This is a genomic window from Anaerosphaera multitolerans (assembly GCF_004006535.1).
Lineage (GTDB): Bacteria > Bacillota > Clostridia > Tissierellales > Peptoniphilaceae > Anaerosphaera > Anaerosphaera multitolerans.
The window spans coordinates 1-57,671 of the sequence record NZ_RLIH01000002.1; the positions used below are offsets into that span (position 1 = coordinate 1).

The window sequence follows — 57,671 nt, forward strand, 5'->3', positions numbered from 1 at the left end:
CCTATAGTTCCACCGGAGCCAAAAGATCCGGAAGACCCTGTTCCTTTAATACCTAGAACGGGAGACGATGGAGGCATTTATCCGTGGGTCGGTGTGATGTTATTTTCGATAGCAGGGCTATTACTCTCTGTTCGAAAAAAATTGAAAGCAGATAGAGACTAGTGTAGAGCTTATCAGTAAGCACTAAGAGAAAGGGAGCAGGAGACTTTTCCTGCTCCCTTTTTTCGCCGATCGAGAAATTTAAGAAAATAAGGCAGGTGGTTGTAATCAATAAAACATATATTTACAAATTGCTCGTTGTGTTTTTTGCCCTACTTCTCAGTTTCTCTTCTTATATGGTGGCTCGACTATATATACAGGGGCAAGAAGAGCAAGCAGCCTTCGATCAATTGACAGATAGCGTCATCAGCCAGAATGATACTTTTACTTCTGAATATGAAAATAGTGATGGGATGCAAACTACTTCTAAATATACAGAGTATTTGTCAATTTATAAAAAGAATAATGATTTTGTTTGTTGGATAAATATCGATGGTACGCTCGTAAATTATCCCGTTATGTACACGCCGGATGATCCTCAATATTATTTACGCCGTGCCTTCGATAAGAGTGATTCACAAAGTGGAACACCTTTTGTTGGCGAAGGCGGAAATATCAATAGTGATTGCTTTATTATATACGGCCATAATATGGACAACGATAGCATGTTTGGAACCCTGGATCGTTATAAAGAAGCTGCCTTTTATAAAAAAGCATCTACATTTACAATTACAACGCTAACAGAAAGACGTACTTATGAAGTGTTTGCAGCGATTGAGACCTACGTGTCTGATGAAGAAGGACTTTATCCCTATAAGTATTCAGGAAACATAGATCTAAAAGATTATGATGATTTAACCAACTGGCTTCTGGATCATGCTTTGTATGATACAGGGGTATTTCCTTCATACGGCGAACAAATCGTATTGTTGTCTACGTGTAGCTACCATACAAAAAATGGACGCTTTGTCGTGGCTGCACGACGCATTTCTTAAAAGGTCAGTAGATAAGAAAAAACCTTATTGCCCAAAACCGCATAACTTGTCCAAGGGGATAATGAGAGGATCATTATCCCTTTTGTTTTGCTCCTCTCGAAAATTATCGAAAGGAGTTTTTTATATGAACAAACTCATTTATGTCTGCTCTCCTTATCGGGGAGATATCAGGACCAACACGGAACAGGCCAAGGGATACTGCCGAAAAATTGTTCAAGAAGGCGGTATTCCCATCGCTCCTCATCTTCTCTTTCCGCAGTTTATGGATGACAGCATTGCTAGCGAGCGAGAGCGAGCAATGGAGATGAACCTTGAAATTATGCGCCACTGCGATGAGATTCATGTCTTTGGCCATCAGATTAGCTTCGGGATGTTTGAGGAAATACAGGCGGCAAAGAAGCTAGGCATCCCTGTGGTGCAGGAGGAAGTCGAATGAAACTAACCATTTACACAGCAGATACCTGCGGACAGGAATCAAATGTCTACTATCCGAACAGGCTTGATGTAACGGACGAAGCGGCTTTCAAGGATGCGGTCTCCTTTGACCATGTGGCGGCAAGGTATCAAAACAACTATCGCAGCAATGCAAACTTCATTGAATCCGATCATATCAGCATGGACTGTGATAACGAAAAAAGCGATGCTCCTGAGACTTGGATTCTACCTGAGGATATCCTAAGTCTCTTTGACGGTGTCTCTCTCGCTATCGCTACCAGTAGAAATCACATGAAGGAAAAAGGCATAAGATCCGCAAGGCCGAGATTTCATGTCTACTTTCCCATCCCTGAAACAAGAGATAGCGAAGGCTATGCACAGCTCAAAGAAGAACTCGCAGACCTCTTTTCTTTCTTCGATGCCGGAGCTTTGGGAAGTGCTCGGTTTATGTACGGAAATCCCGATACGGAGGTCATTTGGCGTGAAGGAGATCAGCTTATCACGGACTTTATCCGAGACGATTTTGCCGAATGGGATGAAGCGCAAAGCGAAATCCCGGAAGGTTCAAGAAATAAGACGCTCTCGCACTATGCCGGACGCATCATCATAAGACTTGGCGCAACGGAGGAAGCCCATGAGATGTTTCTTAAAAAGGCTGACCTTTGTAATCCTCCGCTCCCGGATCATGAACTTCAAACCATCTGGCAGAGTGCGATGCGCTTCGGAAAGAAAGTATCGGCACAGGAAAGCTATATTCCTCCGGAAGAATACGGCAAGGACTTCTCACTTATGCCGCCCGATTTTTCGGACATCGGTCAGGCTAAGGTCTTGACCCGAGAAAAAGGCGAGATCCTCGTCTACACCGATGCGACAGACTACATGACCTATAACGGGACGCATTGGGAGGAATCAAGGCAAAAAGCGGTCGGTGTCTGTCAGGATTTTTTGGATAAGCAGCTGGAAGAAGCAAAGGCTGTGCTTGGAAAAGCGACAAAGTTTCTCACGGGATCAGGGGTAACCCAAGAGCTCATTCAGGCAGGCGGCAGGACGCTTGAAAAAGCTATCGAGCCTGAACAAAAGAAAACATTTGATTTATATCGAGTCGCCCTTGCCTATAAAAATTTTGTCATGAAAAGGCGTGACATGAAGTATGTCACTTCCGCACTTCAGGCGGCAAAGCCCATGCTCCTTAAAATGATTCAGGATTTTGACAGTCAGGATTTTATGCTGAATACGCCTACCGCTGCCTATGATCTCACAAAAGGTCTTAAAGGAGCGGTGCCGCACAAGCCGGAAGATTATATGACGAAAATCACTCTGGTCTCGCCTGATACGAAAAATGAGAAACTCTGGCTTGATGCGGTCTCGGGCTTTTTCTTAAGTGATCAGGAACTCATCGAATATGTCCAGCAGATTGTAGGGCTTTCCGCTATCGGCAAGGTCTATATGGAAGCCCTGATTATTTCCTATGGAGAAGGTTCGAACGGCAAGTCGACCTTTTGGAACTCCATTGCCAAGGTGCTGGGAAACTACAGTGGCACAATCTCGGCGGATGCTTTGACGGTCGGATGCAGAAGAAATGTAAAGCCTGAGATTGCGGAGCTGAAAGGAAAACGACTGGTCATTGCGGCAGAGCTAGAAGAAGGCATGCGGCTTAATACTTCCGTCATCAAACAGCTTTGTTCTACAGACCTTGTCTCCGGTGAAAAGAAATACAAAGATCCTTTCAAATTTACCCCGACACATACCCTTGTCCTTTATACGAACCATCTCCCCAAAGTTGGGGCGAATGATGACGGCACTTGGCGAAGACTCATTGTCATTCCCTTTCAGGCCAAGATCAAGGGCAAGGCGGATATCAAAAATTATGCGGACTATCTGGTGGAACATGCGGGCGGAGCGATTCTTTCCTGGATTATTGAGGGCGCGAGAAAAGCCATCGATAAAGACTTCAAAATCCCCATTCCGAAATGTGTGGCTGATGCCATTCATAGATACCGGGAGAATAACGACTGGCTCTCAGGCTTTCTCGAGGAATGCTGTGAGATTGATCCATCATACACGCAAAAGTCGGGTGAGTTTTACCAGGATTACCGGGCCTATTGCCAGAGAACAGGTGAATGGACGAGAAGCACGGCGGACTTTTATACAGCCCTTGAAATTGAAGGCTATGAACGGAAGAAAACGAAAGCCGGAATGGTGGTTTTAGGGCTTCGTTTAAAGTCCGAATTTATGGACTAAAAGTCAAAAGGTGCAGGTCGGTGCAGGTCTTTGTATAAAACCCCTTTAGGGCGAAAATTTTAGGTCAAAAATTCTATATAGAGAAGTTTATTAGATGACTTGCACCGACCTGCACCCTCTCGAAGAAAAGACTGAAATATCAACGTTTGACGGAGGAAATAACAATGCTTGAAAAACAGATAGAACATAAATTGTTGACGGAAACCAGGAAAAAATCCGGGCTTTGTTTAAAGTTCGTTTCTCCCGGATTAAACGGTGTTCCGGATAGACTCATCCTTCTTCCCGGAGGAAGGATGGGATTTGTGGAAGTAAAGAAACCCGGCAAAAGTCCCGGAGCCTTGCAGCTTCAAAGGCATAAACAAATCAGGAGCTTGGGCTTTCAGGTTTTTGTCTTGGACGATCCGGGAGATATCGGAGGGATACTTAATGCAATACAAGGCTCATGATTATCAGGAATATGCCAAAGAGGAAATCATCAAGAAAAAAGCCTGCGGTCTTTTCTTAGAGCCGGGACTTGGCAAGACGGTCATCACGCTTTCCGCCATTTGGGAATTGATGTTTGACTACTTTGAAATTTCTAAAGTCCTCGTCATCGCCCCGCTTCGTGTGGCGGAGAATACCTGGACGGAGGAGCTTGAAAAATGGGATCATCTGACCTTTCTTCGAATCTCGAAGGTCTTGGGCAGCGAAAAGGAAAGAATCGAGGCTCTTAAAACACCTGCCGATATCTATGTGATTAATCGGGAGAATGTCGCCTGGCTTTGTAAGCTTTGCGACTGGGATTTTGACATGCTGGTGATTGATGAGCTTTCGAGCTTTAAAAATCCGTCCAGTAAACGCTTCAAGGCACTTCGGAAAAAGCGTCCCGGCATTGACCGGGTCGTAGGCCTTACGGGAACGCCCTCGACCAATGGGCTGATGGATTTATGGTCGGAGATTTATCTTTTGGATCAGGGCAAGCGTCTCGGGAAAACAATCGGAAGCTACCGGGCGGATTTCTTTGTCCCTGACCGAATGAACGGATATATCGTCTATTCCTATAAGCCTCGTCCCGGTGCAGAGGAGTTTATCTATAGCCTTTTATCCGATCTATGCGTTTCCATGAAAAGCCGCGATTTTCTTGAAATACCTGAGCGTCTGGAGCGGGATGTGAAAGTGAAACTCCCGGAGACAGCAAAGGGCATCTACAAAGAGATGGAGCGTGAAATGGTGGCAAAGTTCACAGATAAAACCATTGATGCCGTCAACGCCGCCGTCCTTACCAATAAACTCATTCAGATGGCATCGGGAGCCGTCTATGACGATCAGGGAAATACCGCAGAGCTTCATTCATCCAAGCTTGATGCCTTGGAAGACCTAATCGAAGCGGCAAACGGCAAGCCCGTCCTTATCTACTACAACTATCGCCATGAACGAAGCCGGATAAATGAGCGTTTTAAGGATGCGGTGGAGATTAAAACACCTGAGGACTTTAAGGCTTGGAACAAAGGCGAGATCTCAATCGCTATGGCTCACCCCGCTTCAATGGGACATGGTCTCAATCTCCAACACGGCGGTTCTACCGTGATCTGGTTTTCCCTTCCCTGGTCACTGGAGCTTTACAGTCAGGCCAATGCCAGACTCTGGCGGCAAGGACAAAAGGATACGGTCGTCATCTTCCGGCTTCTTGCCGAAGGCACGATTGATCGGGATGTGGCACGAGCACTCGAGAAAAAGGACATCACACAGGAAGCTTTAATGCAGGCGGTGAAAGCGAGGGTGACGGATGGATAGCGTAAAGAAAGTCAAAGAAATGATGCGATCCTATCCCGCAAACGTCGCAAGGATGAAGGAGCTGGAACAGGAAATGGCACAGTTTATTCCGATTACGGCAAGCGAGGTCTTGGAGATGCTGACCTTTCCCGGAAAGACCGGTGATGAGGTCAGAGTACAAAAGCAGCGTTCCAATAACCGCATCTTTTACATCGCCACTTCTTATCGCAGGCTTGCCTGGCTCATCAATCACAAGACGGAAAGAGAGATGACGAAGGAATATGAAAAGGCAGCCAAGGCAGTGGAATTTATCCGCTATGCCATCCGTGCCTTGCCGTGCTTTTACCGAGACTTGATGACCTATGACATTTTGGAAGGCAGACGCTGGGCTGAGGTCTGTGAACGCTTTTCTTTAAGCGGTGCGGAGTTTTCGAGAAAGAAAGAAGAAGCCGTTAAGCGAATGGCTAAGACACTGGAAAGACAATATCAATACTTTGGTTTTCGCAAGGAGGAGTTATGTGATGATGATTGAGAAACTGCTGGAAAGTTATGAGCTTTATAAAAACGAACTGGAAGCGGATCTGTATCTCTTGCAGACGATGCTTCAGCAGGATATGCCGGAGCCGTCAGGCGACACAATAGAACTTGGACGAGTCTTAAAACACTTAAAAGGCTGTGCCGACTTTATCAACGATGCGGCCGTTGATCATAGACTTAAGCACGCTGAACTTCGTTTTCGTCAGCTTTCCTATTTGGACTGGCTTGTTCGATCAAGAGCAAGTGAGGAGCAGGAAGTCATCAAGGCTTTGTGGCTGGATAGGCTTTCTCTTTCCGAAGCGTCGGACAGGTTTTATATAAGCAAAAGTTCCATGTACAGAAAGAAGCAGGAGGTGTTGAGTGCCTTGGAAGCTGTTTTTTCATCCGACAGAACCGCTCAGACACTTTGGAACGAAATGGAACAAACAGAAACGATTTGATAATGCTTTGTAACTAAAGACCCTGATACTATTAAACTAGGAAAAAACTCAGAAGACCTGCGGCGATGCTGCAGGTTTTTTATGCGGGAGGTGTTTGATGCCAAGAAAACCTAAGCGCCCCTGCTCTTACCCCGGCTGCCCCGAGCTTGTAGAGGGAAGATTTTGTAAGAAGCATGAGCAGGAGGAAGCGAGACGATACGAAAAATACCAAAGGGATCCAGAGACAAGAAGACGCTACGGCAGAGCTTGGAAGCGAATCCGTGACCGCTACATCAAGGCTCACCCTTTGTGTGAGGAGTGCAAACGAAACGGGAAGCTCACTCCCTCTGAAGAAGTTCATCACATCATTCCTTTGTCCGAAGGCGGAACAAATAAACAAAAAAACTTGATGGCTCTTTGCAAGTCCTGTCACTCGAGGATTCATGCTGAGCGTGGCGACAGGTGGAGCTGACCCGGTAGGGGGGTCTCAATCTATACGGAAGATTTTCCGAGCAACGGGCGGTGGGCACCGTGCAAAAAAAGTTCAATTCAAACGGGGGATTAACCCCCCTTTTTTATTTTCAGGAAAGGAGGTGCCTTGTGGCAAGAGACGGAACATACCGAGGCGGCAGACGAGTCAAGGCCGGCAGTAAGCCGGAAGCCTTAGTCGATAAGATTGCCGCCGGAAAAGAAGCAAATGTATTAGAAACACATGATTTTGACCCGGAGGCCCTTTTTGCTCCGGATGAGCCGGAAGGCACCTCGGATTTATACGGTGAGGATATGCCTGAGCCGTCAGACTACCTGTCCGCTCGGCAAAAGGACGGCAAGCCTTTAGGTGCAGATGAAATTTACGAGGAGACCTGGCTCTGGCTAAAGGAAAGACGCTGTGAGAAGCTCGTCAATCCGAGACTTATTGAATCCTATGCACAGGCTTTTGCCCGCTTTATTCAGTGTGAGGAAGCGGTCAGCACCTATGGCCTGTTAGGAAAGCATCCGACAACAGGCGGAGCCATTGCCAGCCCCTTTGTTTCCATGAGCCAGAACTTCCAAAAGCAGGCCAACCTCATCTGGTACGAGATTTTTGACATCGTAAAGCAAAACACGACGACCGCTTTTATTTCCACACCCCAGGACGACATGATGGAGCGTCTCCTTCGAAAGAAAAAGGAGCGTGACTAAGATGCGGACGATGATTGATCTTTTTTCCGGAATCGGAGGTTTCCGCTTAGGGTTCGAAAGAGCGGGCTTTCGCTGTATCGGAAGCTGTGAGAACGATAAATTTGCCCTTGAATCTTACCGGGCAATGTTTGACACGAAGGGAGAGTGGTTTTGTGAAGACATACGAAGCATTAAATCAAAAGATATCCCCTTTGCAGACTGCTGGACCTTCGGCTTTCCTTGCCAGGATATCTCAGTTGCCGGCTTTCAAAGAGGAGTCTCTGCGGAAAGAAGCGGCCTATATTTTACAGTCCTTGACCTCGTCAAGGGCAAAGAAGAAAAAGATAAGCCCCGATGGCTTGTCGCTGAAAACGTTAAAAACCTGCTATCCATTCATGACGGATGGGACTTTGCCCGTGTTCTCCTTGAAATGGATGAAGCAGGGTACGACGTCTTCTGGCAGGTGCTCAATTCCAAAGACTACGGCGTGCCCCAGTCAAGAGAGCGCATCTTCCTTATTGGACATCTTAGAACAAGAGGTCGATTTGAAATACTACCTTTCGAAGGAGAAAACGATGCGCATCTTAGAAGGCTTATAGGCGGATCCCAAGGCTACCGGGTCTACGATCCCGGAGGTGTCGCATGCACAATCCAATCTTCTGTAGGAGGGCTCGGTGCGAAAACCGGGCTCTATTTAATTTCGCAGGAAGGAATGACGGTTAGCAAAGGCAAGGTAAAAACGAGGGATCAATCGACCTGCATCGTTGCGACCTACGGACACGGTCTTGACAACAAAGGCATGCGGACGGGAGTTCTTGAAGCAAGAAGTGTGTCTACACCTTTTCGCACATCGCCAAGATCCAAGACAGCAAGGCGTGTGAAGGAAGACGGCGAGCCGTCCTTTACCCTAACCGGACAAGACCGGCACGGCGTGCTTCTGAGCAACGGCAATCACTATGCCATCAGAAGGCTTACGCCGAAAGAGTGCTTTAGGCTTCAGGGCTTTCCGGATCATCTCTATGAAAAAGCAGCCGCTGTCTGCTCGGAATCTCAGCTTTAGAAGCAGGCAGGCAATGCCGTTACGGTTCCTGTTGCGGAAGCGGTGGCAAGAAAAATTATTGAAGCGGAGGAAAAACAAGATGAAACATTATAAATCAGCCGAGTCCGTGACGAAGGGTCACCCGGATAAGCTCTGTGACTATATAGCTGACAGCATTCTGGACGGCTATCTGAAAGGTGACGAAAGCTCCAGAGTTGCCGTAGAAGTAATGGCGACAAAGGGGCTTATTTTAGTTGCGGGAGAAGTGACGAGCAAAGCTGCTCTCGATGTAGAAAATATTGTGCGAGATGTACTTTTTGATGTGGGTTATGAACCTCAAAATTTCGAGATTAAAGTAAGACTTCACGCACAAAGCCCCGACATCGCACAGGGTGTTGACCGAGGGGAAAACCTGCTCGGTGCGGGCGATCAGGGAATCGTCTACGGCTATGCAACGGATGAAACCCCTGAATACCTTCCGCTTCCTCAAGTGCTGGCAAGAAGGCTCACGATGAGACTTGAAGAAGTGCGAGAGAAAAACATCATCCCTGAACTTATGCCTGACGGCAAGTGTCTTGTGACTGTTGAGTACGAAAACAGTGAAGCGACAAGGATTCACTCGGTCGTATTATCCAGCCAGCATGAGGAGAGCATCTCCAATGCGGATCTCCGGAAGGCGATTCACACTCATGTGATTCGTCCTGCCTTAGAGGGCGTGCTTCCCTTTGAGGAAGAAGATATCCATATCAATCCGACGGGCAGGTTTGTCTTTGGGGGTCCTGAAGCCGACACCGGCTTAACCGGCAGAAAGCTTGCTGTTGATACCTACGGCGGTCTTGCAAGGCACGGTGGCGGAGCTTTTTCCGGGAAAGATCCGACCAAGGTGGACAGATCGGGTGCCTACATGGCAAGGCTCATCGCACGAAGTGTCGTCTCTTCAGGCCTTGCAAAGGAATGTGAAGTATCCATTGCTTACGCTATCGGAAGGCCTGAGCCTTTGTACTTTGATATTGACTGCTTCGGCACGGAGACAAAGGACATAGAAACGATTAAGGAAGAGTGCGAGACGCTCTTTCCCTTATCGGTTTTGCCCATGATTCACTACTTAAAGCTCAGGCAGGATTCCTATGCTCCTCTTGCTATCAAGGGACACTTCGGTGACAGCGAACTTCCCTGGGAAAATGACCTGGCAGGACTTTTGTTTCATGCGGGGGTGAGCCTATGAAAATGACGGAGCACCTTGAAAAAGTTCCCATTGATAGACTCGTTCCCTATGCCAGAAATGCCAGAACGCACAGCAAAGAACAAATCCTTCAGCTTCGAGCTTCCATCCGTGAATTTGGCTTCATCAACCCCTGCCTGATCGATAAGGTCTACAACATCCTCGCCGGACACGGACGGGTACAGGCGGCCAAAGAAGAAGGGCTGACGGAAGTGCCCTGTGTCTTTGTGGAGCATTTAACCGAAGCACAAAAGAGAGCCTATATTTTGGCGGATAACCGCCTTGCTCTTAATGCCGGCTGGGATGAAGAAATGCTGTCGATAGAGCTTTCGGAACTGGAAGGAGCGGACTTTGACCTCGACCTTTTGGGCTTTACTGACGCTGAACTTCATAAACTCTTAGGCGAGATCGAAACCGAGGAAGATGACTTTGACTTGAGCGTTGCCCTGGAAGAAGCAAGCTTTGTAGAACCGGGCGATGTCTGGACACTAGGAAGGCACCGTCTTATCTGCGGAGATGCGACAAAGCTTCAAGATGTAGAAGCGCTCATGGACAAAAAGAAAGCAAACCTGATTTTAACCGACCCGCCCTATGCGGTAAGCTACGAGAGTGCATCCGGTCTTTCCATCAAAAACGATAACCTGAAAGCCGAGGAGTTTTACGATTTTCTCCTAAGTTCTTTTAAGAATATGATCGAGGTTTCCGAAGCCGGAGCTTCCGCCTATGTCTTTCATGCGGATACGGAAGGACTCACTTTCAGAAAGGCTTTTGAAGATGCGGGCTTTCACTTATCAGGTGTCTGCATATGGGCGAAAGACTCTCTGGTTCTGGGAAGATCTCCCTACCAGTGGTCGCATGAACCGATTCTTTTCGGCTGGAACAAAAGAGGCAAGCATGAATGGTATGCAGGCCGTGCGGAAAAAACAGTCTGGCAGTTTAATAAACCGAAGAAGAACGAGAACCATCCGACCTCAAAACCGATAGACCTTTTATCCTACCCGATTCAAAATTCGAGCCGGGCAAACAGCATCGTATTGGATCTTTTCGGCGGCAGCGGTTCTACTCTTATCGCCTGTGAGCAAACAGACCGCATATGCTACATGGCAGAGATTGATGAAAAGTACGCATCGGTCATTTTAAGGCGATATGTGGAATTTAAATCAGGCGACAGTTCGGATGTTTTTGCGTTACGAGACGGCAAGAAAATCCCTTATAAAAAGCTTGTCAAAACTGTCGGTTAATAACAAAAACATGAGTGTAAATTTGTCCGGTAAATAGCCTGAAAACCTTGCAAATAAAGGCTTTTATGACTTGGCTTATCCTCCTTTTAGAGCGAACATGTACATACATAAACGAAGGAGGAAAAAGCCATGAAAAAAGATTTAGAAAAGAAACTGGAAGCCATCGTCAAGGAACGCTATCCCGACATTGAGACGCTTGAGAGCAGAAACAGCGACTCGCTGGATTTTCACGAAATCAGCGTCTGGGGACTTAGAGAACTTCTGGAAAAAGCCTATGAGCTTGGACGCTCGGAAGCGGGGAGGTAGTTATGGAAACAAGATTTTTACTCGAAGGATACAAAAGAAAGGACCTCGCCAAAGCTCTGGCGGGCATTCTTGAAACGGAAGTGAACTACCTAGGCATGCCGTCCATGAGTTACCGCATTGGAAACTCTTTTTTAGAAAAAGACGGCACCTTCATCTGGGGCGTAAACTTCTTAAAAGAGGATGTGGAGAGGATTGTAAGAGAACTTGAAGCTCAGGGCTTTAAGACCTCAAAGGACAGCTTTACCATCTCACTTCCCTCGGAGTATTTTTCAACGGAAACCATGCGAAAGCTGGATCGGATTTTAGAATCCAAGGGTGCTCTTATCAAAAAGGCGTTAAACGCTGACAGAACGGTAGCACTTAGAGAAATTGAAACCGTGGATTTTCCCTGGTTAGACCGAGTTCTTGATGCCGATGAAGCAAGAATTTATACGGAATTTGTGTCAAAACTCTGCCAGATGGCCAAAGAGCAAAAAAGAGTTCTGGAAAGAGAGACCGTGACGGACAACGAAAAATACAGTTTCCGCTGCTTTCTCTTAAGGCTCGGCTACATCGGAGACGAGTACAAGGAAGCAAGAAAGATGCTCTTGAAGCACCTACGCGGTTCTTCTTCTCATCGATATTCCAAGGAGGAAGCTCATGAGAACGCTTAATAAATATACCCTTGAGGGTTTAAGACAATCCTATCCGAAGGGAGCCAGAGTAGAACTTTTAAAGATGGACGATCCGCAGGCACCTCCTGTCGGAACAAAAGGCACAGTCATTGCCGTGGATGATATCGGCAGCATTTTAGTCAACTGGGATAACGGCTCGGGGCTGAATGTCGTCTACGGTGAAGACTTGGTAAGGAGGATTGACCGATGAGCTTAAAAGAACAGATTATAGCCGTCCGTGACAGCGGAAAGACCAATATGCTGGATAGCCGCACGGTGCAGTACATCGCTAGTGAAATGAATTTTTACGAGCTTGTGATTTTCATCGAAGAACACCGAGACAGGTACTCAAAGTTTATCTTCACGGGTGATGAGAAATATTTGTCGGTCAGCGACAAGTAAAGAGGTGGACCTTTGTGCGAAACATGCCTGAAAACCTTGCAAATAAAGGGTTTTAGGACTTGGCTTATTCTTCTTTTAGAGCGAATATGTACGTACAAAAACGAAAGAGGAAAAGACCATGACAAACAAAGAACTGAAGAGACAGACCTTTTTAGAAGCAACGAGACGAAGAAATGAAAAAAAGCGTTTAGCAAGAGAAAAGGATCCTGCAAAAGCAGACCATGAAGACGGCAAAATCAGCTGGAATGAGTATCTTAAAAGGAGCCTGAAGAAATGAGAGAGTTTACAACGATTGAAAAACAGGCTATGAAGATCAGCCCCTGCTACGGCGCCATAGTGCAATGGAAAGAGCGGGTTTTTGTAACAGACATGGACCGATTCGGCAAATACTCTGCGAAGATTTACGAAACGGTGGATTTGGAAGACGCACCGAGCAGGATAGAAGCAAGGCTTTCACTGATCAAAGAAGCCGATGAGAGTTTTCCTGACAGCGGACACGCCATCAAGTGGTGCTTTAAGCAGGATTAACTAAAAGAAAAAATAGAAAGCATCAGCCCTTAGGGGGCTTTTGCTCGTGGTACGGCCTTGAAGGGTCGTTTTTTTATGCGTAAAGGAGGCTTGGATGCGAAAACTAGAACACTACAAACCGACAAAATTTAAGCTTCCCTCCTCCCATTACGACAAAGATGCGGCAGACCGTGCCGTTACCTTTATCAGTCTTTTGAAACATACCAAAGGCGAATGGTACGGCAGACCTTTTGAGCTGATTGACTGGCAGGAACAAATCGTAAGAGACCTCTTCGGCATTTTGAAGCCGAACGGCTATCGGCAATTTAATACGGCCTATATTGAGATTCCAAAGAAGCAAGGCAAGTCTGAACTTGCGGCAGCTATTGCCCTTTACCTTACCTGCGGCGACTTCGAGCACGGCGGTGAGATTTACGGCTGTGCCGCCGACCGCCAGCAGGCATCCATTGTCTTTGATGTGGCGGTGCAGATGGTGGAACAAAACCCTGCGCTGAAAGCCCGCATCAAGCCTTTGATCTCACAAAAGCGCCTTATCTATAAGCCCTTAAACAGCTTCTATCAGGTCTTGTCCTCAGAAGCCTATACCAAGCACGGGCTGAACGTTCACGGGGTGGTCTTTGATGAGCTTCACGCTCAGCCGAACCGTCAGCTCTACGATGTGATGACCAAAGGCTCTGGCGATGCCAGAAAACAGCCGCTCTATTTTTTGATTACAACAGCAGGAACGGATAGGCACTCCATCTGCTGGGAAGTCCATCAAAAGGCGGAAGATATCCTTGCAGGAAGAAAACGGGATCCGAGCTTTTATCCTGTCATCTTCGGAGCGGACGAGGAGGAAGACTGGACGGATGAAGAAGTGTGGAAAAAGGCCAACCCTTCTCTTGGCATAACCGTCGATATTGAAAAGTTAAGGATTGCCTGCAACAGTGCAAGACAGAACCCGGCGGAAGAAAATATCTTCCGTCAATTAAGGCTTAATCAATGGGTGAAGCAATCCGTCCGCTGGATGCCGATGGAAAAGTGGGATGCCTGCACCATAGCAGTTGATGAGACAAAACTCGAAGGCCGCGTCTGTTACGGCGGGCTTGACCTCTCAAGCACCACAGACCTGACGGCCTTTGTTCTGGTCTTTCCTCCGGAAACGGAAGACGAGCCCTATTTCGTTCTTCCCTTTTTCTGGATACCGGAAGACAATATCTCGCTTCGGGTCAGCCGAGACCATGTGCCCTATGACATCTGGGAAAAAGAAGGCTTTCTTCTTACTACCGAAGGAAATGTCGTGCATTACGGCTTTATCGAACAGTTTATTGAAGACCTCGGTACGAAGTACAACATCAAAGCGATCGCCTTTGACCGCTGGGGAGCGGTGCAGATGAGCCAGAACCTCATGGATATGGGCTTTACCGTCGTTCCCTTCGGCCAGGGCTATAAGGACATGAGCCCTCCGACCAAGGAGCTGATGAAGCTGGTCTTGGAAGAAAAACTTGCTCACGGAGGACATCCTGTCCTTCGCTGGTGCGTGGATAATATTTTCGTAAGAACTGACCCGGCAGGCAACATCAAGCCGGACAAGGAAAAATCGACCGAGCGGATTGACGGAGCGGTGGCACTCATTATGGCGCTTGACCGGGCAATCCGAAATCAGGGAAGCGACCTCGGCTCTGTATACGATGAGCGGGGCTTGCTGCTCTTTTAGAAACGATAAGGAGGTGATGTCCTCTGGGACTTTTAAAGAACCTATTCAAAAGCAGGGATAAACCGGAGCTGACTAAACCGTCGGTGTTCCGGTTTTTCTTTGCCCCGTCTTCTTCCGGAAAGCAGGTGACGGAGAAAAATGCCATGCAATCGGCGGCGGTTTATGCCTGTGTCAGAGTAATTGCAGAGACTGTTGCGAGTCTGCCCTTGCATCTTTACCGACACGTCGAGGAAGGAAAAAGGCGGGATACACTCCATCCTTTGTATTTTCTCCTGCACGACAGCCCAAATCCGGAAATGACATCCTTCATCTTCCGGGAAACCCTGATGACCCATCTTCTTTTATGGGGCAATGCCTATGCCCAGATTGTAAGAAACGGGCACGGCGAAATCATCGGGCTTTATCCTCTAATGCCGGACAAGATGCAGGTCAGCCGGGCGGAGACGGACGAACTCATCTACCTTTACCAAAGCGGGATGAGTAATATTGCCTTTCGAAGAGAAGAAATTCTTCATATCCCCGGACTCGGCTTTGACGGACTGGTGGGCTACTCACCGATTGCGATGGCCAGAAACGCTATCGGCATGTCGATGGCAACCGAGGAATTCGGTGCGAGCTTCTTTCAAAACGGGGCCGCTCCTGGTGGTATTTTGGAGCATCCAGGAACCCTTAAAGACCCGTCCAAGGTCAGGGAAAGCTGGAACGAGCTTTTTAAGGGCTCGGGAAACGCCAACAAAGTCGCTGTCTTGGAAGAAGGCATGACCTATAAGCAGATTGGGATTCCGCCAAATGAAGCACAGTTTCTTGAGACAAGAAAGTATCAGACGGAAGAAATTTGCCGTATCTACCGAGTGCCGCCACACCTAGTGGCAGACCTCGATAAGGCGACTTTTTCTAATATCGAACACCAGTCCATCAGCTTTGTCGTTCACACGATAAGGCCCTGGCTGGTACGGCTTGAGCAGGCCATGAACAAGGCTCTTTTATATCCCGCTGAAAGGCAGCGTTATTTCATTGAGTTCAATGTCGACGGGCTTTTAAGGGGCGACTATGAAAGCCGAATGAGGGGCTATGCAACGGCAAGGCAAAACGGCTGGATGAGTGCCAATGACATCAGGCGGCTTGAAAACATGAATCTCATACCAAAAGAAGAAGGAGGCGATCTGTACTTGATCAACGGCAACATGACGAAACTTGAAGATGCCGGCATCTTTTCCGGCAAGGAGGTGAAAAGCGATGGAGAAACGTAAATTCTGGGTCTTTCAAAGAGGAGATCCAAAGGAAGAAACCATCCTGAGACTGGACGGTCCGATTGCAAAAGAGAGCTGGTTTGGCGATGAAGTCACACCGGCTCTTTTCTTATCGGAGCTGGAAAGTCATCCGGGGGATATGACGGTGTGGATTAATTCACCCGGCGGCGATGTCTTTGCGGCATCACAGATCTACACCATGCTCATGGATCACAAAGGCAAAATCACGGTGAAAATCGAGGGCATTGCCGCTTCTGCCGCTTCCGTCATTGCGATGGCGGGCGGTGAGGTGTTGATGAGTCCTTCTTCCATGATGATGATTCACAATCCCGAAACTTCCGCCTACGGCTGGAAAGACGAGATGGAAAAGGCACTGGACATCTTGGACGAAGTCAAAGAATCCATCATTAACGCCTATGAACTAAAAACCGGGCTTTCCAGGCATAAAATCTCTCGCCTGATGGATGACGAGACTTGGATGAATGCAAAGAAGGCAAAGGAACTCGGCTTTTGTGATCGCCTTCTTTTCACCGGCGACGACGAAGAGGAGGAAGCGGATGAAGAAGCTCAGGAAGGTATGGCTTTTGCCGCAAGAAAGATGATGAGCACGGTCTTAAACAAGATCAGTGCCGATGCGGTTTTAGCAAAGAAAGAGGAAGAAGCGGGATCCGATGAAAAAGCGGACAACTTGGAAGAAACAGGTACGAAATACAAAGAGCTTACAAAACGGCTCGAACTTTTACGTCATTAAGGAGGACGAAGAAATGAACAAAATTCAGGAACTGAGAAACAAGCGCCTTGAAACCTGGGAAAAGGCCAAGACCTTTTTAGAGGACAAGCGAGACGAGAAAGGCATCGTCTCAGCAGAAGACACGGCGGCTTACGAAAAGATGGAAGAGGAAGTTGTAGACCTCGGAAAAGAAATCGACAGGCTCGAACGCCAAAGAGACATGGACATGAAGCTTAGTGAAGCGATCAGCCGTCCGGTGGTGGGAAACCCCGTGCAGGACAAGGAAGACAAGACCGGCAGAGGAAGTGACGCTTATCAAAGGGACTTCTGGAACCTTATGCGAAAGAAAAATGCCCCTGTTACCAATGCCCTGCAGGTCGGCACCGACTCCGAAGGCGGCTATCTGGCACCTGATGAATTTGAAAGAACTCTGGTAGAAGCCCTGGAAGAAGAAAACATCTTCAGACAGCTCGCTCATGTCATCCAGACTTCTTCCGGTGACCGCAAAATCCCTGTCGTTGCGACAAAAGGCACGGCCAGCTGGGTGGATGAGGAAGCGGCTATCCCGGAATCCGATCCCGCCTTCGGTCAGGTCTCCATCGGTGCCTATAAGCTGGCGACCATGCTGAAAGTCTCCGAAGAGCTCTTAAACGACTCGGTCTTTGACCTTGAAAGATATATTGCGAAAGAGTTCGGAAGACGCATGGGCTCTAAAGAAGAGGAAGCCTTCCTCATCGGTGACGGTGTGGGCAAGCCTGTAGGCGTTTTCCAAACTACGGGCGGAGGTGAAGTAGGCGTTACAGCCGCTTCAGACAAGGCAGTGACGGCTGATGAGCTGATTGACCTCTTCTATTCGCTTCGTGCGCCGTACAGGAAAAATGCCGTTTTCATCATGAACGATGCGACGGTGAAGCTCATTCGAAAGCTGAAAGACACGACCGGTCAGTATCTCTGGCAGCCGGCCTTGACAGCAGGTACGCCGGATACCATCCTCAATCGTCCGGTCTATACGTCAAGCTTTGCACCCTTGGCGGAAGCTGGAGCTCTTGCGATTGCGTTCGGCGACTTCTCCTATTACTGGATTGCCGATCGTCAAGGCAGGTCTTTCCAAAGATTAAACGAGCTTTTTGCCGCAACGGGTCAAGTCGGCTTTAAGGCGACACAGCGCGTGGACGGAAAACTCATCCTGCCTGAGAGCGTGAAGCTTTTGCAGATGAAGGCCGGCGTATAAGGAGGATAAGGATGAACGCAGAGGATCTTCTTTATCCGTTAAAAGAAAATCTGGTGGTGGAGCATGATGCGGACGATCCTCTCATGCTCCGCTGCCTTTCCTCTGCGATTTCCTATGCAGAGGGATACCAGAAAAAAGGGCCGGATTACTATCTTACACACCCGATGACGGAGAGTACCAAGCAGGCTGTGATCGTCCTTGCAAGTTTCTTCTATGAATCAAGGGACGGTTCAACGGCCGGCTTCTTTTCCGATTCTCCTGAAGCCGCAAGGCAGGTCTGGGAGACGGTGAAGCTACTTCTTCAGGGCGATAAGGATGTGATCCTATGAGCATTAAACTAAATCACTTCATTGAGCTTTTTCGTGTGGAGCAGGAAACGGATCCGGACGGCTTTCCGGTGGAGCGAGATGTCTTTCTTGCAAGTGTCAGAGCCTACCGGGAAGACCGCTACGGGAGCGAGACCTGGAAGAATCGAAGTCTTTTTTCGACAGCAACGACGCTTTTTAGAATCAGGCGGGTTCCCGGCATCACACTTGATACCCGATGCGTCGTGGTAACGGAAGACGGCAGGCACAACATCCTCTCCGTGGAAGACATCCGAAGAAAAGGGCTCTATTGGGAGATTTTGGCTGAAAGAGTCGATACGGAAGGGGTGGTAAAGGATGGCTAAGTGCGAAATGAAAATGCCGGATGAGTTCTTGGATAAGCTCTCGAAACTCGGTGACCGTTTTGATAAAGCCGCTCCTAAGATTTTACAAAGCGGCGGCAAGGTCGTGCTCTCGGCGATGAAAACAAACCTTGAAGGCCGGATCGGAAAAGATACCAAGTACCCTTCCCGCTCCAAGGGCGACCTTTTAAGAAGCCTTGGCATCACCCCGGCTTTGCAGGATCGAAACGGCGAGTGGAATATCCGGGTAGGTGTCGGAGACTCTATCGACCGGGAAGGCGTGCCGAATGCACTGAAAGCTCAGGTCTTGGAGTACGGGAAATCCGGTCAGAAAGCAAAGCCCTGGATGAAGCCGGCACGAAGGAAAGCGAGAAAGCCTGCCGTTCAAGCGATGGAGGAAACACTGAAAAAGGAGTTTGACCTATGAGTGCACTGGCAGAACTAAAACAAATAGCGGAAGGTTTAGGGCTTCCTTCGGGAGCCGTGACCTTTGAAAAGAAGGCTCCTGAAACCTATCTGGTCTTTACACCGCTTTATGACGATTTACTCTTCTATGCCGACAACAAACCGCTGGTGGAGACGGAAGAAATCCGCATCTCACTCTTTTGCAAGGAAAACTATCTTCTTTGGAAAATGAAGCTTACGGAAGCTTTGTTTGAGCGGGATTTCATCATCACAGAGCGGAGGTTTTTAGACCTTGAAGAAGACACGGGATACTACCATTACAGCCTGGACGTGGCGAAAGAATACGTCCGATAAGGAGGAATCACTATGGCAACAATAGGCCTGGATAAATTGTATTATGCAAAAATTACGGAGGATGCTTCCGGCATGGAAACCTACGACACGCCCGTACAGCTGGCAAAAGCCATCACGGCGGAGCTGTCGGTGGAACTGGCGGAAGCGATCCTTTATGCCGATGACGGTGCATCGGAGATTGTAAAAGAGTTTAAAACAGGGACGCTCTCCCTCGGTGTGGACGATATTGGAAGTCAGGCGGCATCCGATCTTACGGGAGCTGTCATCGACACAAACAAAGTCTTGATTTCCTCGTCTGAAGACGGGGGACTTCCTGTCGCTATCGGTTTTCGCGCAAAGAAATCAAACGGCAATTATCGCTATTTCTGGCTTTACCGGGTGAAATTCGGCATACCCGCTACAAACCTTAAAACGAAGGGCGACTCGATCACCTTTTCCACACCGACAATTGAAGGCACGATCATGCGAAGAAACAAGGCGGACGCTGAAGGAAGACACCCCTGGAAGGCGGAAGTGACGGAAGGCGATGAAGGGGTAGCCCCTGAAGTCATTACAGGCTGGTACACCTCCGTCTATGAGCCGGTCTTTACGCCGGTTGCCCCATAAGGAGGATGCTTTTATGTATCAGGAATATATGACAAAGATTAAAGTCGGTGAAAAAGAGTACGAACTCCTTCTCACGACCAGGGCGACCAAAGAAATCGCAGGACGCTACGGCGGTCTTGAAAACTTAGGCGACAAGCTCATGAAGGCGGAGAACTTCGAGATGGCTTTGGGAGAGATTATCTGGCTGATTACGCTGCTTGCCAATCAGCCGATCTTAATCCATAACCTGAAAAACAAGAACGACACAAAAGAGCTTCTCACCGAGGAGGAAGTGGAGCTTTTGACCTCTCCTTTGGATCTTGCGGAATACAAAGATGCCATTACGGACGCTCTTTTAAAGGCGACCAAGCGAAATATTGAAAGCGAGACGGACTTAAAAAACCCGGAAGCCGGGTAAGCGACGAAGCACTATTTGCCCGGCTTTTGTATTTCGGGCTGAGCCGGCTTTATCTTTCTCAGGATGAAGTCTGGCTCATGCCCTTTTCTTTGCTTTTAGACCTTATTGAATGTGACAGACAGTATCGCGGGCTTTCCAAACCGAAGCAGGAGCTTTTGATTGATGATGTGATTCCCTATGGAATTTGATAGAAAGGAGGCAGCTCATGGCAGATAATTTCGGCTTAAAGATTGGCCTTGAGGGTGAAAGAGAATTTAAAAAGGCCCTTGCCGACATTAACCGATCCTTTAAGGTTTTAGGCTCGGAGATGAAGCTTATCACCTCCGAGTTTTCTAAAAACGACAAATCCGTGCAGGCTCTTTCCGCACGAAACAGCGTCCTTAATAAAGAGATTGAAGCACAAAAACAGAAGATTGAAACCTTGAAGGCGGCTCTTGATAATGCCGCTGCTTCCTTTGGTGAAAACGACAGAAGGACGCAGAACTGGCAAATCCAGCTGAACAATGCCAAGGCGGCATTGAACGGCATGGAGCAGGAGCTAAATGGCAATAACGAAGCTCTAAGAGAAGCCGGCAAAAACTACGATGATGCGGAAAAATCCCTCTCCGACATGGATAAAGAAATGGATGATGTCACGGACAGTGCCGATGACATGGGAGAGAAAATAGAAGATGCGGGTGATGCTGCCGATAAATCCGAAGGAAAGTTTAGAAAGCTCGGCTCGGTCTTGAAAGGAATCGGCGCGGCGATGGGAGCCGTGGTTGTTGCTGCCGGAGCTGCCGCCGTTAAGCTCGGAAAAGAAGTCATCTCTTCTTTTGCCGACTATGAACAGCTGGTAGGCGGTGTTGATACTCTCTTTAAGGAATCGTCCGGGAAACTCCAGGACTATGCGGCAAACGCCTATAAAACGGCGGGGCTTTCTGCGAATGAGTACATGGAGACAGTGACGGGCTTTTCGGCAAGCCTGATTCAGTCCTTAGGAGGAGATACGGAAAAAGCGGTGAAATATGCCGATATGGCCATCACCGATATGTCGGATAACGCCAATAAGATGGGAACCGACATGACCAGTATCCAAAACGCCTATCAGGGATTTGCCAAGCAAAACTACACCATGCTCGACAACTTGAAATTAGGCTACGGCGGAACAAAATCCGAGATGGAAAGACTGCTGGCCGATGCCGAGAAGATTTCAGGGCTTGAGTTTAATATCGACTCTTACGCTGATGTAGTAGAAGCGATTCACGTCATCCAGGACAATTTAGGGATTACAGGCACGACGGCCTTGGAAGCGGAAGAGACCATCACAGGTTCCATCAATGCCCTGCAAAGTGCCTTTGGAAATCTCCTTGTAGGCTTTGGACGGGCGGATGCCGATATTCAAATGCTGACAGGAAATGTGGTCGATGCTTTTAAGACCGTTGTTACCAACATTACGCCGGTTATCGAGAACATGATTCAGGCGCTTCCTGCCGTGACAGGGGCGCTTCTTGAAGCAATTTCGGAGCTTTTGCCTTCGCTTCTTACCATGATCACGGATCTATTCACACAGGTCTTGGAAACTTTGATGAGTCTTCTTCCAAGTCTTATCCCGGTGGCGGTGGAAGCAATCCTGACGATTATAAATGCCATTATTGAAAACCTGCCCCTTTTGATTGAAGCGGCGGTTTTACTGATTGCAACACTGGTACAAGGCTTGGGAGAAGCCATGCCAAATCTCATCCCGGCAGCCGTTTCAGCGATTGTGACGATTGTGCAGGGCTTAATTGAGAATTTGCCACTACTCCTTGAAGCGGCTTTACAGCTGATTATGGGGCTGGCGGAAGGTCTGATTGCGGCGATTCCAATCCTGATTGAAGCGCTCCCACAGATTATTGAAGCGATTATCACCTTCCTCTTGGAAGCGATTCCGCAGATCATTGAAACAGGTATCACTCTTTTGACAGCTCTGATCGAGGCTTTGCCCGACATTATCACGCAAATTGTGACGGCGATTCCGCAGATTATTGATGCCCTGATTACGGCGATCTTAGGCTCCATCCCGCAGATCATCGAAGCCGGGATTGATCTTTTGGTAGCACTTATTCAGGCCCTTCCTCAGATTATTACAACGATTGTGCAGGCCATCCCGGAAATTATAGCCGCCATTGTGAACGCCTTTGCCGGAAACATCGACAAGATCATCATGGCAGGGGTGGAGCTTTTTGTTGCCCTTATTAAGAATCTTCCGACCATCATCGTCGAGATTGTAAAGGCGGTGCCGCAGATTATTGAAGGCATCGTCAGCGCCTTTGGTTCTCTCATGTACAAGATCGTGGAAGTCGGCGGCAATATCGTCAAAGGGCTCTGGGAAGGCATCAAGGGACTGGCAGGCTGGATCTGGGATAAGGTATCCGGCTGGGCGTCCGATCTTTGGAGTGGCATCAAGAGTTTCTTTGGCATCAGCTCTCCGTCAAAAGAAATGGCCTGGATCGGTGAAATGCTGGTAGAAGGACTTGCAGGTGCCATTGAACGCTCAAGTGGCGATGCGGTCAGAGCCAGTGAGGGCTTGGCAGAAGACATCAACAATGTGATGGGTCAGCTCGGAAAAGATATGAGCGTGGCATTGCCGACAGATTTTCAGGTTCAGGCGGAAACGGCGGTAAGCGGTGCTTTTAGAGGAGTTCCTCCGATAGGAGCTGCTCCACAGATCACAATCGAGCAGATGTTTGTTCGAAGCGAAGACGATATCCGAAAAGTTTCGCAGGAGCTCTATAACCTGATTGAAGCAGGTTCCAGAGCACAGGGACGCTTCTCGCCAGCGTAAAAGGAAGGAGTGATGCAGGGTGGGATTTATCTATAACGACATTTCATCAAAAGACATGGATGTAAAAGCACGGCTCACTTCTTGGCAGGTGTCCGGCATGCTGAGAAACTACTCGGTTTCCATTCCCGGAAAGTACGGAGTGGCGGACTTTGGCGCAGATATGGATGCCAGAGAAATCTCGGTGTCCTGTTCCATTTTTCCCAAGCTTCGCTTTTCCGATCTGGTAGAAACCTTAGACCGGATTGCGCTCTGGCTTTCCCCGGTCGACGGCTTAAAACAGCTGATTTTTGATGATGTGCCGGATCGCTATTTTATGGCAAGACTGAAGGACAAGGTGGACTGCGAAAGAGTTATTCGTGCAGCCGGAGTATTTGACCTTTCCTTCTATTGCCCCGATCCCTTTGCCTATGCTTTGGAAGATGAGGTCTTTACGATAACGGAAACCGGAGAAACACTCGTCACACGAAGCCTGGGAAATATCGCATCAAGGCCTGTCTATTTCCTCAAAGGAAGTCTTGCGAAGAACCCGGAAAACTTTATCTCCATCTCTGTAAACGGCGTGGAGATGAAGATTATCAATGCGGAGCTTTCTTTGGGAGAAATCCTTGTGATCGACACGGAGAAAATGACGGCTTATGTGGAAGATGGAAGCGGGCTTGTGCTGAGAAATGCACTCCCTTATCTCAAGGAGCTGAACTTTCCGGAGCTTAGAATTGGCGAAAACAGCGTTCTTATTCAGGCTGTGAACGGAACCTTTTCAGAGCTAAAAATTAATGCACGAAGCCGCTGGAGGTGATGACATGGCGCTTAAATTAACGATTCAATCACAGGAAGATTTTACGGGCGAATTTCCGGCTGCCCTTGCCAAATCCGGTCTTTGGCGTTTCAACGAGGGCAGCTTCGATGACCAGGGGTTTCTTATGGATTCCTCCGGCAGTAATCGCAAGATGGAAGTCATAAACCGAAGCGGTACAACGGCAGGGATTCGCTCAGGCGTGATGGGAAACTACATCCAGTTAAACCTCCATGATCCGGGAACGGAACAGTCCTATTTAAAACTTACCAATGACGGCGGCATTTTTCAGAATATCGGCGATACGATTTTAGTCGGCGGCTGGATCAAGCCGACGATATACTCTATCGGGAATACCTACTGCCCGCTTTTTAATACCAGATCAGGTCCGGGGCAGCCGATCTTTTATCTTTCCTTCTTTCAGGGAAGACCGCGCGTCATGCTCTATAACGAAGCAGGCTTGCTTATTCTGGACAGGACGACCTCTCCCTCCTTTACTTTAAAAAACGGCGGGATTTATTTTATTGCCTGTACCATTCGGCCAAATGTCAAAACGGCACAGTATGTCATAGGCGACAGGTCGGACGGCAAGTGCTGGGTATCGGAAGCCTACTCTTTTACAGGTGAACTGAACCGCTTATGCACAGCGGATATCATCATGGGCATGCACGCCGGAAGCTACTGGTATGCAGGCGGCTTTGACGACTGGTTTTTGGATACCGACTCAGAACTTACCATACAGGATCTGGAAGCATACTTTCGCTCCTCATATTTTGCAAGCGGCGGCGACAGCGCTTCATCGGTTGATGCATTAACTGAACCCGGCAAAGTGCTCTTAAAGAAAGCAGATGGTGTCTATCCTTTAACCGGAAAGCTTTTGACAACGGCAAAACCTCTGTCTCTTTCCGGTACAGGAAGGATTGCCATTACTAAGGAATATGAAGCGGGCGTAACGGATATTTCAGCGGTGGAATTTGGCCTAAGCTCCGACCTTAATACATGGGGCGAATGGACTGTTCTTCCGGAAGACGGAAAAATCAAGGCTACAGCTAACTACATCCGCTTTCGCATCACCCTTACGACAAACGATACAAAGAAAACGCCAAAGCTTCTTGATATCAGAATCTACGATATCCCCAAAGCCCCTTATGAAAAGATGGGCTTTGCAAGGCCCGTACTTTTGACAAAAGAGGGTGCCTGGGAAGCGGTTCTGGAAAACGCCTACGACATCATTGTCACAAGTGAGGTCAACGGCGAGGATACGCTCCACTTCAAGCTTCCCTTCAGAGATGAGAAAAGAAGCTATTTAGAAAACGAGAAGAAGATTCAAATCGTTGACGATATCTATAAGGTTAGAACCATCAACGACATCAAGGACTCTTCGGGAAACACCGTGACGGAAGTCTATGCCGAAGCGGAGTTTTACGATCTGACCTTCAGCGTCCGCAAAGAAGAAAAAAGCTTTGATGCAGAGACGGCGGAAACAGCGATGGCTTACGCTCTTGAGGGCACAGAGTGGCATGTCGGCACGGTCAATGTCAAGACAAAACGCACCTGGGTATCGCAAGAGAAGAATGCCCTTTCCATCCTTCGTGCTGTTGCAAGCCTTCACGGAGGCGATCTGGTCTTTGACTCATCCAACAGGCTCGTTCATCTCTATACGGTGAGCGGCAGGGATTCAGGCGCTCTTTTTGCCTACAGAAAGAATATGAAAAGCATTGAACGGGTCATCGACACAAGAAATCTTGTGACACGCTTGTATGCACTAGGAGCGGACGGGATGACTTTTTCCGATATCAATGGCGGCAAGCCCTATCTGGAAGATTTCACCTATTCAAATGATGTGCGTATCTCTACACTTGACTGTTCTTCCTTTACCAATCCCTACCAGATGAAGGAGTTCACGGCGATGAGGTTGGCGCAATATGCCAAACCGAAAATCTCCTATGTCCTCCATGCGATGGACTTATCCGTCCTTACGGGCTTTTCTCATGAAGCCTGGTCGCTGGGAGACTATGTCCTTGTAGAAGACAAAGAACTGGGGATTTCCGTTACGACAAGGATTGTGCGAAGAGAATATAACCTGCAGGAGCCTTGGAATACGGTGCTGGAACTGTCGACGACCTTAAAAAATCTCGGATCTTCCGTGGAAAGGCTGGAGACCATCGCAGATACCCTGGAAGGGGCAGGAGCTTTTGGTGGCGGCAACATCTCCGATATGGTGCCCTTTAACCATCTGAAAAACTCTCGGGCGGATGACGGGATGGCCTACTGGCTGAATTCCGGCTTTGAAGCCGTGAACGAGACGGGTGGTACGGGAACGGCCGCTTTTAAGGCGGAAGGTGCGGCAGGACTTACAAAGTCTATGGCACAGACCGTTTATCCTTCCAATCGTAAAAGCTATACCTTGTCTCTGGCCATCGCTTCGGAAAACTTGGAGAAACTTTCGGATACTTCTCAGGTCGGCGTGGAAGTGGAAATTGAGTATGAAGACGGAAGCATTGAGACGAGATTTATTGACCTTTATTAGGGGGTGAGCGGATGGCCTATTTTAGAAAAGTAAAAGACAGCATTGCGCCTAAGGGCTATATGTCAAGGCTAAAATCCGTCACGGTGCGTATCTTTATTTCAGACTGTACCGGACAAATCTTTGTGACGGACATCCTCCTTCAGGGCGGCTCTCTTGCGACCGGCTGGGTGCCGCACCCTTCCGAGATTCGCTTTACGCTGGACGGGTAATGCTATGAAGAAGTTTTACAGGCTCTCAGAGACCATCAATAAAAAGCAGGACAAACGAGTCGTGTCCGTGACAATTAGGCCGCTTTTAACCGACATGGCAGGTGTTGTTTGGCTAACCGATCTTATGCTTCAGGAAGGAGACCGGGTGACGGGCTTTTATCCGCACACGGAGATCATGCTTCAAAAAGAGCGTGAGGGCGGCGTAATCAAGGAGACTGTTTGGTATAACGGAATCGTCCGAGGACAGGAAACCCTGATTCTTTTTAATCTTGGGAAGACTTCCACAGGTCTTGATATCAAGCTATACCCCAAATCGGAGATGGGAGGTGTGACGATCTCGCAGGCGGCAGGCGGACAAAGAGCCTTTTTCCCCGGGATTTTGCAAAAGGACGATGAGCTGATTTTTTCCGCACCGGAAAGAAAGACAACAAACAATGGACAGCCTTTTCAAAAAGAAGGCTTTTATTCCTACAGTGCTGCTTGGGATTCCAAGCACAAGATCGAGCTTCCTGAAGGAAAATCTGCGAGAGTGCTCTTTACCTTACAGCAAATGGAGGAAGGAGGTGAGCCGTTTTGATTGACCCCTTAAAAAATAGAGAAATCATGGTCTGGACCTTTATGGGAAACGCCAGAATGTATGAAGCATTGGAAAAGTACGGAGACCGCATCAATCAGATCGGTCTTTTTTCTTTTAAGGTACGGGCGACAGGTGAAATCTATGAAACGGGAGTTACTATCTCGGACATGATGCCCTATATAAGGAAATGGCCGCATATCCGCTGGCTTTTAACTGTCGCTAACGATGGCTACAATTCCATCTTCAAGGCCATACGGGAAAACACAAACGGTGCACAGGATATGTTCCTCTCCGAGCTTATCCGCATCATGGAAAAGTATCCCTGGTGCGACGGTGTGGATATTGACCTGGAAGGCGGAGGAGATTACTCCACAGCGGCTAAGTCCACAGCGATGTTTCAAAATATCTATCAGGCTGTTAAAAGCTATGACGGTAGAAAACGCATCAACATCTGCCTTCCCGGCATGACAAGCGTGAAAGGCTCGGTCGGCGGTGAAAACTGGTGTGTCTACGGCGACCTTGCACCGTACTGTGATACGGCATCCATTATGAGCTACGGCATGGCCTGGGCGGGTTCTGCTCCGGGGCCTGTTTCTCCGAGAGACTGGCTGGAAGGTATCTATGACTATGCCGTATCCGTGATGCCGCCTGAAAAGATTTATTTCGGCATGCCGGCTTATGGCTGGAACTGGCAGATTTACGACACGCCTGAAAACTTAGGAGACTACTACCGGGGCGTATCGCATACCTATTACGGAGCAAAGAACTGGATGACGGGCTACTATCAGTTTAAGGAAACGGCGCCCGCTTCTCCTCAGATCCCTATCGTTGCTTACTGGGATGATTACGATAAGGGAGCCTTCGCCCTTCCGCATGTCTATGACTACATGGAAGGACGGGATGCGGAACATTACAGCTACCCCTTGATGGGTGAAGTCTATAAACGAAGGCGGTATCTCACCTCTTACGGAAAAACGCAAAAAACAAACTTTGACGGTGTCGTTGTTGACAGAAATGCAGAGCCTGATTCCTATTCCGGCATTGTCTCCATCTCGGACGGAATGATTACGCTCGGTGATAACGGAGAAGCCGTCTATGAGTTTAATGTGCCGGCTGCAGGAAGCTACGATTTGGCTGTTAAACTCGGCTTTCCTTTGTGGGATAAAAACAGTGTCCGGCTTTCACTTGACGGCATAAGCGTTCTTGTCGAGGAACACAGGCTCTGGTGGCCTTACTGGCGGACGACCTTTTGGAAAGGGGTATGGAAGGCGGTCTCTCTATCTGCCGGAACACATACGCTTACGGTATCGGTTGCCGCCAAGGGCGTGCAGTTTTACGGTTTTAAGGTCTGCAGCTCTTTCAGTGAAGAAACATCCGTCAGCGAAGCGAGCTACCTTTTGTCTCCGAGAAAGTTTAAGGACATACACGGCGTGATGGTGGCTCCAAGAGAAGGCTTTAAGCTCACTTTCGAGATGCTTCGGAGGAAAGCGGACTCCGCCCTTATCTGGTATGAGGATTTTAGAGACCGACCACCGCTTCCTGAAAGCTACTGGAGTATCCTTTCCGGTGAATGGCAGGTCTGGCAGGAGGATGAGTTCGGGAAAAACCGTCCCTACTCACAGCTGGAGGGTTACGGAGAGCTTGCCTTAAATTATGGCAGCTTTCACGACCTTCACCTGCGGGCACAGCTCATCTTCCCTCAAAGCTTTACTGGAAGGGCGGGCGTTTTTTTAGGCGATCTGTTCTGCTGCCTGAACTACGAAGCACAGGTGGTGGAGCTTTATCAGGGAGATGTTTTGCTGGGAAGTTATGCGACTTCCTTTGAAAAGACAGCTGATGCCGAGATACGAGATGCCCCGAATCTTTATACGATTGAAATGAGAAAAAGAGGCACGAGTGTCAGGGTGTATTCCGGTGCGTCAAGCAGTCTGCGTTTTCAAAGAACGGTGGCAAATACATCAGGCTTTGCAGGCATACGCTCAGACAGCAAAGTACACTGCCAGCTCTTTCGTGTGGGAGATAGCTTCACCTATGAACCCTACGAGTGCTTTGATGTCGTGCTGCCTGATGGAAGTCGGACAAGTTTTGGCAGGATTCCAAGAACCGGCGTCACTTGGGATGAGGAGTTTCAGGTTTTTACCGTCACCTCCGATATCGAGGAACATGAGACGAGAACGGAAAGCATCTCTCTTGATTATGAGTTTTTCCATTCGAGTCTTCTGCCGCTGGTCTGCGGAAACGACTATCAGGTGAAGGTCATTCCAAGAGACATCAATGTCTGGATTTCACGGCTTTTCTTAGGCGATTCCGACGGCTTTTCCATCCTCTATTACCAGGATGTGGACTCGCTCATCTACTGGGCAAATGAAGCCGCTTATCGCTGGAAAGTCAGGGGTATGTGCATGTGGTCACTCGGCCAGGAGGATTTAAGGCTCTGGGAGTGGCTGCCAAAACAGGTATAGATTTCATCAATTACACCATTTTGTACAAGGAAGTGTCTGCTACAACGCAGGCATTTTTTATTTGGAAGGAGGATTTTTAACATGAAACAAATCTGGTCTGTCGTACAGACAGCATTCACGGCTGTAGGAGGTTTCCTGGGCTGGTATCTGGGAGGGCTTGACGGCTTCCTCTATGCCCTCATCGTCTTTGTTGTCGCTGACTATGTCACAGGCGTTCTTTGTGCCATCAACGACAAAAAGCTCTCAAGCGAAGTCGGCTTTAAGGGCATCGCCAAGAAGGTGCTCATCTTTGTGCTGGTAGGCATCGGAAACATTATTGATGTCTCCATCTTGAAAGAAGGCAGTGCCATAAGGACTGCCGTCATCTTTTTCTATCTCTCGAATGAAGGTATTTCCATCTTGGAAAATTCAGCACACTTGGGGCTTCCCATTCCGAAAGCTCTGAAAAACGTGCTGGAAACACTATCGAAGGAGGATGAGGAAAGTGAATCTTAATAAGCTTATTTTTACAGAAAACGCCTGCTACAAGGCAGGCAGGAAGATTAAGGTCAAAGGCATCATGGTGCATTCGACCGGAGCAAATAATCCTTATCTGAAGCGCTATGTCGGTCCGGATGACGGAAAGCTCGGGAAAAACAAATATAACAATCACTGGAATCAGCCGATGGATAGACAGGTCTGTGTGCACGGGTTTATCGGGAAACTGCAAGACGGCACGATTGCCACTTACCAGACGCTTCCCTGGGATCACAGGGGCTGGCATGCAGGAGGAGCGGCCAACAACACGCACACGAGCTTTGAAATCTGCGAGGATGGACTTAGCGAGCGCTCGTATTTTGAGAAGGTCTACCAGGAAGCGACGGAGCTTTGTGCTTATCTTTGCAGGCTCTATCATCTTAATCCTTTAGGAGACGGTGTCATCATCGGCCACTACGAAGGTCATCAAAGAGGGATCGCTTCCAATCACGGCGATCCGAGACACTGGTTTTCAAAATTCGAAAAGAGCATGGACACCTTCCGTCAGGATGTGAAAAGGTTGATGGGCGGAAGTGCAGTCACGCCTAAGCCTGAAGGTGTTTTATATCGAGTCCGAAAGTCCTGGCAGGATAAGAAGAGCCAGATTGGAGCCTATAAGGTGCTTGCCAATGCCAAGAGAAAGGCAGATGAAAACAGTGGTTACTTTGTGTTTGATGAGAGCGGAAATGCTATCTATCCTAAAAAAGCCGGCGAAGAATACAGCACCTATACCGTAGTCAGTGGCGACAGCCTTTGGCGGATAGCTGCAAGGCTCTTAGGCGACGGAAGAAGATATCCGGAAATCAAAAAGCTTAACAGATTAACCTCCGACATCATCCATGCCGGACAAAAGCTCAAGATTCCGAAAGCGGCTGCGTCTTCTGCTCTAAAAGTTGGAGATACGGTGAAAGTGACGGCTTCCCGTTATGCGACGGGAGAAACCGTGCCGGGATGGGTGAAAGAAAGAACACACAAGGTGTCACAGATAGAAAAAGATAAAGTCCTCCTCGGCTGGCCGGACGGCATTGCATCATGGCTTCCGATTGATGGCGTTAGAAAAATATAAAGCTTGCCCCACGGTCTATGTTGAACATAGGTCGTGGGGCTATTTTTGTGTTTGCGAATCAATAGAATGCGCACATGCTATTAAGGAGGAGACACTATAAGATCTGTGATGAGATCCTTTTTCCAGCGATAAATTTCTCCCGAAAGTTATTGACATATGTCGGATATGATGTATACTGAAGATAAATGACATATGTCGATAACAAAAAGGAGGTGAATCATATGCCAAGAAGAGATGGAACAGGCCCAATGGGAGCTGGAGCAAAAACCGGAAGAGGTTTGGGCAATTGCGCAGAAGCAAAGATATCCGAGCGTGGTATAAGACGTGGTATGGGACTTGGTTGCAGACGCGGCTTCGGTCGTTGTTTTGGTCGAAGTTTGTCAATCGATCAAAGCTCTCCTGAGACAAAAAAAGACGTGCTCTGTGAACAGAAAAATATCCTGCAAGAGCAACTGAATGTGATCGATCAGCAATTAGAGAAACTATAAAACAGATTTCGTGGATAGCCGGAGGACGCTCCGGTTATTCGTGTTAGAAATGAGGTGATGCGTCATGGCAAGACCGATAAAATGGAGAAGAGTCTGTTGCCTGCCTGAGAAAAACACATTTGGCCCCCTTGATTCCCCTCCAAATGCAGAGCGTTGTGTCACGATGACGATTGATGAGTATGAGACCATACGATTGATCGACTTCGAAGGCTTTACCCAGGAAGAATGTGCCAAACAAATGAACGTAGCGCGAACCACGATTCAAGGAATCTATAGTGAAGCGAGAAAAAAACTGGCGGAATTTCTAGTTGAGGGGAAGGTCCTTTCCATTGAGGGTGGTGAGTACCGACTATGCGAGGGTTTGGGTAAAGGATGTGGTCGCGGCTGTCGCAGACGAAACCGTGGCCGCTGTTTTGCTGAGGATGAACGATGATAAGCAAGGAGGAGAACGATTATGAAGATTGCTATTCCGGTAAATGCGAAAGATATAAAATCAAGTGTGTGTGATTCCTTTGGACGCACACCCTATTTTTTGATTTACAATACAGAAACAAACGAAGAAACATCGGTTGATAATAGTGCGGCGGCAAGTACAGGCGGGGCAGGGATTAAAGCCGCACAAATCATCATTGATAATCAAGTAAATGCTTTACTAACACCGCGGCTGGGAACAAATGCCGCCGACGTGTTAAAATCCGCTAACATTTCGATCTATACAGCAATATCAGGTTCTGCGAAATATAATTTGGATGCCTTCGTGGCCGGAAAACTCTCTTTGCTGGATGAAATACATAGTGGATTCCATGGAAGCGAAAAGCATTAACATGGTTATTGCGGTTCTAAGTGGTAAGGGCGGTACAGGAAAAACACTGGTATCGGTCAACTTGGCTTCAGCGGCGGATGAATCAGCCTACGTAGACTGTGATGTTGAAGAACCTAATGGACATCTGTTTTTCAAACCGGAAGGAGTGCAGGAGACCGCAGTATCCGTTCTGATTCCGGAGCTGAATGATCAGCGATGCGACGGCTGTCGTGCCTGCGTTGACTTTTGCCGGTTTCATGCGCTTGCCTTTATCAACAATAAACCACTTGTCTTTGACGAGGTTTGTCATTCCTGTGGCGGCTGCATCTTGGTCTGTCCTAAAAAGGCACTGACGGAAAAAGAAAAAATTATTGGAAAAGTGCAAAAAGGAAAATCGGATCAGGTAACGACCTATACCGGTATATTACATATCGGGGAAGCTTCCGGGGTTCCTATTATTCAAAGACTGCTTTCCAAGGAAAGGGTGGATGAAAACAAGCTGACGATTGTGGATGGACCTCCGGGAAGTGCCTGCATGGCCATGGAAAGTATCAAAGATGCTGATTATTGCGTTTTGGTTGCTGAACCTACTTTATTTGGTGTTCATAACCTGGATATGGTTTATCAACTGGTCAAGTTGTTTCAAAAGCCATTCGGCGTGATTCTCAACAAATGTTTAGAGGACGAGAATCCGGCAGAAACCTTTTGTATAGAAAATCATATCAGGATCCTTGGGCGTATTCCTTTCGATACAAATCTCGGATCATTGCATTCGAATGCGAAGATTGCTGTTAGAGAGAAAGCTTTCTACTGGGAAATGTTTTCTGCTCTACTAGACACGATCAGAGAAGAGGTGCCACATGAAACAGCTCGTTATTCTTAGCGGTAAAGGCGGCACCGGAAAAACCACCATCGCAGGTGCTTTTATCAAACTGTCCAAGGCCAAAGCATATGCAGATTGTGACGTCGATGCCCCCAATTTGCACTTAACCAATGCTTGGAGCACGGAGCCGGAAAAAGCAGATTATTACGGTCTGCCCAAAGCCTTTATCAATCCGAAGATATGTATAGCATGTGATCAGTGCCGAAAGCATTGTCGCTTTGGTGCTATTTCCTTTGACAACCACTACAAAGTGGATCCTTATGCTTGTGAAGGCTGTGGCGTTTGCGAATATTTGTGTCCTGTGGGAGCGATTACTCTTGTGCCGGCAGTCGACGGAGAACTCATGCTATATGCTGATGGAGAAAAAGTCTTTTCAACCGCCCGGCTGAATATGGGCAGCGGTACGTCCGGGATGCTTGTCACGGAAGTAAAAAAACGCATGCAATCAAGAAGCGAAGAGGCGGAAATGGCTATTATTGATGGCTCTCCCGGCATAGGCTGCCCGGTCATTGCCTCCCTGAGCGGTGTGGATATGGTTCTGGTCGTTGCCGAACCTTCCGTATCCGGCATAAGTGACATGGAGCGTATCATCCATACGGCAGCGAATTTTGGAATCAAGATCGCCGTATGCGTCAATAAATACGATACCAATATTGATCTTGCGAAGAAGATTGAACATTTTTGCAAAGAGCAAGGACTCCACTTTGTGGGCAGGATTCCCTTTGATGCCAATGCCGTAAGAGCCATGAATGACGGGAAAACCATTGTCGATATAGATTGTATAGCAGGAACTTCGGTTAGAGAGATATATCAGAGGACCATGAAGATGCTTTATGAAGAAGATGATAGCTAAAGTGGTGTCTGGAAACCCTTGTTTGAATAAGAGTATACCCATGGGCAGATTTGAGAAAGGAGTGAAACAGTGAGTGAAAATTGCAAACAAAACTGCAATAGTTGCTCGGAAGAGTGTGCGGAAAGACAAAAACCCAGAATAGATTTTTCTGAAACGTTGCATGAGAAGAGCTGTGTAAAAAAAGTAATTGGGGTTGTCAGCGGTAAAGGAGGTGTTGGCAAATCCTTTGTCACCTCCATGCTTGCGGTTGCCATGAATCGATTGGGATATCGCACGGCGATTTTAGATGCCGATGTTACCGGGCCTTCTATTCCAAAAGCCTTTGGAATAAAGGAAAGGGCACTCGTCAGTGACGAAGGGGTTATTCCTGTAAAATCGAAAACCGGTATCCAAATGATGTCGGTGAATTTGCTTTTAGAACATGATACGGATCCCGTTGTCTGGAGAGGCCCGATTCTTGCAAATACAGTAAAGCAGTTTTGGAAAGACGTGATTTGGGATCATGTAGATTTTATGTTCATCGACATGCCTCCGGGGACAGGAGATGTTCCCCTTACCGTGTTCCAATCCATAGCGGTTGACGGATTGATCATTGTGACATCACCTCAGGAACTGGTATCGATGATTGTTACAAAGGCGGTGAAGATGGCAGAGATGATGAACATTCCTATTATCGGGTTGGTCGAGAATATGTCTTATTATAGGTGTCCGGATAACGGGAAAAATTATCAGATCTTTGGTGAAAGCCATATCGAAGAAATCGCCGGTCAATACCATCTTCCGGTACTTGCGAGAATACCTATTGACCCCCAAATCTCAACGGCATGTGACAGGGGCATGATAGAAATGCTCGAAGGTAACTGGTTGGATTCGACGGCGAGAACAGTAGAAAAAATGGAGGAAGAATAAAATGATGACAATTGCTGTAGCTAGTGACAACGAGATGGTGACCGAGCATTTTGGTCACTGCGAAGGGTTTATACTATTTGACGCTGAAAACAACAAAATAGTAAAAAGTGAAACCATTGAAAACCCGGGACATAAACCCGGATTTTTGCCAAACTTTCTTGCCGACCACGGTGTGAATGTGATTATTAGCGGAGGTATGGGCGGTGGCGCAGTGGATATTTTCAATCAGAGAAATATCGAGGTTATTGTTGGAGCAACTGGAAAGGTCAGAGACGCAGTAGAAGCGTATCTGAAAGGTTCTTTAAAATCAACGGGTTCGATTTGCCACGAGCATCAACATTATGATGAATGCGGAGAGTAGGATACCCTTATATGATGCAAAGGAATGATACCTTTTAACGATAGCTATACTTTTTAACGATTCTCTTTCTTACTGTGGGAAGGGGGTTCAGAATCTGAACTTAAAGAAATTATCTCTTTAAAAAGCGGGCAAATGCTCCGCTTTTTCTTTATCTGAAATTTCAGGAAGAACATGGAAACCCCATATTCCAAGGGCTTTTGGTAAGCTTATCTTTATCGTTAAATTGTATTAAAATGAGTAAGAACATAGATCCACCTTATAACACAGGTTCGGATGGATTTAACTATAATGACAGCTTCAGTTATTCAACTTGGCTTACTTTTATGAAAAATCGTTTAACACTAGCTAAAAAATTGTTAGCGAAGGATGGGTTAATATTTATTTCAATAGACACATCGAGACAGAATGCAAATGGTATAGTTGGAACTTCGTCTTTACCATACTTAAATATTATAATGGATGAAATATTTGGGCGAGAAAATTTTATTGGAAATTTACTTTGGAAAAAGAAGAAACAACCTTCTTTTTTATCAAGAATAGCGGGTGTTATGGAGTCAATTTTAGTGTATGCGAAAGACGAAAAAAACATTGATAAGCTACAAATGGGTGAGCAGACAGATATTACAAAAAGGATTGATAATGCATCTAATAATGCAACAGAAATGAATATAAGAGCAGGTATCAGGTATATGGGTGAAAAAAATTCTGTAATTAAAAAGGGGATTTATCAAAATAAAACAATGTCAACAGAATTTTTAGATGACGTTGTAGTAGAAAATGGAAGAGTGAAAAATGATTTTAGAGCTATAGCAAAATATAGAAATTCTCAAACAGAAATCTCTAAGTTCTGTGAGTTAGATTTGCTTTATATCACAGCAAATAATTCATTTAGAAGATTTAAAACGAAAGAAGAGGAAAAGGCCGGAAAAACTATTACTGATTTGCTACTTGACTGGGGACAAAACCAAGATGCAACAGCAGAATTAAGGGTACTATTTAATATTAATGATGATTCTAAAGCATTTGATAATCCTAAACCAGAGCTCTTAATAAAAAATATTTTGACTGTTTCTACTGTGAAAGATGATATCGTTTTAGATTTTTTTATGGGGTCAGGAACAACACAAGCAGTGGCACATAAAATGGGTAGACGATACATCGGAATTGAACAAATGGATTATATAGAAGATGTTAGCGTTGAAAGACTTAAAAAAGTACTAAAGGGCGAACAGGGAGGTATTTCAAAAGACCTAAACTGGCAAGGCGGCGGTTCTTTTGTTTACTGCGAATTAAAAGAAGATGCTGAGACTTTAATAAGTGAAGTTACAGAATCAACAGAAGATAATATTTCTTTAATAAAAGATAAAATTTATAAAGACGAAAGAATTGTTCCTTATATTACAACTGATGAGCTAATAAAAGTAGATGAAGATTTTGAAAATCTATCTTTAGAAGATAAGAAAAAGGTGTTGATAAAGCTAATTGATAAAAACAAGCTTTATGTAAATTACTCTGACATCGATGACGAAAGTTATAATATAAGTGATGCAGATAAGAGATTTACAAAGTCTTTTTATGAAGGTGATAGCAATGACAGATAAGTTTTTATATGAAGAGTTGGAATCTATAAAGAAATTTGGAATGCTAAAGGATATTCCAGAAATTATTGCCAAAGGCTTGTCTGAACATATTGTTTTGAGGGAGTATCAGGAAGAAGCTTTTAAGTATTTTATTACTTACGCAGAAAATGAAAGATTAATCAAGAATAAAAAATTGCATACACTATTCCACATGGCTACAGGTTCCGGGAAAACAGTTATAATGGCTGGACTTATTCTTTATTTGTATATAAAAGGCTATAGAAATTTCCTGTTTTTTGTAAATCAGACAAATATTTTAGAAAAAACTAAAGAGAATTTTACAAATCCAGTATCGTCGAAATATTTGTTTGCCAATGATCTTGAATATGCAGGAAATAAGTTTAACGTCCGTGAAGTTGATAATTTCGTCGGGTCATCACTAAATGATGATATTAATATATGTTTCACGACTACACAAAAGCTTCATATGGATTTGAATTTCCCTAAAGAGAACTCATTGACATATGAAGACTTTGAAGATAATAAAATAGTTTTTATTTCTGATGAATCACATCATATAAATACAATGACTAAAAAACCAACAAAAGACGAAGAGGAAGATAAAAAATCATGGGAGTATTCCGTAACAAATGCTTTTTCGAGAAATAAAGATCATGTTATGCTTGAGTTTACAGCAACAGCAGATTTGAAAGATAAAAATGTTACTGAGAAGTATAGAGATAAAATTATCTATAATTATCCTTTATTTAATTTTAGACTTAGTGGATATACTAAGGATTTTCAGAACTTTGCTACAGATTCAAAACTCTGGGATAGAGCTTTAATGGCAATTATAATGAGTGAATATCGAAAGTATTTATATGCAGATGCAAAAATTAACATAAAGCCTGTGGTTATGTTTAAGTCTAATAGAATAAAAGACTCTGAGAATTTTTACAAAGAATTTTTTGATAGGTTGGATAAACTATCCCCAAGTGAAATTAAGGGGCTGTATAGTTCAAATATGCAAAAATTACTAGAAGCTCTAGACTATTTTAAAGAAAAAGACTCAAGTTTTATATTGCTCGTTAATTCACTAAAACAAGGATTTTCAAAAGATAAATCCATTATTATGAACGGAGCTCAGGACAATACAACTGAACAACAATTACAGGTAAATTCCTTAGAAGATGAAGATAATCCTATCAGGATAATTTTTACAGTGGATATGCTTAATGAAGGATGGGATGTTCTTAATCTTTTTGATATTGTTCGACTTTACGATACGAGACAAAGCGGTAAAGGAAAGGTATCTAGCTATACAATAAAAGAAGCACAATTAATTGGTCGTGGAGCGAGATATTGTCCATTTCAAATAGACGAGAGCCAAGAGAGATTTAAAAGAAAATATGATTACGACTTGGATAATCCAAATAGAATTTTAGAAACCATGTATTATCATAGTAGAAATGACTCTAGATATATATCTGAATTAAAACAAGCCTTAATAGCCACAGGTATGGAGGATGAAAATCCAATTAAGAGGACTTATATGCTTAAAGAATCTTTTAAGGGTACAAATTTGTTTCAAAAAGGATTTGTTTATGCTAATAAAAGAGTTCCAAAAGGAAGAGAGAATATTTCAGGGATTGAAGCAAGCTTACGAAATAAAACATTTACTTACACTAAAAGAAGTTTGCAAGGCGAAACAGTCAGCTTATTCGCCGATGAAGAAGTCAAAGAAATATCAACTACTAATAGCTACAATATTAAGTTTAAAGACATTAGTTACAATATTTTAAATGGAGCTTCTGATTCATATAATGAACTGAAATTTTCAGTGCTTAAAGAAAAGTATCCTAGATTAAAAACAAAAAAAGAGTTTTTAACTTCGGATGAGTATCTTGGGAACTTAAGACTTGAAATTAAATATTATGATGAAATTAAAGGAAAAGATATTTTTGAAGGGCTAAAGAAAGCATTTGAGGCGATAGCTTCCCATGTAATGAATATCAAGCAAGAGTTTGAAGGTACACAAAAATTTGAACCTAAAAAAATCAGCGAAGTTATAAAGGATAAGTCCGTTTATTTTAGAGAAATTGATCAAAGTGGAGGGAAGGGCTCATCTCAAAATAACAATCCCAATATGTTATACCAGATAGATTTGTTAAAAGAGGATTGGTATGCTTATAATGATAATTATGGTACCAGTGAAGAAAAGCTTGCTATAAAATATTTTAAGACAGATATAGAACCTAAATTAAAAGCTAAAGGCCTTAATTATTATGTTATCCGTAATGAAAGAGTACCGGAATTAGCTATTTACAGCTTCGAATATGGTGAGCGATTTGAACCAGACTTTTTAATTTTTATAGAAAAACAAAATATCGATAATTCAACACATTATCAGGTATACTATGAACCTAAAGGGGATCACCTACTACTTACCGACAAATGGAAAGAGGACTTTATGCTTGAAATAAGAGAGAAGCATAGTATCAAAAAAACAGTAATAAATGCCAATGATGACTATATAATTTTAGGTTTACCTTTTTATAATTTTAACGAAGGATTAGATGAAATAGATGAAGCAATAGATAAGTTGATTGAAGAGATTTAATTTTGGTGGATGTTGATTAATGATAAAACAGTGTGAGGTGAATTATGGAAAAACTATATTCTAGATTTTATAAATGTGCTTTACAAGTTAATCCATATAGTTATAGCACATATAGAGGTGAGGAAGGGTATGAAGAAAGCGAGTATAATGAAGAAATAGTACGAGTCTGTAAAGAAGAGGATATAAAAATTGTAGGACTTGCAGATCATGGAGATGTTAATAGCTCTGACAGTTTAAGGGAAAAACTTGAAGACAATGGTATCATTGTATTTCCAGGGTTTGAGATTTGTACAGCTGAAAAAATACACATGGTTTGTTTATTTGATTCTAAAAAAACAAACTCTGAGTTAAATCAAATATTAGGCTCTATTGGTATGTCTAATAAAGAAGCAAAAACTGATCCTAGTAGCAAAACATTTATAGATATTGCTAAGGAAATAATTGATCATGATGGGTTTTATTATGCTGCACATATAACATCAGATAACGGAATTTTGAAAATAGGACAATTACAAAATGTTTGGACACATAAGTACTTTACAGTTGCACAAATTCCTAACACTAGGGATAAAATTGATCCAAACTACAAGAATATTATTAATAACAAAGAAGGAGCTTATAAACGAGATAATCCAGTGGCTTTTATTAATGCAAAAGATATTTCTAAACCTTCAGATTTAACTGATGAAAATGCGACAACCTTGGTCAAGTTATCAAAACTAGACTTTCAATCATTTAAAGATGCTTTTAAAGACCCTGATTCAAGAATAAAATTAAATGGAGAAAAAAAAGAATTATATAAAAGTTATATAAAAAGTATAAAAATTACTGGTGGTTATCTGGATGGATTTTCCGTGTGTTTTCCGGAAGAACTCACAACTATAATAGGTGGTCGTGGTACGGGTAAATCAACACTTATTAATTTAATAAGATATGTCCTTGGAACATATAAAAGCAAAAAGTCACAGGATGAAGTTGAAGATATGATGAAGAAAAATTTAGCTCAATCTGGAGAAGTTGAAATGAAAATTTGTTCATATACTCAACAAGGACAAGAATACACACTAATAAAAAGATACAATCAAAATTTAGTAATAAAAGATGATAGTGGGAGAATTTCAAAGTTTACAGTTGAAGATATCTTGCCAAACATTGAAATATATGGACAAAATGAAATAATAGAAATGTTAAGTGATCAAGAAGTTATCTATAACATTGTGGAAAGACTTTTATTGATAGACGATAAACTAATTAAAGATCAAGAAGAAAAATATAATAATTTAAAAGGAAACAGAAAAGATATTGAAAATATTAATAGGAGTATTCTTTCACTAGAAAATGAATTGGGGAATATAGATTCAGTAAAGGAAAAATTACTTAATTATAATAAGTTTGGGATAGGAGAAAAACTTTCTTTAATTAATGCGCAATCAAAAGAGAAGAGTGTTTTCGAAGAAGTGATTACAAAACTAAAAGAAATTGAAATTAGTAAAATAAAAGTTGATAAAGTTGATATTGAGACAAAAGAAACACCTAAAGTTAATGATATTATTAAAGAGTTTAATGACAATATGGATACATACATTAATAGACTTGAAGAATACAAGAACGATACAATTGAAAAATTAAAAAGAACATATGAAGTATGGAATATTGAACAAAAAGAAATAAATGATGAAATCCAGAGAATTGTAAAAAATATTGATGGAATTCATGATAAGACTAATGAACAAATTGCAATGGAATATAAGACTTTATCTGATGAGATAAATAAATCATCTTCAAAAGAAGCAAGGTTAAAACAATTAAAATCTGGAAAAACAAGTCTATTAGAAGAAAGAAAAAATTTAATAGAAGATTGTAAAATTTCTAATGGAAAGTTAGACGAATATATATTTAGTAGAGTAAAAAAATTAAACAAAAAAGAGTTAAATAGGGACATAGAAATTAGCATTCTGCCAAGACAGAATTTAAAAGATTTAAAAACAGAGTTACTTAAATTAGAGGGTATAGGAGATAAATCATTAGAACCATTAGATGAAATAGAAGCATTTGATGTTTTTACATTTATAGAGGACATAAATGCAAAAAAAAATGAAGAGATAAACAATAAGTATAAATTAAGAAATGTGGCGATAGATTCTATAAAAAACATGGATGAATTGAAAAAATTTAAACTTGAAGAAATGATTTTGGGAAATATTACCATTATAAAATTAAAAGTAGGAAATGAATTTAAGGTATTAGAGTCACTATCAAAAGGCCAGCAATGTACGGCAATCCTTAATATACTCTTAGTTAAAAATAAAGATCCACTAATCATAGATCAACCTGAAGATAACTTAGATAATGCTTTTATTGCAGAGAGTTTAGTATCAGAATTGAGAAAGCATAAGGTAAGTAGACAATATATTTTAGCAACTCATAATGCCAATATACCTGTTTTTGGAGATGCGGAGTTAATTATTACATTAATAGAAGAAGAAAAAAATGGTAGAATCGCGGATAATGGCATTGGATCTATAGATTCTGAAGATGTAAAAAAACACGTAATAAATATATTAGAAGGAGGGAAAGACGCATTTTTAATTAGAGAGAAGAAATATAATATTCAATAGTCGTGGGATTAATGCTCCTTCTTATTTTCAATAATAGGTTTCTTCGATTTCATATAAGTCTCTAAATTGGATTTTAATAGATTCAATTCAGAGACTTTATTTTTTTGTGTTTTTAATTTTCCCACTTCAATTTTCTTCATATTTTTCAATCTATCTAATTCGTTATTAAGCGTAGAAATATCCATAGGCTTATTTATTTTTAAGTTATCCTCCATTGATGTTACAGCGGATTCATAGAGAATTATTCCATCAGAATGAGCTTGATAAAATTGAGCTTTTTCTTGTGAAGTTTGATAGTTTGAATAAAGTTCTTCGTATTTTTCTATGATTTCTATATTTTTAATCTGTAAGGATATCTCATTAATTTTACTCTCAATAGTTTTGATTTCTTGTGATTTTAAAGATATCTTTTTGCTTTCTTCTTTGATTGAGCAATATAAATTCTCTATATTTTTAATTCCATACTGGTTCATAATAGTTAATGTCTTTGAGATGTTTTTCAAATTATGTTGCTTTGCCCAGAATTCATATCCTTTAAAGTTTTTAACTTTTTCATTATTTTTCATATCAATAATTCGATCTACAGGGTGAAGACTATTTGTATTTTTCTCTCTAAATTCATTTCGGTTATTGATTCTTTCTCTAATACTTTCCTCTGTGTAATAGTCTCCAATGGTTTTTGATCTGGTGAATCTTTGTTGATCTTTAGCACGAAAAGAAACATGTTTTCCTTCTTTAATTTCATAACCCATTTCTTGCATAATTTGCAAAAAACTATCCCAATTTTTAGACTTTTTAATTGCAGAATCGATTGCATATTTAAGCTGAGCTTTCCAAGAAGTTCCTTTGTTTTTCTCCATGTGTTCCTTGTAGGACTTTCCTTTTTCTTTTGACTCTTCCTCAATGACATGGAGACCATATTCTCTGCACAATTCATCACTTATATTTCTAATTTGTTTATAAGTCTTTTTGTTAGAAATATAGGATTTTCCATCTTCAAAACTTACATTATTAAACAATATGTAATTGTGGATATGACCTTTATCTATATGGGTAGTAAGCACATATTCGTAATGGTTTTTTAAAATTTTATTTGCAAATTTAATACCAATTTCATGAGCGACTTCTGGAGTAATATCATCGTCCGGATCAAAAGATTGAATGAGATGTCTTGCTAAATTCTTTGCAGAACTATTCCATCTTTCCTTTGTCATCTGAAACTCCAAGTATGCAGTTTCATGTCCACATCCGTAAGCTGAGATTAATATTTGCTCGTCGGTTTTGCTCTCATCCATTATGTAATCCAATGCATATTTTAGGGTAGTTTTGATAGGATGTATTTTTGTGACTGCCATATTTTCACCATCATTTCTTTCATCTCTTGTATATCTTCTGTGTAAATAGTATCAGTGGAATTTACTCTTTTTGCGATTTGATTTAAATTACTGGAGAATCGACTCATGTTGGTATTCATCTCTCTTAATGGAGAGTTATCTAATTTAAAAATTTGTCCATCAATTGCCATTTTTCTAAGATAAGCTCCTAAGTTTTTAACATCAGACTCATGCATTTTTTTATAAATTAAATCTCTTTCTTGTTCATTTACTCTAAAATTTATTTGAATATTTCGTTCTCTATTTGTCAAAAATATTTCCTCCTTTTTTATCTTTTACAGTTGGGGTTTGGGGATACTCCCCAAAAGCTTACCTAGTTATAATTTCAATAAATTGTAGATGTATCTATAAAAATTTATAAACTAGGTACAAAAATTTATAAACTAGGTACAAGCAATTGTATATTTCGTTTATAACAAATATGCAATAATTTGGAAGTGTATAGCCACTTCCTGTGCTTGCTACTATTCTTTAAAAGATTATTTCTTGTAAAAAAATAGCTGTCATAAAAAAGGACAACCACTTTTCATTTATTTAAAACCAAAAACCTAAGGTGTTTATTAAACTGTTAGATAGTTTATTTAGAGTAATAGGAATAAGGTCAATTATTAGTGAAAGTACTCCAATACTAAATAATAGTATAAATGCAGCTATCACTTTAGAGTTGCCATAGTATAATGAGCCAACTAATCCTAACAAGATAATTAGATTTATAAAACCTAATACAAACTTGCCTGCAAAAGCAAGTACTGAAGTCAGGATAGAAAAACATATTATAAAAATAATCAATGGAAATAATAATATTTTCATTGGAATTAATAACAAATTTCCTAATAGTTTCATATAAACACCTCCCATAATTTCATTATAGACAATTATATGTCGCTTGCAAATCATAATAGAAAAAATATTGTCGCTAATGTATAATGAAATTAATATAATACATATCTAGGCGGTGTAATAAATGAAATTAGATAGAAGATTGGAGATACTACTTACTCTTTTGCAATCTGATTGGGTATCGAGCCAGGAGTTAGCAGAGCAACATAAAGTAGACAAACGGACTATTAATAGAGACATGGACTTTTTAAAAGAAGCGGGTATTCCTATTATGGGAAAAAGAGGAAATGCCGGTGGATATAAAGTAGATGATAATTTTAAACTAAAGAATAAGAAGTTGAGTTTAAAAGAGCAACACCAACTAATGAAAACGATTAAAGAAAGTGACAAAGTATCAGAAGAACAAATTGAATATGTCATAGATCAGGTAGAGGAAAAAATAATAGAATCTACTAAAGATTGGTTTGAAATACAAATGGAAGATGAAAAACTAAATGAAATAGTTCGAAAAATAAAGACAGCAATTTTACGAGAACAGGAAATAGAAATTGAATTGAAATCGGGAGAAATTATTGATGGAGTACCTGAGAAGTTAATAGTAAAAGAAGATGGGCTGTATCTTGGAATTGATAAAAGATTTATAAAAATAGAAAGAATCAAAATAATTAAATTAGTATAGTTGTAGATTACTTAGAAATATGGAAGCAAGTATATTTTTTATAAATTAATAGTAAAAAATCGTAGGAGAATGAAGTGCACTTTAGAGTTGGAATTTTAATCTAATTTTAAAGTGCACTTTTCATGCATGTTACTTGACTATACAGTCAAGCGATGATACAATTTACTTGACCAAGCAGTCAAGCGAAAGGAGGGGAAAAAGAAATGCTTAGAGTAGAACATTTATATCATGATTATGAAGGTAAAGGAAATTTTGTAATAGAAGATATTTCTTTTGATATTAACAAAGGCGAAATCTTTGGATTTTTAGGACCTTCAGGTTCAGGAAAATCAACGGTTCAAAATATTATGATTGGTTTAATTAAGTTACAGTCGGGTTCAGTTAGTTATGATGAAGTTAATATTGAACAAGTAAAAAAAGATTTTTATAATAAAATTGGTGTATCTTTTGAACAACCTAATTTATATCCAAATTTGACTGGTGAAGAAAACTTAAAGTATTTTGCAGGATTATTCTCGGTACAAACAATATCACCTATGGAAATACTCAAGAAAGTTGGCTTAGAAGATAGTGCTAGAAAAAAACAAGTGAGTATTCAAAAGGAATGAAACAGCGTTTAGTATTTGCTCGTTCCCTATTAAATAACCCGAATTACTTATTTTTGGATGAACCAACCGCAGGGTTGGACCCAACTTTAGGTTCGAGAATAAGTGAATTAATATTGAAAGAAAAAGAAAAGGGGAAAGTAATTTTTTTAACAACTCACAATATGAAATTAGCAGATAAAATATGTGACAGAGTTGCTTTTTTAGAGAACGGTAGAATTCGAGCAATTGATACACCATACAACTTAAAGTTGCAATATGGGAAAAGAGTTGCGAAAATAACGTATCACAATAAGAGAAAACAAGAAGAAATATATGACTTAGATAAGGAACGAAAAGAGTTATCAAGTATTATCCTAAATGAAAACATCGAAACAATCCATACTGGAGAAGCTACTTTAGAAGATATCTTTATTAAAATTACAGGAAGAGGGTTATCATAATGAAAGCAATTTGTTCTCAAATGATAGTTGACTTAAAATTAGTGATAAAAAATATTTTTATGTGGGTGATGATAGGCATTTTACTCATAATTATTTTAGTAGTACGATTCTTATTGCCTGAACAAGTTAGGGATAGTAAAGCACAAATTATAACTTATGGAATGGAAGGTATAGGACATTTACAAATTCAAACTCTAGATGAATTGGAGAAAGTAGTTAGACAAGAAAAAAATACAGTTGGAATAGCACGTGTTGATGAAGAATATAAGATTTTTACAAATGGATTAAGCAAGAAACAAGTAACTGCAGTAGTTAATTCACTCTTGCAAGAAAAAGACTCGTTGAGTGAAGATGTAATAGTTACATATAATTCTAAAATAACAGAGCAAGCTCCATTTAATAAACGGTTTGTGCCTATTTTTATTTGTTTTGAAGCTGCAATTATTGGATTGCTGATGATAGGTATTTTAATTCTTATGGAAAAATCAGAGAACACTTTAAAAGCGTATAGAGTTTCACCTTCAAGTGCTATGAATTATTTAATTTCTAAAGTATTGCTATTTACGCTTATGGGAACAATCTATTCAGTGATAATGGGATTTACCACAGTAGGATTTCATTACAATATATTTGCTTTTATTATTTTATCTTTAATTTCATCGTGCATATTCTCTTTAATAGGTGTTATTTTAGCAGTTTTTTTAGATCACTTAGTAATTGGTTTATGATGTTGGCATTTGTCATGGGTACAATTATGTTAACTATGTTTTCTTACCTATTTCCTACAATATCGATACCCTTTATGGAATGGCTGCCTTCCTATCCGATTATTTTCTCATACGAAGAGATATTATTTTCCGGAAAAGGTATTCTGTTCTCTGGAATATTTTGTTTAACTTTATGGAGTATAGTACTTTATATAGTTGCATATTTATGTATAAAGTTTTGGCTATTACGTCCACATAAGGGGGAGTAATAATGAAAAGGATATGGAATATTCTTCAATTAGATATAAAATTAATATCACGAGATAAAATTATGGGATATATTATTTTAGCTCCCGTAATTATGGCTTTTGTAATTACTTTTGTGGTATCTTTTGTTGATGATACAACAACTACTCTTTATGTCACAAAAAATGTACCTAGTGATGTTTTGGATAGTCTTCAAGAAGTTGCTTATATAGAAGAAGTAGAAAATTTAGAAATTCTTAAGAATCGTATAAACGCATTTGATAATGTAGCTGGAATTTACACTGAGGAAGGTGAGATTCATTTAATGTTACAAGGAAATGAAGGTTCAAAATTTGAAAAGGAAATAAGCATAGTGGTAAATGATGCTTTAAAAATTGATACACCTCGTTTCGAATTTATAGATTATTCGAATAGTATGGGGTGGATTATGAATATCATTACTGCGGCACTTTTAATTACTCCGCCGTTTATAGGTGGAGTTATAGGTGGATTTAACATGGTGACAGAGAAAGAAACTAAAATGAATTTAGGTTATCGAATTACTCCATTAAGTTATTTAAATAATATTATTTCACGAACTATTTTAGCAATGTTAATTGGTTTTATAGTGTTAGTGTTGATTACTATAGTAATTGGTCAATTCTCTAAATTACCATTGATTCTACTATCGACATTGTTTGCAATGCCTATGTTTACAGTGATGCCAATTGTAATAGGTGTATTTGCAAGAGATAAAATGGAAGCTATCACATTATTTAAAGTATTAATGATTGTATTTCTAATTTTTCCAATCACTAGTGAATTTGTGCCTAAAAACTTTAAGTTTTTATACTGGCCATTCCCTATGTTTTGGCAGTATCAAACAATACTTAATACATTAGATAATAATTTTAGTTTTTTTAGTGGATTCATGAGTTTTTTTACAGGAGTAATAATGCTAGGTATTATCTTAGTTATATTTAGGAAAAAATTTAAAATAGAAATTGGCAATAAAAAACAAGACTATTTAAATGGATTCTAATTAGTGTTTATATAGTAATAGCCGCATAATAAGAAGAAAGATAAGGAAGATAACGAATGAAGAAATTGATGAAATTTAAAGATGAGAAGAAAGAGAACCCTTTATTGCAACGTATTGATCTGTTTGAAAAATCTTTTGATGATTTTTCTGTAATGTCTTTTAACGAGACATCCTTAAGTTCGATTTTAAGAGATGTTGATATGAATAAAGGTAGTTTCTATTTTAAGTTCTATGATAAGAGAGATCTGTATTTGTCTATGATAGAAATTATTGGAATAGATAAAACTAAATATTTATCAAATCAAATTAAGGTGCAAGTAAAATCAGAAAATTTTTTTGATCAGTTACGTCAAATTGTTGTAAGTACACTGGAGTATAGTCAAAAGGAACCAAGATATAATTCTTTTTGGCGTATTTTTCAATTTGAAAATGATGATTTAAAGAAAATAGTCAAATCAGCTTTTCCTGAGTTGAATCAAGATTTTTTGGGAAATCTTGTAGATAAAGCAATTTTAAATGGGCAGTTAAGTAAAGAATATGATAGAAATTTTGTCTATTCAATTGTGAATTTATACATTACAAATATGGACAGTTTTATTGATATAGATATGTCTAAAAAAGAGATTTTGGAACAAGTTGACAAAGTAATTGAGATACTGAAAAAGAGTATTGGAATAAAGTTAATCAATCAATAAAAAATAGTTATAATTTTAGAACTGCACTAGTAGTTAGGAGTGACGTTATGAGTTTTATAAATATTGAGGAATTGAACCTATTTGATATAACTGATAAAAATATGTGTAAAAGTAGGATAGAACATTTACTATCATTATATAGGCGACTTAATTTTTTTACTTCAAACAATATAGATATATTGAAAAATAATTTTGTTCAGATAAATGATGATCAGATAAAAAATATTGTTAGAGACATATTGAATGTCGATTTAAAATATTATGAAAACAATATTAAATTTGAACGAAAAAACTTGAAAGAAACAGCTATATTTATAACAATTATGGATTTAACTATAGATAGATTAGAAAAATATCCTGACAATGGGGAAATATATGCTAAAATATTGAAAATAAAATATTTTGACGAGAAAAAATATTCTAATGAAATCATAAGTGAAGAAATTTGTATGTCAAGATCATCATTTTATAGATATTTAAGACATGGTACATTAATATTTGGAAATATACTATTTAATATTGTACTACCAGAAATTAATGAGACTAAAAAGGAACTAAATTAGGAGAATAAAGGAACACTATCGGTACTGTAATGAAATAAATAATTTAATAAGCTGTTAATTATAGTGAGATTTCACTAAATTTACAGAAAGACTATAGCCATGGGATAAAACCTATGGCTATTTTTATACCTAAAACAAATGAATAGAATAAGGACACCACCGCTCCTCCTTGAGTTAAGCGATAACTATAGAAAATTCAAGGAGGATTTTTTATGAAAGAAAAAGAGTATGTGATATTTATAAATGGTAGCACGTATTAAATCTAATATATATCAGTAAATAAATTTACTGATATATATTGAGAAATAAAGAACAATGATTATTACTTTATGGTTTAAGTGATATAGAGGGTAACCAGGTTTAATATTATTGAGACTATTAATAAAGATTTGCTTAATACCACATAGGGGTGGCTATTTTTTTATTTGCTTGAACCAAATTTTTTATTGCGATAAAGTTAGTTTACAAAACAGAGCATGAAAAGCGAGGAATAAAATTTATAACTGAGCTATGCTTATTATGAAGGAGGTAAAACTATGAAGTGGTTAGAGAATTTAAGTAGTGCCATAGAGTATATTGAAGACCATTTGGATAAAGAAATTTCTTATGATGAAGTAGCTCGTATTGCTTGTTGCTCTACCTATTATTTTCAGAGAATTTTCTCTTATATAGCTGGAATTTCTTTATCTGAATATATACGTCGCCGTAGAATGACGCAAGCAGCATTTGAATTACAACGGACAGACAAAAAAGTCTTAGATGTTGCTCTTAAATATGGATATTCTTCTCCTACATCTTTTAACCGTGCATTTCAAAATGTTCATGGGATAGCTCCTTTTGTCGCAAAGAGTATGGGAAGTAAATTAAATGCTTATCCAGCAATAAAATTTTCGGTCAAAATAACAGGAGGAAATGCTATGTCGTATTACATTGAAGAAAAAGAAGCCATACGTATTGTTGGTGTCCGCACCCCATTGATTGAGGATATGGAAGAAAACCAAAAATCGATTCCTTATTTTTGGGAAGATACTGTTCAAAAGAAAGAATTTCAAACAATATGTAGTCTTTCCAATCAACAGCTTCATGGTGTATTAGGAATTAGCGTATATGAAAACCCAAAGAACATATTTTATTATATTGCTTCTGCTACGGATCAACCTGTTCCCACAGGAATGTATGAATATGAAATTCCAGCTTGTACATGGGTTGTCTTTGAAAATAACGGACGCTTAAAGGAAAATGTACAAAGTGTATTCAGACGTTTCTATACGGAATGGTTACCGTTTTCGGGTTATGAATATGCAGGGTTACCAGATATTGAAGTCTATCCCATTCATGACAAAAAATTAGTAAGCGGTCATTCAGAAGTATGGATTGCTATTAAAAAGGAAAAGGAGAATTGATTGATGGAATATCAAGTTGAGATTAATAATATTGAACCTATTAGAGTTGCTTACATGAAATATAAAGGAGTTGTTACCGAAGCGAATAAGGTCTTTCCAAATGTTTTCAAGTCTATTCGTGGAAAGTCAAATGGAGCACCATTTTTTAATTATATATCCATGAATCCTGAAACAAAAACAGGAGATATGGAGCTCTGTGTACCAACCGCTGAACTACCAATGGGGAATGGTATTGAAGTAAAAGAAATGCCACGTATTAAAGCGATATGTGTTACACATATAGGGGCTTATGAAACATTGAATAAAGCCTATGAAGCCATTGATAGATATTCAATGGAGAATAAACTTGAATTAGCACCACCGTTTCGTGAGATATTCATTAAAGGATCTGGAATGGTTCTTAAAGGAAATCCAGATAAATATATTACTGAAATTCAATTCCCAATTAGGGAGGATTAATATGTACGCTATTGAGGTTCACAATGTCCAAAAGTCATATAAAAATGGTGTGCAGGCATTGAATGGCTTAAATCTTACTGTAAAAACAGGTGAAATTTTTTCTCTTTTAGGTCAGAATGGTGCGGGTAAATCCACATTAATCAGCATATTAACGACCTATTTAAAACCTAATACTGGGAAAATAACCATGTTAGGAAAGGATATTTTAAAAGATTCTGGAGAAATACGTTCTTATATTGCTTGTGTTGCACAACGAACATCCATAGATACCCATTTATCCCTAGAAGAAAATATGATGTTTCAAGCCAGGTTATATAAAATTCCAAAAAATGAAGCTAGAAAAAGAATGTCAACATTAATTGATGAATTTGAACTAGGTCAATATCTTAAATATCCAGTTTCATCATACTCTGGCGGTATCAAAAGGCGATTAGATATTGCACTTAATATGATGTCCAATCCGAAGATTTTGTTTTTAGATGAACCCACAGTAGGTATGGATATACAGTCACGAATGACAATGTGGAAAATGATGAGAAAAATACGTGATGATTTTGGAACAACGATTTTTCTAACTACCCACTATTTAGAAGAAGCAGACAATCTTAGCGATACCATCTGCATTATGAAAGATGGAAAAGAAATTGTTCAGGGTTCCCCCTTTGAATTAAGAACGTATACTCGACAAGATGCTATTAAAGTTCAGTTCTCTAATAAAGAGAATGCAAAAATAGCAATACCGTTATTGTCTAAAGATTTTACTCAATTAACGTGTACTTTACAAAATGATTCAATACTAATGGATACTACTTCTAGCGAAAGTGATTTAATAAAGGTAAATAAATTTCTATTAAAATCTCAAATATCTTTTCAAGGCATTGAAATAGCTGAACCTACATTAGAAGATGTATTTTTACGACTGACAGAGAAAAAGGAGGATTAGAAATGAGCGTTTTAACTATATTGTGGAAAAATATGAAATGGCGTTATCACAATGCCTTTACGATTATGATTACCATTTTACAACCAATCCTCTGGTTAGTTCTCTACAGTGCAGTTGCTGGTCAAACTATGCAGAACACAGGAATTGAAAACTATACTGCCTTTATTTTGCCAGGATTGGTGGTGTTAGTCAGTTTCTCTGCTTGTGGTAGTATTGGGATTATGAATTACATGATGAAGTCAGAGGGGAGTTTTTACCGAGTGTTGATTGCACCAATTAAACGAAGTTCGATTGTTTTAGGACAAGTTTTAGAAGCTATATTATGTACATTTCTTGAAGTTGCCATCATGGGAATTATTAGCTTGTTCTTCTTGGTTCCATTATTCAATGGAGTTGTAAGTACAATTGTGATTTTCTTATTAATATTTTTAACCGCTTTTTTCATGGCTTCTATTGCATATGGGATAAGTTTAATTCTACCGAATGAAATGATATACGAAACTATTATGAATGCTATTGTGTTACCGATATTTTTTCTAAGTTCAGCTTTATTTCCTATCGATGAAATCGGTGGAATTCTAAAAGTAGCCATAAACTTAAATCCATTTACTCATGTCATTAACAGCTTGCGTTCTATTATGGTGACAGGAACAGTTCAAGGAACAGAAATTTATTTCTCAATACTGTTACTTATTGTACTATCTTTAGTTGCCTTTGTATTTGCAAACAAAAGACTAAAAAAGGAAATGGATTTATAAAAAAGAAATGGAGCAAATTTGCTTACTCCACTTCTTTGTACTTCTTAGTTCCCTCAGATAGAGCTTCCAGAAGTATAAGCTCATTATCTGTAAAGTTATCCATGTGTTTTCTTACCTGTATGTGTCTGGTGCTTTTCACTAGATTATAAGCAGGTAAGAAAAACTCGCCTACAGACACAAGAAGTAGTGATACAAGGTCATAAAGAACTAGTATGTTTAGGACTGCCTCTTATTAATAGAGAAGGGTTGGAGATTAACTTGAAAAATACAAGTATAACTAATAATATTACTTTTGAAAATAATAAGAAGCTTAAAAATAAGATAGAAAAATTATTGATAGCATATCGAAAAATTGATTTTTATATTTCAGATAGACTGGAATCGATAGTAGAATATTTAAATCAAGTTGACTTAAATAATGTTAAAAACATTATTATCATTTTTAACATAGATTTAGAAGATGATATAGATGATATTAAGAAAGAGCAATTTAAAAATAATAATTACACTCTATATCTAAAAATAATGGATGTAACTTTAGCAAAGTTAGATAAATATCCTGATAAAGGAAAAGTATATGCAGAAATAATAAGATTAAAGTATTTTGAGAAAGAAAAGCATTGTAACGAAAGAATAAGCGAAATAATATGTGTTTCTAGATCTACTTATTATCGATATTTGAAACAAGCAAATATAGCCTTTGGAGAAATATTGTTTAATTATATAATTCCAGAGATAGAAAGCATGTTACAGGAAAATGAAGTTGATAAAAATTGAGACTTTTATAAGACTAAAAAGAAAGTAAAAAGGTATGTTTTAGGTACTGTAATGAAATAGATAATTTAATAAGCTGTTAATTATAGTGAGATTTCACTAAATTTACAGAAAGATTATAGCCATGGGATAAAACCTATGGCTATTTCTATACCTAAAACTAATGAATAGAATAAGGGAACCACCGCACCTCCTTGAGTTAAGCGATAACTATCGAAAATTCAAGGAGGATTTTTCATGAAAGAAAAAGAATATGTGATATTTATAAATGGTGAGTAAAAAGGTCTATGAAACATATTATAGATCAAAAAATAGAGAAAGATATTTGGAAAAGAGAGATCAGAACAGAGGATTGATTTACTATAATTCCTTTGATTCAGAGCGAGGAAATTTTGAAGAATATCTAGAAGATAAGGCAATTAATATAGAGCAAATTGTTGAAGCGAAGTTACTGATGGAAGAGCTATATAAAGCTTTAGATTCTTTAACTGAAGAAGAAAGGAATTTAGTTATAGATTTATTCTTTGAAGAACAGACATTAAGGGAAGCATCTAAAAAAAGGGGTATTTCACATGTGGCTTTAATGAAAAGAAGGGATAATATCTTGGAAAAATTAAATAAGTTATTAAAAAATATAAATAAATAGGTTACCAAGTCCTCTTACTTTTACCTTATAAGTGAGAGGGCTTTTTCCTGTCATTTAGAACTTTGATAATTATATAGACCAAAGTAGATACAAAAACAATATGAGGAGCTGTTATTAGGTACGCCATGACCAATTATTATTGCGAGCGATAAATACTTCGATAAGCGATTTGGAACATCGAAAGTGTAGATTCACGTTGAAGTCGTAACACTGCTTATAAAGTAAACAGATGTACGTTAGCAGATGGTTCTACTCAAATATAAAAGTATTTTGAAGAACCAGTTGCATCAGACCTACTAAAAAATCTTATATAAAAAACAAAAGATTTAGTTAGGTCTAGATCATGCAAAAAATCTCCAAGAAATCAAGTGAAGCGAAGATTGATTGGGAAGATTTGACATATATGGAGATGTATACTATATTTATTGAAAATGATGCTTTGTCAAATACTCAACAAGACTGATTAATTACAATATTGACTCCGCAGTATAAGAAACATGGAATAGAATATAGAAAAAATGGAAAAGAAGTTAAGAGAGAGTTGCTTATAGAAAAACAAAGATATTCCAAACAAAAATAGATTAAAAACATTGAATAATAAATAGTAGAATAATTAGAGATATTTTACGTAATAATCTGAATAGAATAATATATAAAATATTAGGAATACAAAAATACTGTAACGAAAGAGGATGATGAAATTATGTTTAATGAAAATATGCTTACTTGGAAACAATACGAAAATATAAGAGATAAGTATTCTCATATTGCTAGTTTTGCATATTGGCCAAAATGGCATAAGGGTAATAAAGCAGAACCGTTAATAGTTAGAAGTGAAGATGAATTTAATGAAAGATTACTTAATAAAATTCATTGCAATGCGGTTATTGTAGGATTCAATTATGGAATTAATGATGATATAGAAAAAATAATAGATGACAATTCTTTAAATGGTGAACAACAAGTTACTGAACTTAAGAAAAGTATGTATTTTAGCAATCAGTATGGAGGCAGTTATGGTAAAAAAGCTTTAAATGAAGCATTTAAAGGAACATTTGTTGAAGGCGCCTATATGACAGATTTATTTAAGTTTAAATTGTCAGAAAAAAATTGGGAAGGAACAGGAATGCCAACTGCCAAAGGGAGTGAATTTAAAAAGAGATTAAAAGAAAAACCAGAAAAAATTGAATTTAATATTAAAGGTCTAAGATACGAGCTATATAATGTTGCAGAGATAAAACAAGACCCAATTTTTATTTTTTTGGGTGAAGGATTATTTGATGATGAAATTATGAGTTTGATAAATGTATCTTTTCCAAAATATTTTCCTAATAGTAAAATTTATATATTTTCTCATTACCAGCGACGTGGGTATAAAAAAGAAGATTTTATTTTTGAGGCTGAAAATCTACTAAAAAGAATAAAATCAGATTATGGAGATTCATTTTAAAACATTTAGAAGATAATAAACGTAGTTGAAAACAATCAATGAATGTATAAAAATTAAAAAACATAAATAAAATTTAAACTTTTTAGAATGATTGACTTAGTTCTGAGTATAAGAAAGAAGAATTGCAAATATAAAGAGTTAATAATGATAAAAAACAAAAATATCAGTATGGAGAAATACAGAAAACTATAGGAGATAAGCTTTTCAAAACTAGGTTAAAATACGTAAAGTGATCTTGAATTGTTTTGAAATGTTCTATAGATTAGGCTTTAATAATCGAACTTTCCCTGCAAAAAATGCTGCGATACCAATAATTTTATGGGTGTATAAAAATAATAAAGAAGATGAAATATCTAAGATAAAATTTTATGAGTCAAATGAGCCAGATTCAGATGATATGAAAATCAAGAAGTGGTTAACATTAGCATTTCTAAAAAGAATATTTGGTGGGCAATCAGACACTGTGTTATTGGAGATAAGAAAATTGATAAATGAGAGTAATGATATTGATTTTCCACTTTCATCAATCATTAGATCAGCCAGAGGTAATTCAACAAAAAATTATTCATTTGATAGTGAGATTATAGATACATTATTTTAATCAAATTTTGGCTTAGATGATGCGGCATTTATATTATCATTATTTTATCCAGATTTAGATTATTTTAATCAGAATTTTCATTTAGACCATATACACGCTAAAGCTGATTTTCTAAATAAAGACATTTTAAAGAAAACTTTTAGTGAGGAAGAAATCGATAGAATTGGAGATAAATGGAATAAAGTAGCAAATTTACAGTTGATTAATAATGAACAAAATACATCAAAAATAGACTAACTTCAAATATTAAAAATCAATCAATTTAAAATCGGCACTTCATGTTTAAGTTGTAACACGGCTTGTGAATAAGAGAAAGGACTTAAAAGCCAGATGTGTGCCAAGTTAGAAAAACTTAAGAGTACAAGAGAATCAAAGTGTGATTACTAGCTTTCTATAATTTAAGTTCTAGCCCTACTTATGAAGTAAATGTGAGTAGGGCGATTTTATTTAATAGTTAAAATTTTAAGGAACTTATTGCATCGGACCTAGAAAAAAATCCTATAGAGTAAACAAAAAGAGTTTAATCAGGTTTATAATGTATAAAAACCATAGACAATCAAGAGGAATTAAGCTTAATTGGAGATATAGATAATGCATAAGCTTTTTCCTAATAGGTGAAAAAACTGATTGAGAATCAAATGTAAAATATAATAAAAGCCAAAAAAGTATATTTAAAAAATCAGTATTCTCAAATCTCTTTGTTATGTAAAAAGAAACGGAATCTTATTGGCTAGCTAATACAGAAAAGATATATTAGAATATTATATATTAATAAAAATAAAAGTTAATTTATGAAATATTTAGAAATTCAAAAGGAGAAGACAATGAGATTTATTTCATGGAATATTGATTCATTAAATGCAGCATTGACGGCTGAATCGGCACGTGCCACATTAAGTAGAGATGTATTGAATACTATTATAGAGTATGAAGCGGATGTTATAGCACTGCAGGAAACCAAACTAGCCAGCACCGGTCCTACAAAAAAACATTTGAAAATTTTAAAGGAAATGTTTCCTAACTATGAAGTTGTATGGAATAGTT

65 protein-coding genes and 2 pseudogenes (1 of these 67 running past the window's edge) are annotated in these 57,671 nt (G+C 40.6%); 63 read left to right on the forward strand and 4 right to left on the reverse strand.

Going from position 1 to position 57,671, the window contains the following annotated elements:
• Positions 1-48: 48 nt before the first annotated feature.
• The 47 genes from EF514_RS11020 to EF514_RS01505 all read left to right on the forward strand — a co-directional run bounded on the left by EF514_RS11020 (position 49) and on the right by EF514_RS01505 (position 42,379).
• Positions 49-162, forward strand: coding sequence for an LPXTG cell wall anchor domain-containing protein (locus tag EF514_RS11020; protein ID WP_420836567.1), 114 nt, complete (start codon positions 49-51; stop codon positions 160-162).
• 137 nt (positions 163-299) lie between these two features.
• The gene (locus EF514_RS01290; protein WP_240648987.1) at positions 300-1,034 is read left to right on the forward strand and encodes a class B sortase; all 735 of its coding nucleotides are present in this window, start codon (positions 300-302) and stop codon (positions 1,032-1,034) included.
• Between the two features lie 124 nt (positions 1,035-1,158).
• Positions 1,159-1,470, forward strand: coding sequence for a DUF7768 domain-containing protein (locus EF514_RS01295; RefSeq protein WP_127723044.1), 312 nt, complete (start codon positions 1,159-1,161; stop codon positions 1,468-1,470).
• Positions 1,467-3,710 carry a phage/plasmid primase, P4 family gene (locus tag EF514_RS01300; RefSeq protein ID WP_127723046.1) on the forward strand — a complete coding sequence of 748 codons (2,244 nt, stop codon included), beginning with the start codon at positions 1,467-1,469 and terminating at the stop codon, positions 3,708-3,710. Before EF514_RS01295 ends, EF514_RS01300 begins: the two co-directional genes overlap by 4 nt.
• Positions 3,711-3,901: 191 nt before the next feature.
• Positions 3,902-4,156: a VRR-NUC domain-containing protein gene (locus EF514_RS01305; RefSeq protein WP_338067636.1), complete on the forward strand. Its 255-nt coding sequence runs from the start codon at positions 3,902-3,904 to the stop codon at positions 4,154-4,156.
• Positions 4,137-5,483 (forward strand): DEAD/DEAH box helicase, encoded by a 1,347-nt coding sequence (locus EF514_RS01310; protein ID WP_127723050.1) that lies wholly within the window; start codon positions 4,137-4,139, stop codon positions 5,481-5,483. The genes EF514_RS01305 and EF514_RS01310 overlap by 20 nt, the downstream gene beginning before the upstream one ends.
• Entirely contained in the window at positions 5,476-5,994 is a 519-nt protein-coding gene (locus EF514_RS01315) for a hypothetical protein (RefSeq protein ID WP_127723052.1), read from the forward strand. The genes EF514_RS01310 and EF514_RS01315 overlap by 8 nt, the downstream gene beginning before the upstream one ends.
• Positions 5,984-6,439, forward strand: coding sequence for a hypothetical protein (locus EF514_RS01320; RefSeq protein ID WP_127723054.1), 456 nt, complete (start codon positions 5,984-5,986; stop codon positions 6,437-6,439). The genes EF514_RS01315 and EF514_RS01320 overlap by 11 nt, the downstream gene beginning before the upstream one ends.
• A 97-nt stretch (positions 6,440-6,536) precedes the next feature.
• Complete coding sequence (locus tag EF514_RS01325) at positions 6,537-6,890, forward strand: HNH endonuclease (protein WP_127723056.1); 354 nt, start codon at positions 6,537-6,539, stop codon at positions 6,888-6,890.
• A 128-nt stretch (positions 6,891-7,018) separates the two neighbouring features.
• Positions 7,019-7,600, forward strand: coding sequence for a P27 family phage terminase small subunit (locus EF514_RS01330; protein ID WP_127723058.1), 582 nt, complete (start codon positions 7,019-7,021; stop codon positions 7,598-7,600).
• 1 nt (position 7,601) lies between these two features.
• On the forward strand, positions 7,602-8,639 hold the full coding sequence (locus EF514_RS01335) for a DNA cytosine methyltransferase (protein WP_205666351.1): 1,038 nt from the start codon (positions 7,602-7,604) through the stop codon (positions 8,637-8,639).
• A gap of 79 nt (positions 8,640-8,718) precedes the next feature.
• Positions 8,719-9,843 (forward strand): methionine adenosyltransferase, encoded by a 1,125-nt coding sequence (metK, locus tag EF514_RS01340; RefSeq protein ID WP_127723060.1) that lies wholly within the window; start codon positions 8,719-8,721, stop codon positions 9,841-9,843.
• Complete coding sequence (locus EF514_RS01345) at positions 9,840-11,081, forward strand: DNA methyltransferase (protein WP_240648978.1); 1,242 nt, start codon at positions 9,840-9,842, stop codon at positions 11,079-11,081. Before metK ends, EF514_RS01345 begins: the two co-directional genes overlap by 4 nt.
• 129 nt (positions 11,082-11,210) lie before the next feature.
• Positions 11,211-11,387 (forward strand): DUF6900 domain-containing protein, encoded by a 177-nt coding sequence (locus EF514_RS10750; protein WP_164845520.1) that lies wholly within the window; start codon positions 11,211-11,213, stop codon positions 11,385-11,387.
• 2 nt (positions 11,388-11,389) lie between these two features.
• A complete protein-coding gene (locus EF514_RS01350) occupies positions 11,390-12,040 on the forward strand; it encodes a virulence protein (RefSeq protein ID WP_127723062.1) in 651 nt (216 codons plus the stop codon).
• Positions 12,027-12,251 (forward strand): DUF4314 domain-containing protein, encoded by a 225-nt coding sequence (locus EF514_RS01355; protein ID WP_127723064.1) that lies wholly within the window; start codon positions 12,027-12,029, stop codon positions 12,249-12,251. The genes EF514_RS01350 and EF514_RS01355 overlap by 14 nt, the downstream gene beginning before the upstream one ends.
• A complete protein-coding gene (locus EF514_RS01360) occupies positions 12,248-12,442 on the forward strand; it encodes a DUF5049 domain-containing protein (RefSeq protein WP_127723066.1) in 195 nt (64 codons plus the stop codon). Before EF514_RS01355 ends, EF514_RS01360 begins: the two co-directional genes overlap by 4 nt.
• Before the next feature lie 118 nt (positions 12,443-12,560).
• Positions 12,561-12,719: a hypothetical protein gene (locus EF514_RS10755; protein WP_164845521.1), complete on the forward strand. Its 159-nt coding sequence runs from the start codon at positions 12,561-12,563 to the stop codon at positions 12,717-12,719.
• On the forward strand, positions 12,716-12,970 hold the full coding sequence (locus EF514_RS01365) for an Nmad4 family putative nucleotide modification protein (RefSeq protein ID WP_127723068.1): 255 nt from the start codon (positions 12,716-12,718) through the stop codon (positions 12,968-12,970). The genes EF514_RS10755 and EF514_RS01365 overlap by 4 nt, the downstream gene beginning before the upstream one ends.
• A gap of 94 nt (positions 12,971-13,064) precedes the next feature.
• Entirely contained in the window at positions 13,065-14,666 is a 1,602-nt protein-coding gene (locus tag EF514_RS01370) for a terminase large subunit (RefSeq protein ID WP_127723070.1), read from the forward strand.
• A gap of 83 nt (positions 14,667-14,749) precedes the next feature.
• Entirely contained in the window at positions 14,750-15,916 is a 1,167-nt protein-coding gene (locus tag EF514_RS01375; protein ID WP_338067639.1) for a phage portal protein, read from the forward strand.
• On the forward strand, positions 15,903-16,667 hold the full coding sequence (locus EF514_RS01380; RefSeq protein ID WP_127723074.1) for a head maturation protease, ClpP-related: 765 nt from the start codon (positions 15,903-15,905) through the stop codon (positions 16,665-16,667). Before EF514_RS01375 ends, EF514_RS01380 begins: the two co-directional genes overlap by 14 nt.
• 13 nt (positions 16,668-16,680) lie before the next feature.
• Positions 16,681-17,877: a phage major capsid protein gene (locus tag EF514_RS01385; RefSeq protein ID WP_127723487.1), complete on the forward strand. Its 1,197-nt coding sequence runs from the start codon at positions 16,681-16,683 to the stop codon at positions 17,875-17,877.
• An 11-nt stretch (positions 17,878-17,888) separates the two neighbouring features.
• Positions 17,889-18,206: a head-tail connector protein gene (locus EF514_RS01390; protein ID WP_127723076.1), complete on the forward strand. Its 318-nt coding sequence runs from the start codon at positions 17,889-17,891 to the stop codon at positions 18,204-18,206.
• A complete protein-coding gene (locus EF514_RS01395; RefSeq protein WP_127723078.1) occupies positions 18,203-18,547 on the forward strand; it encodes a head-tail adaptor protein in 345 nt (114 codons plus the stop codon). Before EF514_RS01390 ends, EF514_RS01395 begins: the two co-directional genes overlap by 4 nt.
• Positions 18,540-18,971 carry an HK97-gp10 family putative phage morphogenesis protein gene (locus EF514_RS01400; protein WP_127723080.1) on the forward strand — a complete coding sequence of 144 codons (432 nt, stop codon included), beginning with the start codon at positions 18,540-18,542 and terminating at the stop codon, positions 18,969-18,971. The genes EF514_RS01395 and EF514_RS01400 overlap by 8 nt, the downstream gene beginning before the upstream one ends.
• Positions 18,968-19,303, forward strand: coding sequence for a hypothetical protein (locus EF514_RS01405; RefSeq protein WP_127723082.1), 336 nt, complete (start codon positions 18,968-18,970; stop codon positions 19,301-19,303). The genes EF514_RS01400 and EF514_RS01405 overlap by 4 nt, the downstream gene beginning before the upstream one ends.
• A gap of 12 nt (positions 19,304-19,315) precedes the next feature.
• A complete protein-coding gene (locus tag EF514_RS01410; protein WP_127723084.1) occupies positions 19,316-19,909 on the forward strand; it encodes a major tail protein in 594 nt (197 codons plus the stop codon).
• 13 nt (positions 19,910-19,922) lie between these two features.
• The gene (locus tag EF514_RS01415) at positions 19,923-20,306 is read left to right on the forward strand and encodes a hypothetical protein (RefSeq protein WP_127723086.1); all 384 of its coding nucleotides are present in this window, start codon (positions 19,923-19,925) and stop codon (positions 20,304-20,306) included.
• Positions 20,307-20,511: 205 nt separating this feature from the next.
• Positions 20,512-23,112, forward strand: a complete 2,601-nt coding sequence (locus EF514_RS01420) for a phage tail protein (protein ID WP_127723088.1) — start codon at positions 20,512-20,514, stop codon at positions 23,110-23,112.
• A 19-nt stretch (positions 23,113-23,131) separates the two neighbouring features.
• Positions 23,132-23,908 carry a distal tail protein Dit gene (locus EF514_RS01425; protein WP_127723090.1) on the forward strand — a complete coding sequence of 259 codons (777 nt, stop codon included), beginning with the start codon at positions 23,132-23,134 and terminating at the stop codon, positions 23,906-23,908.
• A gap of 4 nt (positions 23,909-23,912) precedes the next feature.
• Positions 23,913-26,435: a phage tail spike protein gene (locus tag EF514_RS01430; protein WP_127723092.1), complete on the forward strand. Its 2,523-nt coding sequence runs from the start codon at positions 23,913-23,915 to the stop codon at positions 26,433-26,435.
• Positions 26,436-26,446: 11 nt separating this feature from the next.
• Positions 26,447-26,644 carry a hypothetical protein gene (locus EF514_RS01435; RefSeq protein ID WP_127723094.1) on the forward strand — a complete coding sequence of 66 codons (198 nt, stop codon included), beginning with the start codon at positions 26,447-26,449 and terminating at the stop codon, positions 26,642-26,644.
• A 4-nt stretch (positions 26,645-26,648) separates the two neighbouring features.
• A complete protein-coding gene (locus tag EF514_RS01440) occupies positions 26,649-27,221 on the forward strand; it encodes a hypothetical protein (RefSeq protein WP_127723096.1) in 573 nt (190 codons plus the stop codon).
• Positions 27,218-29,683, forward strand: a complete 2,466-nt coding sequence (locus tag EF514_RS01445) for a glycosyl hydrolase family 18 protein (protein ID WP_127723098.1) — start codon at positions 27,218-27,220, stop codon at positions 29,681-29,683. Before EF514_RS01440 ends, EF514_RS01445 begins: the two co-directional genes overlap by 4 nt.
• An 81-nt stretch (positions 29,684-29,764) precedes the next feature.
• On the forward strand, positions 29,765-30,178 hold the full coding sequence (locus tag EF514_RS01450; protein WP_127723100.1) for a phage holin family protein: 414 nt from the start codon (positions 29,765-29,767) through the stop codon (positions 30,176-30,178).
• The gene (locus EF514_RS10890) at positions 30,168-31,265 is read left to right on the forward strand and encodes an N-acetylmuramoyl-L-alanine amidase (RefSeq protein ID WP_127723102.1); all 1,098 of its coding nucleotides are present in this window, start codon (positions 30,168-30,170) and stop codon (positions 31,263-31,265) included. The genes EF514_RS01450 and EF514_RS10890 overlap by 11 nt, the downstream gene beginning before the upstream one ends.
• A gap of 221 nt (positions 31,266-31,486) precedes the next feature.
• Positions 31,487-31,753 (forward strand): DUF5320 domain-containing protein, encoded by a 267-nt coding sequence (locus tag EF514_RS01460; RefSeq protein ID WP_127723104.1) that lies wholly within the window; start codon positions 31,487-31,489, stop codon positions 31,751-31,753.
• A 64-nt stretch (positions 31,754-31,817) separates the two neighbouring features.
• Complete coding sequence (locus tag EF514_RS01465; protein ID WP_127723106.1) at positions 31,818-32,186, forward strand: DUF134 domain-containing protein; 369 nt, start codon at positions 31,818-31,820, stop codon at positions 32,184-32,186.
• Positions 32,187-32,207: 21 nt separating this feature from the next.
• Positions 32,208-32,576: a NifB/NifX family molybdenum-iron cluster-binding protein gene (locus EF514_RS01470; RefSeq protein WP_127723108.1), complete on the forward strand. Its 369-nt coding sequence runs from the start codon at positions 32,208-32,210 to the stop codon at positions 32,574-32,576.
• Entirely contained in the window at positions 32,557-33,438 is an 882-nt protein-coding gene (locus EF514_RS01475; RefSeq protein ID WP_205666352.1) for a nucleotide-binding protein, read from the forward strand. Before EF514_RS01470 ends, EF514_RS01475 begins: the two co-directional genes overlap by 20 nt.
• Positions 33,416-34,291 carry an ATP-binding protein gene (locus EF514_RS01480; protein WP_127723110.1) on the forward strand — a complete coding sequence of 292 codons (876 nt, stop codon included), beginning with the start codon at positions 33,416-33,418 and terminating at the stop codon, positions 34,289-34,291. Before EF514_RS01475 ends, EF514_RS01480 begins: the two co-directional genes overlap by 23 nt.
• 69 nt (positions 34,292-34,360) lie before the next feature.
• Positions 34,361-35,200: an Mrp/NBP35 family ATP-binding protein gene (locus tag EF514_RS01485; protein ID WP_127723112.1), complete on the forward strand. Its 840-nt coding sequence runs from the start codon at positions 34,361-34,363 to the stop codon at positions 35,198-35,200.
• A 1-nt stretch (position 35,201) separates the two neighbouring features.
• Positions 35,202-35,561 (forward strand): NifB/NifX family molybdenum-iron cluster-binding protein, encoded by a 360-nt coding sequence (locus EF514_RS01490; RefSeq protein ID WP_127723114.1) that lies wholly within the window; start codon positions 35,202-35,204, stop codon positions 35,559-35,561.
• Between the two features lie 233 nt (positions 35,562-35,794).
• The gene (locus EF514_RS01495; RefSeq protein WP_127723116.1) at positions 35,795-37,162 is read left to right on the forward strand and encodes a site-specific DNA-methyltransferase; all 1,368 of its coding nucleotides are present in this window, start codon (positions 35,795-35,797) and stop codon (positions 37,160-37,162) included.
• Positions 37,152-39,761, forward strand: a complete 2,610-nt coding sequence (locus EF514_RS01500; RefSeq protein WP_127723118.1) for a DEAD/DEAH box helicase family protein — start codon at positions 37,152-37,154, stop codon at positions 39,759-39,761. Before EF514_RS01495 ends, EF514_RS01500 begins: the two co-directional genes overlap by 11 nt.
• A gap of 44 nt (positions 39,762-39,805) precedes the next feature.
• A complete protein-coding gene (locus tag EF514_RS01505) occupies positions 39,806-42,379 on the forward strand; it encodes a TrlF family AAA-like ATPase (RefSeq protein ID WP_127723120.1) in 2,574 nt (857 codons plus the stop codon).
• Between the two features lie 8 nt (positions 42,380-42,387).
• Here EF514_RS01505 and EF514_RS01510 read toward each other — a convergent pair whose 3' ends face one another.
• The 3 genes from EF514_RS01510 to EF514_RS01520 all read right to left on the reverse strand — a co-directional run bounded on the left by EF514_RS01510 (position 42,388) and on the right by EF514_RS01520 (position 44,616).
• Positions 42,388-43,734 (reverse strand): relaxase/mobilization nuclease domain-containing protein, encoded by a 1,347-nt coding sequence (locus EF514_RS01510; protein ID WP_127723122.1) that lies wholly within the window; start codon positions 43,732-43,734, stop codon positions 42,388-42,390.
• On the reverse strand, positions 43,695-44,024 hold the full coding sequence (locus tag EF514_RS01515) for a plasmid mobilization protein (RefSeq protein WP_127723124.1): 330 nt from the start codon (positions 44,022-44,024) through the stop codon (positions 43,695-43,697). Before EF514_RS01515 ends, EF514_RS01510 begins: the two co-directional genes overlap by 40 nt.
• Before the next feature lie 283 nt (positions 44,025-44,307).
• The gene (locus EF514_RS01520) at positions 44,308-44,616 is read right to left on the reverse strand and encodes a hypothetical protein (RefSeq protein WP_127723126.1); all 309 of its coding nucleotides are present in this window, start codon (positions 44,614-44,616) and stop codon (positions 44,308-44,310) included.
• Positions 44,617-44,737: 121 nt separating this feature from the next.
• Here EF514_RS01520 and EF514_RS01525 point away from each other — a divergent pair, with 121 nt between their 5' ends.
• From EF514_RS01525 to EF514_RS01570, 11 genes and pseudogenes are all read left to right on the forward strand, one after another.
• Positions 44,738-45,292, forward strand: a complete 555-nt coding sequence (locus tag EF514_RS01525; RefSeq protein ID WP_127723128.1) for a helix-turn-helix transcriptional regulator — start codon at positions 44,738-44,740, stop codon at positions 45,290-45,292.
• A gap of 203 nt (positions 45,293-45,495) precedes the next feature.
• A pseudogene (locus EF514_RS10860) lies at positions 45,496-45,911 on the forward strand (ATP-binding cassette domain-containing protein); the annotation flags it as partial.
• Positions 45,897-46,340 carry an AAA family ATPase gene (locus tag EF514_RS10865; protein ID WP_205666354.1) on the forward strand — a complete coding sequence of 148 codons (444 nt, stop codon included), beginning with the start codon at positions 45,897-45,899 and terminating at the stop codon, positions 46,338-46,340. The pseudogene EF514_RS10860 and the gene EF514_RS10865, both read left to right, overlap by 15 nt.
• The gene (locus EF514_RS01535; RefSeq protein ID WP_127723130.1) at positions 46,340-47,068 is read left to right on the forward strand and encodes an ABC transporter permease; all 729 of its coding nucleotides are present in this window, start codon (positions 46,340-46,342) and stop codon (positions 47,066-47,068) included. Before EF514_RS10865 ends, EF514_RS01535 begins: the two co-directional genes overlap by 1 nt.
• A gap of 250 nt (positions 47,069-47,318) precedes the next feature.
• Complete coding sequence (locus EF514_RS01540; protein ID WP_127723132.1) at positions 47,319-48,335, forward strand: ABC transporter permease; 1,017 nt, start codon at positions 47,319-47,321, stop codon at positions 48,333-48,335.
• A gap of 56 nt (positions 48,336-48,391) precedes the next feature.
• Entirely contained in the window at positions 48,392-49,030 is a 639-nt protein-coding gene (locus tag EF514_RS01545; RefSeq protein ID WP_127723134.1) for a TetR/AcrR family transcriptional regulator, read from the forward strand.
• 47 nt (positions 49,031-49,077) lie between these two features.
• A complete protein-coding gene (locus EF514_RS01550; protein ID WP_127723136.1) occupies positions 49,078-49,593 on the forward strand; it encodes a hypothetical protein in 516 nt (171 codons plus the stop codon).
• 536 nt (positions 49,594-50,129) lie between these two features.
• A complete protein-coding gene (locus tag EF514_RS01555; RefSeq protein ID WP_127723138.1) occupies positions 50,130-50,996 on the forward strand; it encodes an AraC family transcriptional regulator in 867 nt (288 codons plus the stop codon).
• A gap of 3 nt (positions 50,997-50,999) precedes the next feature.
• Complete coding sequence (locus EF514_RS01560; protein ID WP_127723140.1) at positions 51,000-51,455, forward strand: GyrI-like domain-containing protein; 456 nt, start codon at positions 51,000-51,002, stop codon at positions 51,453-51,455.
• Between the two features lies 1 nt (position 51,456).
• Positions 51,457-52,398: an ABC transporter ATP-binding protein gene (locus tag EF514_RS01565; RefSeq protein WP_127723142.1), complete on the forward strand. Its 942-nt coding sequence runs from the start codon at positions 51,457-51,459 to the stop codon at positions 52,396-52,398.
• Between the two features lie 2 nt (positions 52,399-52,400).
• Complete coding sequence (locus EF514_RS01570; protein WP_127723144.1) at positions 52,401-53,156, forward strand: ABC transporter permease; 756 nt, start codon at positions 52,401-52,403, stop codon at positions 53,154-53,156.
• 22 nt (positions 53,157-53,178) lie between these two features.
• Here EF514_RS01570 and EF514_RS10760 read toward each other — a convergent pair.
• A pseudogene (locus EF514_RS10760) lies at positions 53,179-53,373 on the reverse strand (XRE family transcriptional regulator); the annotation flags it as partial.
• 41 nt (positions 53,374-53,414) lie between these two features.
• Here EF514_RS10760 and EF514_RS01575 point away from each other — a divergent pair.
• From EF514_RS01575 to EF514_RS01595, 5 genes are all read left to right on the forward strand, one after another.
• On the forward strand, positions 53,415-53,933 hold the full coding sequence (locus EF514_RS01575; RefSeq protein ID WP_127723146.1) for a hypothetical protein: 519 nt from the start codon (positions 53,415-53,417) through the stop codon (positions 53,931-53,933).
• 265 nt (positions 53,934-54,198) lie between these two features.
• Entirely contained in the window at positions 54,199-54,576 is a 378-nt protein-coding gene (locus EF514_RS01580; protein WP_127723148.1) for an RNA polymerase sigma factor, read from the forward strand.
• A 703-nt stretch (positions 54,577-55,279) separates the two neighbouring features.
• Positions 55,280-56,026 (forward strand): hypothetical protein, encoded by a 747-nt coding sequence (locus EF514_RS01585; protein ID WP_127723150.1) that lies wholly within the window; start codon positions 55,280-55,282, stop codon positions 56,024-56,026.
• A 250-nt stretch (positions 56,027-56,276) separates the two neighbouring features.
• On the forward strand, positions 56,277-56,627 hold the full coding sequence (locus EF514_RS01590) for a hypothetical protein (protein ID WP_127723152.1): 351 nt from the start codon (positions 56,277-56,279) through the stop codon (positions 56,625-56,627).
• An 824-nt stretch (positions 56,628-57,451) separates the two neighbouring features.
• Positions 57,452-57,671: the start of an exodeoxyribonuclease III gene (locus EF514_RS01595; protein ID WP_127723154.1), read on the forward strand. Its footprint extends 608 nt past the window's final position; only the first 220 of its 828 coding nucleotides appear in the window; it begins with the start codon at positions 57,452-57,454; its stop codon lies beyond the right edge, outside the window.

Excerpts from the sequence above, each read along its gene's own strand:
- EF514_RS01295 (WP_127723044.1), top strand. The coding sequence starts at position 1,159 with ATGAACAAACTCATTTATGTCTGCTCTCCTTATCGGGGAGATATCAGG.
- EF514_RS01300 (WP_127723046.1), top strand. The coding sequence starts at position 1,467 with ATGAAACTAACCATTTACACAGCAGATACCTGCGGACAGGAATCAAAT.
- EF514_RS01310 (WP_127723050.1), top strand. The coding sequence starts at position 4,137 with ATGCAATACAAGGCTCATGATTATCAGGAATATGCCAAAGAGGAAATC.
- EF514_RS01315 (WP_127723052.1), top strand. The coding sequence starts at position 5,476 with ATGGATAGCGTAAAGAAAGTCAAAGAAATGATGCGATCCTATCCCGCA.
- EF514_RS01320 (WP_127723054.1), top strand. The coding sequence starts at position 5,984 with ATGATGATTGAGAAACTGCTGGAAAGTTATGAGCTTTATAAAAACGAA.
- EF514_RS01325 (WP_127723056.1), top strand. The coding sequence starts at position 6,537 with ATGCCAAGAAAACCTAAGCGCCCCTGCTCTTACCCCGGCTGCCCCGAG.
- EF514_RS01335 (WP_205666351.1), top strand. The coding sequence starts at position 7,602 with ATGCGGACGATGATTGATCTTTTTTCCGGAATCGGAGGTTTCCGCTTA.
- metK (WP_127723060.1), top strand. The coding sequence starts at position 8,719 with ATGAAACATTATAAATCAGCCGAGTCCGTGACGAAGGGTCACCCGGAT.
- EF514_RS01345 (WP_240648978.1), top strand. The coding sequence starts at position 9,840 with ATGAAAATGACGGAGCACCTTGAAAAAGTTCCCATTGATAGACTCGTT.
- EF514_RS10750 (WP_164845520.1), top strand. The coding sequence starts at position 11,211 with ATGAAAAAAGATTTAGAAAAGAAACTGGAAGCCATCGTCAAGGAACGC.
- EF514_RS01350 (WP_127723062.1), top strand. The coding sequence starts at position 11,390 with ATGGAAACAAGATTTTTACTCGAAGGATACAAAAGAAAGGACCTCGCC.
- EF514_RS01355 (WP_127723064.1), top strand. The coding sequence starts at position 12,027 with ATGAGAACGCTTAATAAATATACCCTTGAGGGTTTAAGACAATCCTAT.
- EF514_RS01360 (WP_127723066.1), top strand. The coding sequence starts at position 12,248 with ATGAGCTTAAAAGAACAGATTATAGCCGTCCGTGACAGCGGAAAGACC.
- EF514_RS10755 (WP_164845521.1), top strand. The coding sequence starts at position 12,561 with ATGACAAACAAAGAACTGAAGAGACAGACCTTTTTAGAAGCAACGAGA.
- EF514_RS01365 (WP_127723068.1), top strand. The coding sequence starts at position 12,716 with ATGAGAGAGTTTACAACGATTGAAAAACAGGCTATGAAGATCAGCCCC.
- EF514_RS01370 (WP_127723070.1), top strand. The coding sequence starts at position 13,065 with ATGCGAAAACTAGAACACTACAAACCGACAAAATTTAAGCTTCCCTCC.
- EF514_RS01380 (WP_127723074.1), top strand. The coding sequence starts at position 15,903 with ATGGAGAAACGTAAATTCTGGGTCTTTCAAAGAGGAGATCCAAAGGAA.
- EF514_RS01385 (WP_127723487.1), top strand. The coding sequence starts at position 16,681 with ATGAACAAAATTCAGGAACTGAGAAACAAGCGCCTTGAAACCTGGGAA.
- EF514_RS01390 (WP_127723076.1), top strand. The coding sequence starts at position 17,889 with ATGAACGCAGAGGATCTTCTTTATCCGTTAAAAGAAAATCTGGTGGTG.
- EF514_RS01395 (WP_127723078.1), top strand. The coding sequence starts at position 18,203 with ATGAGCATTAAACTAAATCACTTCATTGAGCTTTTTCGTGTGGAGCAG.
- EF514_RS01400 (WP_127723080.1), top strand. The coding sequence starts at position 18,540 with ATGGCTAAGTGCGAAATGAAAATGCCGGATGAGTTCTTGGATAAGCTC.
- EF514_RS01405 (WP_127723082.1), top strand. The coding sequence starts at position 18,968 with ATGAGTGCACTGGCAGAACTAAAACAAATAGCGGAAGGTTTAGGGCTT.
- EF514_RS01410 (WP_127723084.1), top strand. The coding sequence starts at position 19,316 with ATGGCAACAATAGGCCTGGATAAATTGTATTATGCAAAAATTACGGAG.
- EF514_RS01415 (WP_127723086.1), top strand. The coding sequence starts at position 19,923 with ATGTATCAGGAATATATGACAAAGATTAAAGTCGGTGAAAAAGAGTAC.
- EF514_RS01420 (WP_127723088.1), top strand. The coding sequence starts at position 20,512 with ATGGCAGATAATTTCGGCTTAAAGATTGGCCTTGAGGGTGAAAGAGAA.
- EF514_RS01430 (WP_127723092.1), top strand. The coding sequence starts at position 23,913 with ATGGCGCTTAAATTAACGATTCAATCACAGGAAGATTTTACGGGCGAA.
- EF514_RS01435 (WP_127723094.1), top strand. The coding sequence starts at position 26,447 with ATGGCCTATTTTAGAAAAGTAAAAGACAGCATTGCGCCTAAGGGCTAT.
- EF514_RS01440 (WP_127723096.1), top strand. The coding sequence starts at position 26,649 with ATGAAGAAGTTTTACAGGCTCTCAGAGACCATCAATAAAAAGCAGGAC.
- EF514_RS01450 (WP_127723100.1), top strand. The coding sequence starts at position 29,765 with ATGAAACAAATCTGGTCTGTCGTACAGACAGCATTCACGGCTGTAGGA.
- EF514_RS01460 (WP_127723104.1), top strand. The coding sequence starts at position 31,487 with ATGCCAAGAAGAGATGGAACAGGCCCAATGGGAGCTGGAGCAAAAACC.
- EF514_RS01465 (WP_127723106.1), top strand. The coding sequence starts at position 31,818 with ATGGCAAGACCGATAAAATGGAGAAGAGTCTGTTGCCTGCCTGAGAAA.
- EF514_RS01470 (WP_127723108.1), top strand. The coding sequence starts at position 32,208 with ATGAAGATTGCTATTCCGGTAAATGCGAAAGATATAAAATCAAGTGTG.
- EF514_RS01475 (WP_205666352.1), top strand. The coding sequence starts at position 32,557 with ATGGAAGCGAAAAGCATTAACATGGTTATTGCGGTTCTAAGTGGTAAG.
- EF514_RS01480 (WP_127723110.1), top strand. The coding sequence starts at position 33,416 with ATGAAACAGCTCGTTATTCTTAGCGGTAAAGGCGGCACCGGAAAAACC.
- EF514_RS01490 (WP_127723114.1), top strand. The coding sequence starts at position 35,202 with ATGATGACAATTGCTGTAGCTAGTGACAACGAGATGGTGACCGAGCAT.
- EF514_RS01495 (WP_127723116.1), top strand. The coding sequence starts at position 35,795 with ATGAGTAAGAACATAGATCCACCTTATAACACAGGTTCGGATGGATTT.
- EF514_RS01500 (WP_127723118.1), top strand. The coding sequence starts at position 37,152 with ATGACAGATAAGTTTTTATATGAAGAGTTGGAATCTATAAAGAAATTT.
- EF514_RS01505 (WP_127723120.1), top strand. The coding sequence starts at position 39,806 with ATGGAAAAACTATATTCTAGATTTTATAAATGTGCTTTACAAGTTAAT.
- EF514_RS01510 (WP_127723122.1), bottom strand. The coding sequence starts at position 43,734 with ATGGCAGTCACAAAAATACATCCTATCAAAACTACCCTAAAATATGCA.
- EF514_RS01520 (WP_127723126.1), bottom strand. The coding sequence starts at position 44,616 with ATGAAACTATTAGGAAATTTGTTATTAATTCCAATGAAAATATTATTA.
- EF514_RS01525 (WP_127723128.1), top strand. The coding sequence starts at position 44,738 with ATGAAATTAGATAGAAGATTGGAGATACTACTTACTCTTTTGCAATCT.
- EF514_RS10865 (WP_205666354.1), top strand. The coding sequence starts at position 45,897 with ATGAAACAGCGTTTAGTATTTGCTCGTTCCCTATTAAATAACCCGAAT.
- EF514_RS01535 (WP_127723130.1), top strand. The coding sequence starts at position 46,340 with ATGAAAGCAATTTGTTCTCAAATGATAGTTGACTTAAAATTAGTGATA.
- EF514_RS01540 (WP_127723132.1), top strand. The coding sequence starts at position 47,319 with ATGAAAAGGATATGGAATATTCTTCAATTAGATATAAAATTAATATCA.
- EF514_RS01545 (WP_127723134.1), top strand. The coding sequence starts at position 48,392 with ATGAAGAAATTGATGAAATTTAAAGATGAGAAGAAAGAGAACCCTTTA.
- EF514_RS01550 (WP_127723136.1), top strand. The coding sequence starts at position 49,078 with ATGAGTTTTATAAATATTGAGGAATTGAACCTATTTGATATAACTGAT.
- EF514_RS01555 (WP_127723138.1), top strand. The coding sequence starts at position 50,130 with ATGAAGTGGTTAGAGAATTTAAGTAGTGCCATAGAGTATATTGAAGAC.
- EF514_RS01560 (WP_127723140.1), top strand. The coding sequence starts at position 51,000 with ATGGAATATCAAGTTGAGATTAATAATATTGAACCTATTAGAGTTGCT.
- EF514_RS01565 (WP_127723142.1), top strand. The coding sequence starts at position 51,457 with ATGTACGCTATTGAGGTTCACAATGTCCAAAAGTCATATAAAAATGGT.
- EF514_RS01570 (WP_127723144.1), top strand. The coding sequence starts at position 52,401 with ATGAGCGTTTTAACTATATTGTGGAAAAATATGAAATGGCGTTATCAC.
- EF514_RS01580 (WP_127723148.1), top strand. The coding sequence starts at position 54,199 with ATGGTGAGTAAAAAGGTCTATGAAACATATTATAGATCAAAAAATAGA.
- EF514_RS01585 (WP_127723150.1), top strand. The coding sequence starts at position 55,280 with ATGTTTAATGAAAATATGCTTACTTGGAAACAATACGAAAATATAAGA.
- EF514_RS01590 (WP_127723152.1), top strand. The coding sequence starts at position 56,277 with ATGTTCTATAGATTAGGCTTTAATAATCGAACTTTCCCTGCAAAAAAT.